At 71.4% G+C, this 54,699-nt stretch carries 58 protein-coding genes and 1 tRNA gene; 24 read left to right on the forward strand and 35 right to left on the reverse strand.

The features are described 5' to 3' along the window. The 3 genes from GFD30_RS13360 to GFD30_RS13370 all read right to left on the reverse strand — a co-directional run. Window positions 1–1,360 (reverse strand): hypothetical protein (locus GFD30_RS13360; RefSeq protein WP_194201955.1); only part of this gene is annotated, 1,360 nt, incomplete at its 3' end. Next, complete coding sequence (locus GFD30_RS13365) at window positions 1,357–1,674, reverse strand: hypothetical protein (protein WP_153025708.1); 318 nt, start codon at window positions 1,672–1,674, stop codon at window positions 1,357–1,359. The genes GFD30_RS13360 and GFD30_RS13365, both read right to left, overlap by 4 nt. 344 nt (window positions 1,675–2,018) lie before the next feature. Further along, a complete protein-coding gene (locus GFD30_RS13370; protein WP_112137400.1) occupies window positions 2,019–2,741 on the reverse strand; it encodes a winged helix-turn-helix transcriptional regulator in 723 nt (240 codons plus the stop codon). Between the two features lie 318 nt (window positions 2,742–3,059). On the opposite strand from GFD30_RS13370, the gene GFD30_RS26285 reads away from it, so the two are divergent. The 4 genes from GFD30_RS26285 (at window position 3,060) to GFD30_RS13385 (ending at window position 6,520) form a co-directional block, all read left to right on the forward strand. Further along, window positions 3,060–4,103 carry a hypothetical protein gene (locus GFD30_RS26285; RefSeq protein ID WP_194201956.1) on the forward strand — a complete coding sequence of 348 codons (1,044 nt, stop codon included), beginning with the start codon at window positions 3,060–3,062 and terminating at the stop codon, window positions 4,101–4,103. A gap of 47 nt (window positions 4,104–4,150) precedes the next feature. Further along, window positions 4,151–4,873, forward strand: coding sequence for an LmeA family phospholipid-binding protein (locus GFD30_RS26290; protein WP_194201957.1), 723 nt, complete (start codon window positions 4,151–4,153; stop codon window positions 4,871–4,873). A gap of 457 nt (window positions 4,874–5,330) precedes the next feature. Continuing rightward, window positions 5,331–6,182 carry a sulfurtransferase gene (locus tag GFD30_RS13380; RefSeq protein WP_153025710.1) on the forward strand — a complete coding sequence of 284 codons (852 nt, stop codon included), beginning with the start codon at window positions 5,331–5,333 and terminating at the stop codon, window positions 6,180–6,182. A gap of 26 nt (window positions 6,183–6,208) precedes the next feature. Then, window positions 6,209–6,520, forward strand: coding sequence for a DUF1416 domain-containing protein (locus GFD30_RS13385; protein WP_153025711.1), 312 nt, complete (start codon window positions 6,209–6,211; stop codon window positions 6,518–6,520). Window positions 6,521–6,696: 176 nt separating this feature from the next. On the opposite strand, the gene GFD30_RS13390 is transcribed toward GFD30_RS13385, so the two are convergent. Then, window positions 6,697–7,212, reverse strand: coding sequence for a hypothetical protein (locus GFD30_RS13390; RefSeq protein WP_153025712.1), 516 nt, complete (start codon window positions 7,210–7,212; stop codon window positions 6,697–6,699). Between the two features lie 120 nt (window positions 7,213–7,332). Here GFD30_RS13390 and GFD30_RS13395 point away from each other — a divergent pair, with 120 nt between their 5' ends. Then, complete coding sequence (locus tag GFD30_RS13395) at window positions 7,333–8,106, forward strand: AfsR/SARP family transcriptional regulator (protein WP_194201958.1); 774 nt, start codon at window positions 7,333–7,335, stop codon at window positions 8,104–8,106. 107 nt (window positions 8,107–8,213) lie between these two features. On the opposite strand, the gene GFD30_RS13400 is transcribed toward GFD30_RS13395, so the two are convergent. Both GFD30_RS13400 and GFD30_RS13405 read right to left on the reverse strand, forming a co-directional pair. Then, entirely contained in the window at window positions 8,214–8,657 is a 444-nt protein-coding gene (locus GFD30_RS13400; RefSeq protein ID WP_407649048.1) for a carboxymuconolactone decarboxylase family protein, read from the reverse strand. 71 nt (window positions 8,658–8,728) lie between these two features. Further along, entirely contained in the window at window positions 8,729–9,658 is a 930-nt protein-coding gene (locus tag GFD30_RS13405) for a sigma-70 family RNA polymerase sigma factor (protein WP_227996247.1), read from the reverse strand. Between the two features lie 73 nt (window positions 9,659–9,731). Between GFD30_RS13405 and GFD30_RS13410 the strand changes: the two genes are divergently transcribed. Next, complete coding sequence (locus GFD30_RS13410; RefSeq protein WP_153025715.1) at window positions 9,732–10,376, forward strand: hypothetical protein; 645 nt, start codon at window positions 9,732–9,734, stop codon at window positions 10,374–10,376. Window positions 10,377–10,382: 6 nt separating this feature from the next. On the opposite strand, the gene GFD30_RS13415 is transcribed toward GFD30_RS13410, so the two are convergent. Further along, window positions 10,383–11,468 (reverse strand): NADH-quinone oxidoreductase subunit D, encoded by a 1,086-nt coding sequence (locus GFD30_RS13415; protein ID WP_153025819.1) that lies wholly within the window; start codon window positions 11,466–11,468, stop codon window positions 10,383–10,385. Between the two features lie 235 nt (window positions 11,469–11,703). Between GFD30_RS13415 and GFD30_RS26295 the strand changes: the two genes are divergently transcribed. Beyond that, on the forward strand, window positions 11,704–12,147 hold the full coding sequence (locus GFD30_RS26295) for a DUF1707 SHOCT-like domain-containing protein (protein ID WP_194201959.1): 444 nt from the start codon (window positions 11,704–11,706) through the stop codon (window positions 12,145–12,147). Between the two features lie 140 nt (window positions 12,148–12,287). On the opposite strand, the gene GFD30_RS13425 is transcribed toward GFD30_RS26295, so the two are convergent. From GFD30_RS13425 to GFD30_RS13450, 6 genes are all read right to left on the reverse strand, one after another. Continuing rightward, window positions 12,288–12,710, reverse strand: coding sequence for a hypothetical protein (locus GFD30_RS13425; protein ID WP_153025717.1), 423 nt, complete (start codon window positions 12,708–12,710; stop codon window positions 12,288–12,290). 14 nt (window positions 12,711–12,724) lie between these two features. Beyond that, window positions 12,725–13,231 (reverse strand): hypothetical protein, encoded by a 507-nt coding sequence (locus GFD30_RS13430; RefSeq protein ID WP_153025718.1) that lies wholly within the window; start codon window positions 13,229–13,231, stop codon window positions 12,725–12,727. Further along, window positions 13,224–13,718 carry a WXG100-like domain-containing protein gene (locus GFD30_RS13435; RefSeq protein WP_227996249.1) on the reverse strand — a complete coding sequence of 165 codons (495 nt, stop codon included), beginning with the start codon at window positions 13,716–13,718 and terminating at the stop codon, window positions 13,224–13,226. Before GFD30_RS13435 ends, GFD30_RS13430 begins: the two co-directional genes overlap by 8 nt. A gap of 142 nt (window positions 13,719–13,860) precedes the next feature. Further along, complete coding sequence (locus GFD30_RS13440) at window positions 13,861–14,184, reverse strand: WXG100 family type VII secretion target (RefSeq protein ID WP_153025719.1); 324 nt, start codon at window positions 14,182–14,184, stop codon at window positions 13,861–13,863. A gap of 1 nt (window position 14,185) precedes the next feature. After that, window positions 14,186–14,590: a YbaB/EbfC family nucleoid-associated protein gene (locus GFD30_RS13445; protein ID WP_153025720.1), complete on the reverse strand. Its 405-nt coding sequence runs from the start codon at window positions 14,588–14,590 to the stop codon at window positions 14,186–14,188. Between the two features lie 164 nt (window positions 14,591–14,754). Next, window positions 14,755–15,711, reverse strand: coding sequence for a family 43 glycosylhydrolase (locus tag GFD30_RS13450; protein ID WP_153025721.1), 957 nt, complete (start codon window positions 15,709–15,711; stop codon window positions 14,755–14,757). Between the two features lie 438 nt (window positions 15,712–16,149). Between GFD30_RS13450 and GFD30_RS13455 the strand changes: the two genes are divergently transcribed. From GFD30_RS13455 to GFD30_RS13465, 3 genes are read left to right on the forward strand one after another with little or no spacing between them, the layout of a single operon-like run. After that, entirely contained in the window at window positions 16,150–16,893 is a 744-nt protein-coding gene (locus GFD30_RS13455) for a LamB/YcsF family protein (protein WP_153025722.1), read from the forward strand. After that, window positions 16,890–17,543: a 5-oxoprolinase subunit B family protein gene (locus GFD30_RS13460; RefSeq protein WP_322633227.1), complete on the forward strand. Its 654-nt coding sequence runs from the start codon at window positions 16,890–16,892 to the stop codon at window positions 17,541–17,543. The genes GFD30_RS13455 and GFD30_RS13460 overlap by 4 nt, the downstream gene beginning before the upstream one ends. After that, window positions 17,540–18,430 carry a 5-oxoprolinase subunit C family protein gene (locus GFD30_RS13465; RefSeq protein ID WP_153025723.1) on the forward strand — a complete coding sequence of 297 codons (891 nt, stop codon included), beginning with the start codon at window positions 17,540–17,542 and terminating at the stop codon, window positions 18,428–18,430. The genes GFD30_RS13460 and GFD30_RS13465 overlap by 4 nt, the downstream gene beginning before the upstream one ends. 46 nt (window positions 18,431–18,476) lie before the next feature. Here the strand turns inward: GFD30_RS13465 and GFD30_RS13470 are convergent, their stop codons facing one another. From GFD30_RS13470 to GFD30_RS13480, 3 genes are all read right to left on the reverse strand, one after another. After that, window positions 18,477–19,274 carry a class I SAM-dependent methyltransferase gene (locus GFD30_RS13470; protein ID WP_153025724.1) on the reverse strand — a complete coding sequence of 266 codons (798 nt, stop codon included), beginning with the start codon at window positions 19,272–19,274 and terminating at the stop codon, window positions 18,477–18,479. 258 nt (window positions 19,275–19,532) lie between these two features. After that, a complete protein-coding gene (locus GFD30_RS13475) occupies window positions 19,533–20,762 on the reverse strand; it encodes a trans-sulfuration enzyme family protein (protein ID WP_153025725.1) in 1,230 nt (409 codons plus the stop codon). A gap of 69 nt (window positions 20,763–20,831) precedes the next feature. Continuing rightward, on the reverse strand, window positions 20,832–22,922 hold the full coding sequence (locus GFD30_RS13480) for a cytochrome c oxidase assembly protein (protein ID WP_153025726.1): 2,091 nt from the start codon (window positions 22,920–22,922) through the stop codon (window positions 20,832–20,834). Between the two features lie 210 nt (window positions 22,923–23,132). Between GFD30_RS13480 and GFD30_RS13485 the strand changes: the two genes are divergently transcribed. Continuing rightward, a complete protein-coding gene (locus GFD30_RS13485) occupies window positions 23,133–24,260 on the forward strand; it encodes a DUF5925 domain-containing protein (protein ID WP_407649049.1) in 1,128 nt (375 codons plus the stop codon). Window positions 24,261–24,353: 93 nt separating this feature from the next. Here the strand turns inward: GFD30_RS13485 and GFD30_RS13490 are convergent, their stop codons facing one another. Genes GFD30_RS13490 through GFD30_RS13505 form a run of 4 tightly spaced genes read right to left on the reverse strand, consistent with a single transcriptional unit; the run spans window position 24,354 to window position 27,391 of the window. Next, window positions 24,354–25,142: a carboxymuconolactone decarboxylase family protein gene (locus tag GFD30_RS13490; RefSeq protein ID WP_153025727.1), complete on the reverse strand. Its 789-nt coding sequence runs from the start codon at window positions 25,140–25,142 to the stop codon at window positions 24,354–24,356. 1 nt (window position 25,143) lies between these two features. Continuing rightward, window positions 25,144–25,359: a tautomerase family protein gene (locus GFD30_RS13495; protein WP_153025728.1), complete on the reverse strand. Its 216-nt coding sequence runs from the start codon at window positions 25,357–25,359 to the stop codon at window positions 25,144–25,146. A 41-nt stretch (window positions 25,360–25,400) separates the two neighbouring features. Next, window positions 25,401–26,603 (reverse strand): MFS transporter, encoded by a 1,203-nt coding sequence (locus tag GFD30_RS13500; RefSeq protein WP_153025729.1) that lies wholly within the window; start codon window positions 26,601–26,603, stop codon window positions 25,401–25,403. Further along, on the reverse strand, window positions 26,600–27,391 hold the full coding sequence (locus tag GFD30_RS13505) for an SDR family oxidoreductase (RefSeq protein WP_153025730.1): 792 nt from the start codon (window positions 27,389–27,391) through the stop codon (window positions 26,600–26,602). The genes GFD30_RS13500 and GFD30_RS13505 overlap by 4 nt, the downstream gene beginning before the upstream one ends. A 178-nt stretch (window positions 27,392–27,569) precedes the next feature. On the opposite strand from GFD30_RS13505, the gene GFD30_RS13510 reads away from it, so the two are divergent. Then, window positions 27,570–28,184 carry a TetR/AcrR family transcriptional regulator gene (locus GFD30_RS13510; RefSeq protein WP_153025731.1) on the forward strand — a complete coding sequence of 205 codons (615 nt, stop codon included), beginning with the start codon at window positions 27,570–27,572 and terminating at the stop codon, window positions 28,182–28,184. 3 nt (window positions 28,185–28,187) lie between these two features. Here the strand turns inward: GFD30_RS13510 and GFD30_RS13515 are convergent, their stop codons facing one another. The 5 genes from GFD30_RS13515 to GFD30_RS13535 form a co-directional block, all read right to left on the reverse strand. Beyond that, the gene (locus tag GFD30_RS13515; RefSeq protein WP_153025732.1) at window positions 28,188–29,216 is read right to left on the reverse strand and encodes a 3-oxoacyl-ACP synthase III family protein; all 1,029 of its coding nucleotides are present in this window, start codon (window positions 29,214–29,216) and stop codon (window positions 28,188–28,190) included. Between the two features lie 21 nt (window positions 29,217–29,237). Continuing rightward, entirely contained in the window at window positions 29,238–30,068 is an 831-nt protein-coding gene (locus tag GFD30_RS13520) for a hypothetical protein (protein ID WP_153025733.1), read from the reverse strand. A 27-nt stretch (window positions 30,069–30,095) separates the two neighbouring features. Continuing rightward, window positions 30,096–30,707: a hypothetical protein gene (locus GFD30_RS13525; protein ID WP_153025734.1), complete on the reverse strand. Its 612-nt coding sequence runs from the start codon at window positions 30,705–30,707 to the stop codon at window positions 30,096–30,098. 78 nt (window positions 30,708–30,785) lie between these two features. Continuing rightward, window positions 30,786–31,478, reverse strand: a complete 693-nt coding sequence (locus GFD30_RS13530; RefSeq protein ID WP_153025735.1) for an HAD family hydrolase — start codon at window positions 31,476–31,478, stop codon at window positions 30,786–30,788. Continuing rightward, window positions 31,471–32,169, reverse strand: coding sequence for an AfsA-related hotdog domain-containing protein (locus GFD30_RS13535; RefSeq protein ID WP_194201960.1), 699 nt, complete (start codon window positions 32,167–32,169; stop codon window positions 31,471–31,473). The genes GFD30_RS13530 and GFD30_RS13535 overlap by 8 nt, the downstream gene beginning before the upstream one ends. Window positions 32,170–32,784: 615 nt before the next feature. On the opposite strand from GFD30_RS13535, the gene GFD30_RS13540 reads away from it, so the two are divergent. Together GFD30_RS13540 and GFD30_RS13545 are read left to right on the forward strand one after the other, a co-directional pair. Beyond that, window positions 32,785–33,738: a collagen-binding domain-containing protein gene (locus GFD30_RS13540; RefSeq protein ID WP_194201961.1), complete on the forward strand. Its 954-nt coding sequence runs from the start codon at window positions 32,785–32,787 to the stop codon at window positions 33,736–33,738. Further along, window positions 33,735–34,412, forward strand: coding sequence for a YoaK family protein (locus GFD30_RS13545; protein WP_153025738.1), 678 nt, complete (start codon window positions 33,735–33,737; stop codon window positions 34,410–34,412). The genes GFD30_RS13540 and GFD30_RS13545 overlap by 4 nt, the downstream gene beginning before the upstream one ends. Window positions 34,413–34,591: 179 nt before the next feature. Here the strand turns inward: GFD30_RS13545 and GFD30_RS13550 are convergent, their stop codons facing one another. Next, complete coding sequence (locus GFD30_RS13550) at window positions 34,592–35,629, reverse strand: epimerase (protein ID WP_153025739.1); 1,038 nt, start codon at window positions 35,627–35,629, stop codon at window positions 34,592–34,594. A gap of 210 nt (window positions 35,630–35,839) precedes the next feature. On the opposite strand from GFD30_RS13550, the gene GFD30_RS13555 reads away from it, so the two are divergent. Further along, the gene (locus GFD30_RS13555) at window positions 35,840–36,556 is read left to right on the forward strand and encodes an EF-hand domain-containing protein (RefSeq protein ID WP_153025740.1); all 717 of its coding nucleotides are present in this window, start codon (window positions 35,840–35,842) and stop codon (window positions 36,554–36,556) included. Window positions 36,557–36,942: 386 nt separating this feature from the next. Beyond that, window positions 36,943–37,317 (forward strand): hypothetical protein, encoded by a 375-nt coding sequence (locus GFD30_RS13560; protein ID WP_153025741.1) that lies wholly within the window; start codon window positions 36,943–36,945, stop codon window positions 37,315–37,317. Window positions 37,318–37,326: 9 nt separating this feature from the next. On the opposite strand, the gene GFD30_RS13565 is transcribed toward GFD30_RS13560, so the two are convergent. Then, window positions 37,327–38,247, reverse strand: coding sequence for an AraC family transcriptional regulator (locus GFD30_RS13565; protein ID WP_153025742.1), 921 nt, complete (start codon window positions 38,245–38,247; stop codon window positions 37,327–37,329). Between the two features lie 81 nt (window positions 38,248–38,328). On the opposite strand from GFD30_RS13565, the gene GFD30_RS13570 reads away from it, so the two are divergent. The 4 genes from GFD30_RS13570 (at window position 38,329) to GFD30_RS13585 (ending at window position 40,797) form a co-directional block, all read left to right on the forward strand. Next, the gene (locus GFD30_RS13570; protein WP_153025743.1) at window positions 38,329–38,952 is read left to right on the forward strand and encodes an NAD(P)H oxidoreductase; all 624 of its coding nucleotides are present in this window, start codon (window positions 38,329–38,331) and stop codon (window positions 38,950–38,952) included. Between the two features lie 190 nt (window positions 38,953–39,142). Next, complete coding sequence (locus GFD30_RS13575; protein WP_153025744.1) at window positions 39,143–39,805, forward strand: pentapeptide repeat-containing protein; 663 nt, start codon at window positions 39,143–39,145, stop codon at window positions 39,803–39,805. Between the two features lie 215 nt (window positions 39,806–40,020). Continuing rightward, on the forward strand, window positions 40,021–40,266 hold the full coding sequence (locus GFD30_RS13580) for a hypothetical protein (protein ID WP_153025745.1): 246 nt from the start codon (window positions 40,021–40,023) through the stop codon (window positions 40,264–40,266). A gap of 24 nt (window positions 40,267–40,290) precedes the next feature. Then, complete coding sequence (locus GFD30_RS13585) at window positions 40,291–40,797, forward strand: arginase family protein (protein ID WP_153025746.1); 507 nt, start codon at window positions 40,291–40,293, stop codon at window positions 40,795–40,797. A 41-nt stretch (window positions 40,798–40,838) separates the two neighbouring features. On the opposite strand, the gene GFD30_RS13590 is transcribed toward GFD30_RS13585, so the two are convergent. Together GFD30_RS13590 and GFD30_RS13595 are read right to left on the reverse strand one after the other, a co-directional pair. Further along, the gene (locus GFD30_RS13590) at window positions 40,839–41,165 is read right to left on the reverse strand and encodes a MoaF-related domain-containing protein (RefSeq protein ID WP_153025747.1); all 327 of its coding nucleotides are present in this window, start codon (window positions 41,163–41,165) and stop codon (window positions 40,839–40,841) included. A gap of 155 nt (window positions 41,166–41,320) precedes the next feature. After that, window positions 41,321–42,241, reverse strand: a complete 921-nt coding sequence (locus tag GFD30_RS13595; RefSeq protein ID WP_153025748.1) for a hypothetical protein — start codon at window positions 42,239–42,241, stop codon at window positions 41,321–41,323. 289 nt (window positions 42,242–42,530) lie between these two features. Between GFD30_RS13595 and GFD30_RS13600 the strand changes: the two genes are divergently transcribed. After that, window positions 42,531–45,575 carry a BTAD domain-containing putative transcriptional regulator gene (locus GFD30_RS13600; protein WP_194201962.1) on the forward strand — a complete coding sequence of 1,015 codons (3,045 nt, stop codon included), beginning with the start codon at window positions 42,531–42,533 and terminating at the stop codon, window positions 45,573–45,575. Between the two features lie 252 nt (window positions 45,576–45,827). Here the strand turns inward: GFD30_RS13600 and GFD30_RS13605 are convergent, their stop codons facing one another. The 4 genes from GFD30_RS13605 to GFD30_RS26995 all read right to left on the reverse strand — a co-directional run bounded on the left by GFD30_RS13605 (window position 45,828) and on the right by GFD30_RS26995 (window position 49,305). Beyond that, the gene (locus tag GFD30_RS13605) at window positions 45,828–46,652 is read right to left on the reverse strand and encodes a DUF4097 family beta strand repeat-containing protein (protein WP_153025750.1); all 825 of its coding nucleotides are present in this window, start codon (window positions 46,650–46,652) and stop codon (window positions 45,828–45,830) included. After that, window positions 46,649–47,308 carry a response regulator transcription factor gene (locus tag GFD30_RS13610; RefSeq protein WP_153025751.1) on the reverse strand — a complete coding sequence of 220 codons (660 nt, stop codon included), beginning with the start codon at window positions 47,306–47,308 and terminating at the stop codon, window positions 46,649–46,651. The genes GFD30_RS13605 and GFD30_RS13610 overlap by 4 nt, the downstream gene beginning before the upstream one ends. Further along, entirely contained in the window at window positions 47,296–48,561 is a 1,266-nt protein-coding gene (locus tag GFD30_RS13615) for a sensor histidine kinase (protein WP_194201963.1), read from the reverse strand. Before GFD30_RS13615 ends, GFD30_RS13610 begins: the two co-directional genes overlap by 13 nt. A 90-nt stretch (window positions 48,562–48,651) precedes the next feature. Continuing rightward, on the reverse strand, window positions 48,652–49,305 hold the full coding sequence (locus GFD30_RS26995) for an excalibur calcium-binding domain-containing protein (RefSeq protein WP_322633228.1): 654 nt from the start codon (window positions 49,303–49,305) through the stop codon (window positions 48,652–48,654). 202 nt (window positions 49,306–49,507) lie between these two features. Between GFD30_RS26995 and GFD30_RS13625 the strand changes: the two genes are divergently transcribed. Both GFD30_RS13625 and GFD30_RS13630 read left to right on the forward strand, forming a co-directional pair. Beyond that, a complete protein-coding gene (locus GFD30_RS13625) occupies window positions 49,508–50,230 on the forward strand; it encodes a methyltransferase domain-containing protein (RefSeq protein ID WP_153025753.1) in 723 nt (240 codons plus the stop codon). Window positions 50,231–50,524: 294 nt separating this feature from the next. Beyond that, window positions 50,525–53,014, forward strand: a complete 2,490-nt coding sequence (locus GFD30_RS13630; protein WP_322633229.1) for a heavy metal translocating P-type ATPase — start codon at window positions 50,525–50,527, stop codon at window positions 53,012–53,014. 103 nt (window positions 53,015–53,117) lie between these two features. Here the strand turns inward: GFD30_RS13630 and GFD30_RS13635 are convergent. Both GFD30_RS13635 and GFD30_RS13640 read right to left on the reverse strand, forming a co-directional pair. Continuing rightward, window positions 53,118–53,194, reverse strand: a tRNA-Pro gene (locus GFD30_RS13635). A 124-nt stretch (window positions 53,195–53,318) separates the two neighbouring features. Next, window positions 53,319–54,215 carry a metallophosphoesterase gene (locus GFD30_RS13640; RefSeq protein ID WP_153025754.1) on the reverse strand — a complete coding sequence of 299 codons (897 nt, stop codon included), beginning with the start codon at window positions 54,213–54,215 and terminating at the stop codon, window positions 53,319–53,321. A gap of 25 nt (window positions 54,216–54,240) precedes the next feature. Here GFD30_RS13640 and GFD30_RS13645 point away from each other — a divergent pair, with 25 nt between their 5' ends. Continuing rightward, window positions 54,241–54,696 carry a GatB/YqeY domain-containing protein gene (locus tag GFD30_RS13645; protein WP_153025755.1) on the forward strand — a complete coding sequence of 152 codons (456 nt, stop codon included), beginning with the start codon at window positions 54,241–54,243 and terminating at the stop codon, window positions 54,694–54,696. Window positions 54,697–54,699: the final 3 nt, after the last annotated feature.

A 54,699-nucleotide genomic window follows, 5' to 3' on the forward strand; every position in this document is an offset into this window, starting at 1 on the left:
CGGAGGCGAGACCACCGCTGACCCCGCCGCCGCCACCGCCGGGCGGCTCCAGGCCGCCGCCGCTGCCCCCGCCGGGCGGCGCGCCGCCCGGCTCGAGGCCGCCGGATCCGGCGTCGAGGCCCCCGTAGGAGTCGGCGAGCATGTCGGAGGAGTCGCGGAACGTCGACGGGCTCGACGGGTACGCCTCCGGCTGGAACGTCGAGGCCGAGTCCTCCGCGTTCTGCCAGCGGTTCACGACGTCCTCGTTCGCGATCTGCGAGCGCGAGTCGTAGTCCTCGATGCCGGCGTTCACGTCGGCGGTGATGTTGTTGTTCGCGTCGGCCTGCGCCCAGGCCCGCGCCTGCTCCTCGGTGATCGGCGGCTCGTCGTTCTTGTGCTTACGCATGTAGTAGTCGGTCTGGTTCTCCACATAGTCGTGGACTTCGTCCACATAGTCCTTCTCGAAGCCGCCGAGCTCCAGCAGCGCCCCGACGAGGCCGCCGTCGTTGTCGCAGCCGGCGGTGACGTCGCACCAGCCGCTGCGGAACGGGGGCCGCACGTGGACGAGCGGGTCGGTGAACATCGACTCCATGTCGGAGATCCAGTACAGCGGCGCGGGGTACGGCAGCTCGCCGGAGTCGCCGCCCTGGAGTCCGAAGAACTCGTCGGCCTTCTGCTCGAGGAGCCCGACGGCGCCGCTGGTGGCGTCGCCGATGTCCTCGCAGATGGAGGCGCAGTTGCCGAGGACGATCTCGACCTGCTCGGCGAAGGCGTCGAAGTCGTCGCCCTTCCAGGTGTCCGAGAGGGTGCGCAGCGCCGACTTGAGCATCGGGGCGATCCCGTTCCCGGGGTCGGTGTCGAAGGCGTCCTTGAACTCCTGCCAGTGCACGCTGACGGTCCGGAGCGCGTACTTGTCCGGGTCGTCGGGGCGGACCTCGGCGACCAGGTTGCGGATGCTGGCCTGGCTCGGCGCGGGCGTCCCCTTGGTCTCGACGGTCAGCATCTGGACCTGGCCGGCGATGGGGATCGCGGAGACGAGCTTGATCCAGGCGGTCTCGGCCTCGTTGTACTGGTTCTGGCAGTTGGCGTAGCCGCAGGGTTGGCCCGAGAGGAAGAGCGCTTCGGCGTCGCGCCGCTGGTACTCGACGACGGTGGAGTCGTCGGGGGCGGCGCTGTCGTAGTCGTCGCGCCGGCCGCGGCGGTGGTCGTCGTCCTCCTCCTCCTCGCGGTCGTCGTCCTCTTCGTCGTCCTCTTCGTTGTCGGTGCCGGTGTCGTCGTCCTCGCGGTCGTCGTCCTCTTCCTCTTCGTCGAGGTCGTCGTCGCGCTCGTCGTCGTCGCGGCCGGTGTCGCCGCTGGTCTGGGTGTCGGGCATGTCGCTCACGCCTCCCTTCGCGACAGGTGGGCTGCCGAATCCGCGTCGGTCTCGACGGCGCGCTCGGCGACGCCGTCGACCGTGGCGATGATGCCGGCCAGGTCGGCTCGGAGGTCCTGGAGGTTGGACCAGGTCTGACGGTGGAATTCGCGGTACGTCTCGCGGGCGGTCTGGCCCGAGTCGAGGAGCCCGAAGCCGGGTTCCACGCCGAGTACGTTGCCGTGCCGCAGCCGTTCGATCAGCGTTTCGAGGTGTGCCAAGCGGCCCTGGGCGACCTCGCGGAACTCTGCGAGGGCATCGGGGTCGACGGAGCGATCGGACACGGGGTCACACTCCAAGGGGGACGAGGGTACGGGTCCAAAGCGGTCTTCATTCTATCCACCCAGGGCCACTGCTTGGGTACTCTGAGTTGCGGCTTTTGTCCGGATAGGACCGTTCTCCGGGGTGATTACAATGGTTAACATTCCTGTTCGGCACGATTCCGGGAGCAATGTTCATCGAGTCGAGCCGATATGCGGACGGCCGCAACACGTCCGAAAGCCACTTATGGACCAGGGGAAACTCTGGAATCAGTGTCAACTTCGGACACAATTGGAAAAGGCGGCCCGCTGCCGCGGAACCGCCTCTTCTGTCGCTTTCGGAACGGGGAGCGAACGGCCCCGGTCGTTTATGCGTCGACCCGCTCGGGAGCGGGCTCGGACTCGCGCAGGTTCTCCGGCGGCGGCGCCACGAACTTGTAGCCGACCTGCCGCACCGTGCCGATCATCGACTCGTACTCCGAGCCGAGCTTGGCGCGCAGGCGCCGCACGTGGACGTCGACGGTGCGGGTGCCGCCGAAGTAGTCGTAGCCCCACACCTCCCGCAGGAGCTGCTCGCGGGTGAACACGCGGCCCGGGTGCTGGGCGAGGAACCGCAGCAGCTCGAACTCCTTGTACGTCAGGTCGAGCGGGGCGCCCTTGAGCTTCGCCGCGTACGTGTCGGGGTCGACCGTGAGGTCGCCGGCGCGGATCACCGCGGGGCCGGCGGCCGTGGCCGCGTTCGGCTTGCCGGTGGTCAGCCGCAGGCGCGCCTCGACCTCGGCCGGGCCGGAGGACGCGAGCAGGAAGTCGTCCACACCCCAGTCGGCCTGGAGCGCGGCCAGGCCCGCTTCGGTGACGATCGCGAGCAGCGGCACCGTCAGGCCCGTGGCCTGGAGGACCCGGCAGGTGGCTCGGGCGTCGGCGAGGTCGGACCGGGCGTCGACCATCACCGCGTCCGGGCTCGGCCCGCTCAGCAGCGCCCGCACGTCCCGGCCGGCGTACCGCGCGCGGTGCGGCAGCAGCTCCAAGGACGGGAGGATCGACTCCGGGGACTCCGGCACAGGGTTGGAAGTGAGGATCAGGATTTCCAAAGCAGTCCTCCGCTGGTAGGTGAGCACGCGCGACTATCGCTCTTCCCGGCTACGGCGACGGGCGGGGCTTACTTGCGGTAGGTGGAGTCCTGTCAAAGTGTAAACGGTCACCAGGCAAATGACCAGCGTCACGACCGCGCAACCTCACTATTCGGGACGGCGCGCGGCCAAGCCCCGGCAAACCGCCGTTCACCGCCCGGACACGCACCGATCACGAACGGACCCGTACCGTCACCCCACCGGGCGGTCCCGCCGACACCCGCCCTGCGGCCCTTCGAAGGTGAACGGTGCACAAGGGCCTTGCCGTAGGCTGTGACCGTGTCGTACAGCCGACCCGACGAGACCTGGGGCTACGAGCCCCCCGAGGCGGCCCCTCCCGCCGAGGGCGCCGCCTGGGGCGAGACCTACCCCGAGGCGCCGAGCCAGGCCGGACCGCGCCGCTCCGCGTCCCCCGGTCGCGGCGAGGACCCGGACGCCACCGGCTCCCGCCGGCGCGTCGGCACCGGCGCCTACCGGGCCGCCGGCCGCGAGGACCACACCCTCCCGCCGCCGACCCCGCCCCTGCTCCACCGCCTCCCCGCACTCGCCGTGGTCGTCGTCGTCAGCGCCGGGCTCGTCCTCGGCGCCCAGATGGAGCGGCCCGTCTACGCCGCCGGGATCGCGGTCCTCCAGATCGCCGCAGTCGTCCTCATGACCTGGGTGCGCAGGATCGACGGCGCCTGGCTCACCGTCGCCGTCGCCTCCGGCCTCGCCGTCGCCGCCGACTGGGTCGCCGTGACCTGGCAGCCGGTCTCGCTCCTGCCCGTCACCGTGCTCCTCGCGCTCGCCTTCGGCGCCGCCGTCGCCGGCCAGCTCGTGCGCCGCACCCACGAAGGGGTCACCGAGAGCCTCGGGTTCACGATGGTCCTGTGCATCGCCGTGTGCGGGTACGCCTGCTACATCGCCTTGTCCCGCTTGGGATCCGCGCCGCCCGCGATGTACTCCGCGGTCGTCGCCGCCGGGACCGCGATCCTCGCCGCCCGCGCCGTCGACCTCGTCATGCCCGACCCGCGGATCAACCGCCAGGTCACCCGCGGCGCGTTCGGCATCGTCATCGGCACCATGTGCGGCACCGCCTCCGCCGCCTACGCCGGGCTCGTCATCGAGGGACCCGATCCGAGGCACGCCGCGATCGGCGGCCTCCTCATCGCGCTCATCGCGGTCCTGTCCGACCTCGCCTGCGGCTACATGTCGGCGTCGCGGCGCATCGACGGCGCCGGGACCGCCCCGAACCCCGTGGTCAACGCCGCCGGGCCGCTCCTCGCGTTCGCCGTCACGGGCCCCGTCGTATACCTCCTGAGCGCCTACTACATGATCGACTGACGCACCCCCCGCGCCGAACCCACCCCGAGACTCACTGGAGCCACCTGGTGAAGATCCTCCGCCGCCTCCTCATCACCCTCGTCATCGTCGCCGCCCTCGCCGCCCTCGGCGACCGGGTCGCCAACGCGGTCGCCGAGGGGCGCATCGCGACCGAGGTCGCGGCCACTGCCGCCGACCACGGCGCCTACTCCGACCAGCGCCCGGACGTGACCATCCACGGCTGGCCCTTCGTCACGCAGGCGTGGTCCGGCGACTTCGAGCAGATCGACATCACCCTCGCCGACGTCGGCGCGAACGGCCTCGTCTTCCCCGAGCTCGCCATGACCGCGCGCGACGTCGACGCCGACTGGCGCGAGCTCAGCGACGGCGGCGACGCCGTCGCCCGCACCCTCGACGTCGAGGGCACCATCTCGGTCGACTCGGTCGAGGCGCTCCTGGCCGAGCAGACCGGCTGGGACCTGCAGATCGACGAGGACGGGAACGCGACACTCTCCGCGACCGAGGAGCTCGGCGGCATCTCCGTCGACCTCCAGGCCAGCGGGCAGGTCGTCGTCGGCGACGGCGCCATCAGCTTCACGCCCGAAGCCGTCGAGTCGCTCACCGAGGGCCTGCCGGCAGGCGTCCAGCCGCTCGTCGACGAGTTCGCGTCCCAGCTCACCTCCACTGTCGAACTGCCCGAGCTGCCGTACGGGATCACGCTCGCCGAGATCGCGTTCGAAGGCGACGTCGTCGCCATCTCGGGCACCGCCGAGGACGTCGTCCTCACCTGACGGGTGTGACGGGGCGCTCGCAATCGGTGCGCCGCTCCGTCCGCATCGCGAGAACGGGTGTGGATTCGGCCCGGGAAGTCTGCTAGCGTTCTGCCCATGCGCAAGCCGATGCTCACCAAGCGGCGCGCGATCGATTACTGCATGATCGCGGCCACGCTCTGTCGAATGCCTTAGGCGACTCGCCCGGCCCCGGAGGCCGACGGCAGTCGCCGCATTGCGGCCCAGCGTGCGCGGCACGAAGAAAAGTGCAGAGTCAGAGCAAGGCTTGCTTCCACAGGTTCCGTTCATTTCCGCTGTCCTCCAGCGCGGCCGGAACCGGTCTCGATTCCAGGACTGACGATCCCCTGGATCACCCTGCTCCGCCGCCGAAACGCGGCGCCACCGCACCGCCGGGCCCTCTCGAACTCGGAACAGTCGATACCAAGCCATTCCATTCAACGTTCAGGAGAGAACACCCATGGCCCGTGAAGACGTGCTGGTGACCGCCGATTGGGCGGAAGAGAACCTCGACACCCCCGGAGTCGTGTTCGTCGAAGTCGACGAGGACACCTCCGCCTACGACAGCGGCCACATCAAGGGCGCGGTCAAGATCGACTGGAAGGACGACCTCCAGGACCCGGTCCGCCGCGACTTCGTCAACCAGGAGCAGTTCTCGCAGCTCCTCTCGGAGCGCGGCATCGCCAACGACGACACCGTGGTCCTCTACGGCGGCAACAACAACTGGTTCGCGGCCTACGCGTACTGGTACTTCAAGCTGTACGGCCACGAGAGCGTGAAGCTCCTCGACGGCGGCCGCAAGAAGTGGGAGCTCGACGCCCGCGACGTCACCACCGAGGTCGTCAAGCGCGAACCCACCAACTACGTCGCCAAGCCGCTCAACTGGGACCTGCGCGCCAAGCGCGACGAGGTCGAGGCCGCCATCGGCGTCAAGAACCTCATCGACGTCCGCTCCCCCGACGAGTACGCCGGCCGCCTCCTGGCCCCGGCCCACCTCCCGCAGGAGCAGTCCCAGCGCGCCGGCCACATCCCGACGGCGCTGAGCGTCCCGTGGAGCAAGGCCGCGAACGAGGACGGCACGTTCAAGTCCGAGGAGGAGCTCCGCGAGCTCTACGTCGGCGAGGCCGGCCTCGACGAGGGCAAGGCGACCATCGCGTACTGCCGCATCGGCGAGCGCTCCAGCCACACCTGGTTCGCGCTCCGCGAGCTCCTCGGCTACGAGGACGTCAAGAACTACGACGGCTCCTGGACCGAGTACGGCTCGCTCGTGGGCGTCCCGATCGCCCTCGGCGACGAGCCCGGCACCAAGTGACCCGCAACGGTACGGAAAGGAACGACATGTCTGACAGCTGCGCTGCACCCGACCAGGACCTGGCCCTGCCGGCGTCGGTCGACCTCGAGAAGGAGACCGTGCTGACCGGCACGGTCGTCAACGACGAGGGCGAACTGGTCCAGGGCGCGTACGTGCGCCTCCTCGACGGCACCGGCGAGTTCACCGCCGAGGTCGTCACCGGCGAGGGCGGCCAGTTCCGCTTCTTCGCCGCCCCCGGCAAGTGGACGCTCCGGGCGCTCTCGCGCTACGGCGACGCCACCGGCGAGATCGAGGCCGCCCGCGGCGTCAACGAGACCAAGCTCGCCGTCAGCCGCTAGAGACCGCTTAGGGACGTTCGGCTCGTAACCCCGGTCCTGAGCAGCGAGGGCCCGACCGCAGATGCGGTCGGGCCCTTTCGCGTCCACTGGGTGATGCCGCCGCTCGCGCGGGAGCGGCGACCGCGCTCTTCCGTTGCCGCGGCGCGAGCGGGCCGGCGGCGGGTCGGTCGACTGTCCTAACTCACCTGGAAGGAGCTGGCCCGGTTGGACCAGCCGCCGGCGGCGGTGTCGAGGTTGGCGAGGTTGTCGATCCAGGTGGAGGAGGTCCCGGTGGCGTCGGCGCTGTCGAAGAGTTTGACGTCGCAGGAGCGGTAGGTGTGCGCGGAGCTGGCGCGGTTGACGAAGCTCCCCATCCTGGTGACGGTGAACTCGACCGGCGAGTACGCGGCCGAGCAGGTGTAGGAGCCGGGCGCGGTCAGTGTGAAAGTGCCGTTGGCGGTCCCGTAGTTCGCCTGGTCGTACAGCCGCACCAGGACGGTGTCGGCCTGGATGCCGACCGAGTTCGCGGCGAGGGCCGCCTCGGGGGAGTCGGCGCAGGAGAGGTCGTCGCGGACGATGTCGTAGGCGCAGTGGTCGCCGGTGGTCTCGGCCTGCGCGGCGGCGGGTGCGAGCGCCAGGACGCCGGCGGCGGCCGCGAACGACGCCGCCGCGGCGAGCACGGCGCGGAGGTGGTTCCAGTTGGGTTTGACCATGTTCAGACCCTATGCGGCGCAGTGGATATGAAGGCAACTTCAGACCGTATACGCGGCGTATAGTTCGAGCGGCACCGCGTCGCAAACGCTTGCAGGCGTATGGTCGATCGAAGGAGGCTCATGGAGTTCCGGATGCTCGGACCACTCGAAGTGCGCATTGGCGGGGCCCCCGTGCACCTGGGCGGCAGCCGTCAGCAGACGGTGCTGGCGGCGCTGCTTGCGAACGCGGGCCGGCCTTTGCAGCGCCGGCGGCTGGGCGGCATGGTGTGGAGCGATCCCCCGCCCTCGGCGGGCCCCAATCTCCGCACGTACCTGCGCCGTCTGCGGTCGGCGCTCACCGACCCGCTGTCGCTGGAGTCGCGGGTGGTCGCGGACCGGCGACAGGTGACGCTGCGGACGGAGCCGGGCGAGGTCGACGCGGAGGTGTTCGACGAGTGGTGCCGCCGGGCCGACAGCGCCCGCGAAGCGGGCGACGCGGCGGCCGCGCTCGACTGGTACGACAGGGCGCTGCGGCTGTGGCGTGGGAGCCCGCTCGAGGGCATCGACGTCGACAACCCGCTGTATCCGACGGCCGTGGAGCTGACCGAGCGCCGCTATGCGGTGGAGTCGCGGCGGTGGGGGCTGCTCGTCGAGGCGGGCGACGTCGCCGCGGCGATCGGCGAACTGCGGGCCGCGGTGCGGGCGAACCCGTTCCGGGAGCGGTTGACGGAGCTGCTGATGCTCGCCCTGTCCAAGGACCACCGGCGGTGGGAGGCGCTCCAGGTCTACGCGCAGACCCGGGACCTGATGATCGAGTCCGCCGGGCTCGAGCCGGGCCCGCGGCTCCGGCGCCTCCACCGCCGCATCCTCGACGACGGCCTTGACGACGGCCTCGAGGACGGCCTCGACCGGTAGCCGGTCGAGCAGCCCGGACCCGTACGCCCGTTACCGCGGACCGGCCGTCGCGCGTCAGGTTTCACGGCAGGACCGCCGCCGGCGCGGCGGTCCTGCCGTTCGCTTCGCTACTCCTGCTGGTCCTTGTACCGGGCCGTCTTCGTGACCGGGTCGTAGAACCCGGCCGGGGTGCGCAGGATGACATTGATGCGGTTCCAGGCGTTGATCTGGGCGCACATCGCGACCAGGGCCGCGATCTGCTCGTCGTCGTAGTGCTTGCGGACGGCCTCCCAGGTCTCGTCGCTGACGCCGTGCGGGTTGTCGGCGAGCCGCGCCGACTCCTCCGCGAGCGCGAGCGCGGCCCGCTCGGCCTCGTCGAACGCGGGCGCCTCGCGCCACACGGTGACCAGGTTGAGCCGTTCGGGGTCCTCGCCGGCGTGCACGGCGTCCTTGTAGTGCATGTCGGTGCAGTAGCCGCAGCCGTTGATCTGGCTGGCGCGGAGCTTCACCAGCTCCATGGTGCGGTGCGGGACCGGGCTCGCCGTGTGGAACAGCTTCTCGTTGGCGAGCATGTTCTTGTAGTACGCCTTGGCGAACTCGGTGCCGATGAATTCGAGACGGGGTCCCATGGACGGGTTCCTTTCTATCGCGGACGGTGGACTTCGTGGATGCCGTTGAGCTTGTCGGGGTTGCGGACCATGTCGACGGCGACGATGCGGCCGTGCTCGATGCCCAGCAGGGTGATGCCGCCGACCTCGCCGCCGATGACGGTGAGCAGCGCGGGCCCGCCGTTGACGGAGGTGACGCGGTGCTCGTACTCGATGTACTTGGCGGTGACGCCGGTGAGGAAGCGGGCGACCTTGTCGGCGCCGTGGATCGGGTTGCGGGCGGCGCGCACGACACCGCCGCCGTCGGAGGTGAGGACCGCTTCGGGGTCGAGGATCGCGGTGAGCCCGGCGATGTCGCCGGAGCGGACCGCCCGCGAGAACGCCTCGACGAGGTGGCGGTGCTCCTCGGGGTCGACGTCGAAGCGCGGCCGGCGGCTCTCGACGTGCTCGCGGGCGCGGCTGGCGAGTTTGCGGCAGGCCGCGGCGCTGCGTCCGAGCGCGGCGCCGACCTCGTCGAAGGTGAGGCCGAAGACGTCGTGGAGGACGAACGCGGCCCGCTCGGCGGGGCTGAGGGTCTCGAGGACGACGAGCATCGCCCAGGACAGTGAGTCGGCGAGGCCGACGGAGTCGGCGGGGTCGGCCGCGGTCTCGACCGGTTCGGGCAGCCAGGGCCCGACGTACGCCTCGCGGCGGACCCGGGCGGACCTGAGCACGTCGAGCGCGAGCCGGGACGTGGTGGTCACGAGCCAGCCGGTGAGGTCCTCGATCGCGTCGATGTCGCTGCGCTGCAGCCGGAGCCAGGCGTCCTGGACGACGTCCTCGGCTTCGGCGACGGACCCGAGGAGGCCGTACGCGACGCCGACGAGGCGCGGTCGCAGCTCCTCGAAGTGGGCCAGCGCGCGGCCGACCGCCGTGTCCTGGCCGGCGGTCGCATCGGGTTCGTTCATGTCGGGAGGACGGGACATGGTTCAAGAGTGTGACACCGGATCGCTCATTGTGACGGTTGTCTCGCAGACCGGGTAGGGCAGACTGTTGTTCGTGTTCTCGAACGTCTCGGCGCGCTGGCGCCGCCGCCTGCGCGTCGCGGTCGTGGTGTGGGCAGTGCTGCTGGTGGCGGCCGCGTTCGCGGGTTCGCGGGCGACGGTGCGGGAGCAGGTCTCCGCGGCGGACGCCCGCGCGGTGATGGACGCGGCGCTCGGCGAGGCGGCGGCCGCGGTGACGGGCGCGGCGGTCCTCGCGGCGGGCCCGCTCGAAGCGGAGCCCTGCGAGGTCACCCCGGTCCGGCCGGGTCTGTCGCTGTCGCGCACGCTGCAGGTCTCGGGGGCGACGGTCGACCAGGTCGAGTCGCTCGCCGACCGGTTCGCGCTGCGCCGCTCGAGCGACGCGTCGGCCGCCGTGTGGTCAGGGGACACCGAGGGCTACGTCAGCCTCCGGATCACCGCCGAGAACCCCGACCCGGCGGGCGGCCGCTGGTCGGACCCGGTCCTGGTCCACGCCGTGACGGGTTGCCGCCCTCTCGACGGCGGCGTCGCCGCGTTCGAACCCGACCCGCCCCTCGAAGCGACGGCCGCCTGGCGCTACGGCGCGGTCCCCTGCCCGGGCGGCGAGGTCCTCGCCAGTTGGACCGAACCCGTTGAGGCCGAGCCTTTCCGGGTGCACGAGACCACCGGCGGCTGCGCCTGAGCGGCGCTATTTGTCGATGTCGCCGACGACGAAGAACATCGAGCCGAGGATCGCGATCATGTCGGGGATGAGGCACCCGGTCATGAGGGTGGCGAGGGCCTGCACGTTCGCGTAGGAGGCGGTGCGGAGCTTGAGCCGGTACGGGGTCTTCTCGCCGCGGCTGACGAGGTAGTAGCCGTTGGCGCCCAGCGGGTTCTCGGTCCACACGTACGTCTCGCCGGCCGGCGGCTTGAAGATCTTCGGGAGTTTCACGTTGACCGGCCCGGGTGCGGCCGCGGCCCAGGCGAGGCATTTGCGGGCCAGCTCGATCGAGACGGCGACCTGGTCGAGCAGGCACATGAACCGGGCGTGGCAGTCCCCTTCGGTGCGGGTCACGACGGGCACGTCGAGTTCGCCGTACGCGAGGTAGGGCTCGTCGCGGCGCAGGTCGAAGTCGAGGCCCGAGGCCCGCGCGACGGGCCCGGTGACGCCGAAGGCCGCCGCCGTGGCCGGGTCGAGGACGCCGACGCCCTTGGTCCGGGCGGCGAAGATCTCGTTGTGCCGCAGGAGCCTGTCGAGCCGCACCATGCCGGTCTCGACCTCGTCGACGGCCTGGCGGGCCCGGTGCTCCCAGCCGTCGGGCACGTCGCTCTTGAGGCCGCCGACGCAGTTGTACATGTAGTGGATGCGGCCGCCGCTGGCCTCCTCCATGACCGCTTGGAGGCGTTCGCGTTCGGTGAACGCGTAGAACATCGGGGTGATCGCGCCGATCTCGAGCGGATAGGAGCCGAGGAACATGAGGTGGTTGAGGATCCGGTTCATCTCGGCGAGCGCCATCCGCAGCCACACGGCCCGCTCGGGCACCTCGATCCCGGCGAGCCGTTCGGCCGCGAGCGCGACCCCGAGCTCGGAGGAGAACGCCGAGAGCCAGTCGTGGCGGTTGGCGAGCAGCATGATCTGGCGGAAGTCGCGGACCTCGTACAGCTTCTCGGCGCCGCGGTGCATGTAGCCGACGATCGGTTCGCATTCGGTGACGCGCTCGCCGTCGACCCGGAGCCTGAGCCGCAGGACGCCGTGCGTCGACGGGTGCTGGGGGCCGATGTTGAGCACCATGTCGGCCGGTTCGGTGCCGGCCCCGACGCCGACGATCAGCTGTTCGCTCACCGCCCCATCGTCCCAGCTTCGCGCCGGTTCGGGAAGAGGCGCGGCGGAACGGCGGGCGCCGGCGCGCCCCGCGCGCCGCGGCTCGGCGCCGCGGCCGGGGTCGGGTGCCGTACCTTGGCAATGGCAGTGTGTTGCCAGGCCCTGGCATCCTGGACGGAGCATCCGACATTGGAGGTGTGGCCGAATGGACCGCGATCAGATGCGAGCCTCGGAGAGCGACCGCCAGGTCGTCATGGAGCGCCTGCGTCAGGCGGTGGAGGAAGGCCGCCTGGACGTCGGCGAGTACCAGGACCGGGTCGACGCCGCGATGAGCGCCCGCGTGTACTCCGAGCTCGACGTGCTCATCTCCGATCTGCAGCAGCTCCCGCCGCCGGGCTTCCAGGAGGCGTCGATGGAGCCCACGCAGGTGATGCGCCCGCAGCCGCTGTCCAAGGTGAACCAGCAGCTCCGCGAGGAGGCCGAGGCGGGCCCCCGCAAGTGGAAGATCGCGGGCGTCGCCGTCGCGATCGCCGCCGCGGCCTGCCTCGTGATCTTCATGCTCTCCCCGGAGCTGTTCCTCTACATCGCGATCGGCGTCCTGGTCGTCCTGGTCCTCTTCGTGGTGGCCGCGTTCTCCGGGCTCTTCTGAGCCGCCGGCCGGCGCCCGGATAGACGGGCCGTGTGCCGTGGTCGAAGCGGAAGCGGTCTCGAACGCGTCGGTACATGCGGCAGGGGCGCCCGGGGGTGGCCCGGGCGCCCCTGTTCAGGTCGCGGTGTCGCTTCGGTCGGTCAGAGCGCTTCGACGTCGCAGTTGTCGAGGGTGCCTTGGCGGAGGACGCCGAGGGCGCGTTCGGAGACGACGAGGCTGCCGTTGGCGGAGGCGCCGAAGTCGTCGGCGCCTGCGGTGCCGGTGAGCTGGAGCCACTGCCATTTCGGCAGGTCGATCGGGCCTTCGGCGAGTTCTTCGGCGTCCTCGCCGAGGACGACCTCGGCGTCGGCGAGGCGGTAGCCGGACAGGCCCGCCGCCTCGATGAGGCCGGCCAGGTGCTCGGTGACGACGAAGCACGGGGTCGACTCCAGGATCTCGTCGCCGAGCCAGTCCTGGATCACGTACTGGAGCCTGGTCACGGCGGGCGGGTGCACCGAGGTGTCCATGACCGTGTCCTCGCCGAGCTCGCCGGCGACTTCGGGCTCCAGAAGGTAGTAGCTCATGGGCGAATCCTAACTTAAGGGACGGGCGGATTGAAGTTCGTGCCCAGCTTGAGGTCGATCTTCGTCGCGTGGTCGAGGATCTGCTGGCGGGTGGCGTTGGGGTAGTCCTTGTAGAACTGGTTCCATTCCTTGCGGATCTGGCTCAAGTGGACGCGGCTGTTCACCTGTCCCTTGGGGATGCCGCGGAGGTTCTGGAGCGAGTGCATCTCGGCGGCGCTGAAGCGGCCGGGGTACCGGCGCAGGACCTGCTGCTCCACGGCGTGGTGGACGACCACCTTGCCTTTGAGGTTCGGGTGCTGCTTGAAGAACGTGCCCTTGTAGTCGTTGTTGAGGGCGTTGCCGACCCGGGCGCGCCAGCGGGAGCGGGTCGCCTTCTTCGCGGTGCTCTTGATGGACTTGTTGACCCAGCTGCCGCCGCCTTTGCCGGTGCGGAAGAAGCGGGTGTTGCTGATGAGCCCGGAGATGATCTTCGCGCCTCTGGCGGTGGTCTTCCGGGCGGCGCGGGTGCGCATCCTAACCATTGAGCACCGCCTCGATCGCCATGTCGAGGAGCATGTCGATGAGCTTCGAGGTGATCATCTTGAAGATGGGGATCTCCAGCAGCGAGGCGCCGAACGTGGCCACGGCGGTGGCGATCGCCTGGGCGATCTGGATCGCGAGCGTGATGAGCTGGACGATCATCTGCATCTTGAGGGCCAGGACGACGCCGGCGGCGATCATGAGGCCGATGCTGATGATGTTGGACGGTTCGCCGATGTCCGCGATGTTGCGGACCGCGGACTCGCCGTCCTCCCATTCGGACTTGAACGCCGCGATGTCCTCGCCGATGTTGTTGTCGATGACGGTCTTGGCGGCGGATTCGAGCTTGTCGACCGCGCCGGTGATCTGGTCGGCGAGGTCGGTCCAGGTGTTGCCGAGGTTGAAGAGCTTCTCCTCGTCGGGCTCGGGCCAGTCGTAGCCGAGCATGCTGAGAAGGCTTCTCAGCTCGGAGGGCAGTTGCAAACCCACTGGGGGCTCCTTCGAAGGGAGGGGACACTGCGCAGTGCCCGGGGTACGGAGCGTTATGAAGGAGTTGATGCGGGCCGGTGCGGCGGCCGTTGGGCGAGAGGGAAAGGGTGTGAAGGGGAAGGGGCTCGGGGCGGGCGCGGGGCTAGCGGCCGAGCGCTTCGAGGAGTTCGCGGAAGAGGCGCTCGACTTCGGCGTCGTTCGACTCGTGGTCGTCGGCCATCTGCCGCAGGGTGTTCGCGTAGTCGCCGAGGTCTTCGATGTTGGTGGAGATGCACTCGATGAGGGCCTCCATGCAGCACTGGTGCGCGAGGTCGAGGAGGCTGCCGATCATGTCGCCGCCGAACGAGTCCGCCAGTCCCTCTACTGAGGACTTGAACTGGTCGAACAGGCCCTGGACGGCCTCGGTCGCCGCGTCGAGCTGCTGCGCGCCTTCGCGGATGGAGTCGGGATCGATCTTGACGGCCATGTCAGCTCCCTCCCTGGAGCTTCTGCATGACGGCGCTGATCTGCGCGCTCATGTCGCGCATCTGGCGCACGCCCTGCTCCTGGATCTGGGCGACGGCGGTGCCGATCGCCTCGAGGTCGGGGAGCGGCACGTCGGCCGACAGGGCCTCGGCGCGGGCGTCGAGGGCGGCGTTGACCGCCTTCGCCAGTTCCTCCTCGAGGAATTCGGTGCCCTCCTTGAGGACGCGCTCCTCCGCGAACCGAACCCTCTCGATGCGTCCGTTCACGCCCAGGGTGACCGTGATGCGCCCGTCGGCCGCCTCGGCGGTGACGGGTTGGACGAGTTGGTCCGGCTGCGCCTTCCTGACTTCGTCGAGCGCCGAGCGGGCTTCCGCCAGTTGCTGGGCGATGGCTTCTTCACCGAACATGCCGCCTCCGGGGGTCTCAGTGGACTCGATGTGAGGTCCAGCATAGACTGCGGGCGCTACTTTCGGGTCCCCCGAAAGTGCCGCCTCACCTGGGGATTCGGCAGGGTTGTTCACAGAGTGTCAGGAGTTCGCGTCGTCCGCCTTCGGGCCGGTTCGGGCGAGATTCATGCCGTTCCGCCGCGCATCGGCGCCGCCTTGGCGGGGTCGGGAAGGTAGTCGAAGGGCTCGTCCCGGTCGCACTGGAGCCAGCCGTCGCGCACATGGAGGCGGGCGACCTGGACGGTCGAGCGGCGGCCGCCGCCGGGATGGGTGAAGTAGTACAGGAACGCCTCGTCGGGGCCCTGCGTGAGGGCCATGGCGTGGTGGCCGAGGGCCTCGTCGAAGGCGCGGCGGCCGGGGCCGGCGAGGAGCGGGACGGGCTGGCGGTGCCAGTGCTCGAGGTCGGTGGAGCGGTGGACGAGCAGGCCGGCCCAGCCGTCGGTGACCATCCAGTAGACGCCGCCGAGCGCGAAGACCGTCGGGCCCTCCTGGGCCTGGCCGGTGACGGCGGGGCCGGCCGGGGTCCAGGAGTAGAGGTCGTCGGAGTCGGCGGCGTAGATGTGGCTCTCGCGGCGCTCGTCCTTGAACCACATGCGCCACTTGCCGTTCGGGAGGCGGTGGACGGTCGCGTCGATGGCGCGCTCGGAGTCGGCGTCGATCGTGGACTCGTATTTCCAGGTGTCCAGGTCGGCGGAGGTGTAGTGGCGGATCTCGGCGGGCCCGGACCAGTCCTCCCGGATGCCTTCGAGGTAGGTGACGTACATGTGCCATCGGCCGTCGTGGCGCAGGACCTCGGGGGCCCACCAGGTGTCGCGGTTGTCGCAGTCGGGCCCGGCGGCGGTGCCGACGTACGTCCATTCGCGACCGTCCGGACTGGTGGCGTGGCCGATGTCGGTGCCGTGGACCCAGGCGACGCCGGCGTCGGCGGCGCTGGCGCGGCGCTGCGTGTAGAAGAGGTGCCACAGGGCCGAGTCGGGGTCGTAGACGACCGTGGGGTCGGTGGGGCCGTCGAAGACCGGGTCGGTGAAGAGCGGTGCGGGGGCGCGCAGGTCGTCGGGGCTCGAGGCGGGACCGGTCGTCATGGTTCCTCCGTGGGGAGTTCGGCGGCCGGGAGGCCGAGCCTGGCGGGGTGCTTGAACGGTAGCTGAAGAAAGCGCTTGCCGCAAGATGGCCCGAAGCGCGGCGACGCGGCTGCGAGCAGTCGGCCCTCGGCTCGGTCCCGACCGGGTCGAATTCGGGGCGTCGCCCCCTCACCGGCCGACGCGCTCCGCGTTCTTATTGCGGCGCATCCGCATCGGCGCCTCGCGATCCCCGGAGCCACGCGCAACCGCATCGGCGCCTGGCGGTACCTTGCAGCCACATTGAGGGCTTCAGGCCGTATACCGTCCCGATCCCCCGCCCTCCCAGAGGGGACCGCAGTCTGGGGCCGATCATTCCCTCCCGGTCCGACAAGAATCGTGGCCCGGACCACCCGAGTGCGCAAAATGCGCCCGAAAGAGTGATCCGGTACCGTTGACCGCATGGACCTCAACGCGGACCTGGGGGAAGGTTTCGGCCGCTGGGAGCTCACCGACGACGCCGCACTGCTGCGGATCGTCACGAGCGCGAATGTCGCGTGCGGTTTCCACGCCGGCGATCCGGCCACCCTCCGGCGCGTGTGCGATCTCGCCGCCGACGTCGGCGTGCGGATCGGCGCCCAGGTGTCCTACCGGGACCTGGCCGGGTTCGGGCGCCGCGAGATGGACGTGCCGCCGCACGAGCTGGCCGCCGAGGTCGCCTACCAGATCGGCGCGCTGCGGGTCTTCGCCGAGGCGGCCGGAACGCACGTCGCCTACGTGAAACCCCATGGCGCCCTTTACCACCGCTCGGGCCGCGACCCGGCCCAGGCCGCGGCCGTCGTGGAAGGCGCACTCCTCGCTGGGGTGGGGGTCGTGCTGACCCGGCGGGGAAGCGAGCTCGACCGCGTCGCGACCGCCGCCGGGCTGCGGGTCGCGGGCGAGGCGTTCGCGGACCGCGGCTACCTCGCCGACGGGGGCCTCGTGCCGCGCGGGGCGCCGGGGGCGCTGCTGGCGCCGCACGACGCGGTCGCCCAGGCGGTCGACCTGGCGCAGCACGGCGCGGTCACCGCGGTCGACGGGACCCGCACCGCCGTTGCGGCCGAATCGATCTGCGTACACGGCGACGGCCCGGACGCGGTCGCGGTCGCCGCATCCATCCGGGCCGCATTCAACGAACGAGGCATCGACGTGGAGGCTTTCTCGTGAGCACCGGAAGAACGACCGCCGCCCCCAGGCTCAGGCCCCTCCCGGCCGGGCCGAGAGGCATCCTGATCGACTGCGGCACCACCGCCGCGGCCCGCGCCTGCTACCGGTCGCTGCAGAGCCGGCGCATGTCCGGCCTGCTGGAGGCCGAAGACCTCGTGCCGGGGGCGACCACGGTCCTCGTCGACGGGGTCGACGAGCCCGAACTCCTCGCCGCCGAGCTCCCGGGCTGGCCGCTCGCCGACGAGCCCGAGTCCGCGGGCGAGGTCGTCGAGATCCCCGTCTGCTACGACGGGCCGGACCTCGACGCCGTCGCGGCCCTGTGGGGTGTGCGGCCCGAAGACGTGGCGGACATCCACTCGGGCTTCGAGTACGAGGCGGCGTTCTGCGGCTTCTCCCCCGGGTTCGCGTACCTCGAAGGACTGCCCGAGCGCTACCACGTGCCGCGCCGCGAGAGCCCGAGGACGACGGTCCCGGCCGGCTCGCTCGGCGTCGCCGGGCCCTACTCGGGCGTGTACCCGCGCACGAGCCCCGGCGGCTGGCAGCTCATCGCGACGATGACGAACCCGGGACGGCTGTGGAACGAGCACCGGGAACCGGCGGCGCTCCTGGTCCCTGGCACGCGGGTGCGGTTCGCGGCGGTGCGCGTATGAGCCACATCGAGATCCTGCGCGCGGGCGTGCTCACGACCTGCCAGGACGCGGGCAGGCCCGGCTGGGGGCACCTCGCGGTGCCGCCCTCGGGCGCCGCGGACCGGCCTTCCTGGCGGCTCGCGAACCAGTTGGCGGGCAACCCGACCGGGGCCTGCGCACTGGAGACGACGCTGAACGGCTGCACTGTGAAGGCGCACCGGAACGTCACGGTGGTCGTGGGCGGTGCGCCGTGCGCCGTCACCGTCGACGGGCGCCCCGAGTCGTGGGGGCAGCCCGTGAAGCTCAAGGCCGGGTCGGTGCTCGACGCCGGGTCCGCAGAGGTCGGGGTGCGCTCGTACCTGGCGTTCTCCGGTGGGCTGCATCCGAAGTCGAGCCTCGGCTCGCACTCGACGTGCCTGCTGTCGGGTCTCGGCCCGGCCCCGCTGCAGGACGGCGACACGATCCCGCTCGGCCCGAGCCCGGCCCACCCGCCGCTGCCGACGCAGTGGCCGGCGCCGTGGGCGGGGATCGGCGACGAGATCGTCATGAAACTCCACTTGGGGCCGCGGCTCGAGTGGTTCCGGCCCGCCGCCGTGGCGGAGCTGACCCGCGGCGTGTGGACGGTCTCGGAGCACTCCAACCGGATCGGACTGCGCCTCGAGGGCCCGACCTTGAAACGCGCCGACCCGGGCGCGGAGCTGCCGAGCGAGGGCATCGCTGCGGGCGCGCTCCAGGTGCCGCCGAACGGCCAGCCGATCCTGTTCGGCGCCGACCACCCGACGACCGGCGGCTACCCGGTCATCGGCGTCGTCGGCCCCGAGGCCCAGGCCGCGGCCGCCCAGGCGCGGCCCGGCACGCGCATCAGGTTCGTCCCGATCCCGATGCCCCACTGGAGCAGGCGGAGCTGACGGCCTCGCCGACGCGAGCCGGCTTCCCGCCCGGGCTTCGGGCGGGTCAGGGCGCTCCGGCGTTGCGGCGCAGGACGAGCGTGCCCCGCTCGTGCCCGAGGTGCTCGGCGGCGAAGTCCGGGTGCGCGTCGGTCCAGCGGGCCGCGATGGCGCGTTCGTCGGGGCGGTCGGCGTCGTCGAGGACGACGACCGCGTCCTTGGCGAGGCGCTCGGCCAGCACCGGCAGCGCCGGGTAGCGGGCCTGCGGGCCGGTCGGGCCCGGAGGGCCGTCCACCAGGAGCACGTCGATCTCGTTGTGGGGCAAAAGTTCCGGGTCGTACCAGCGCCAGACCTCGCCGCCGAGGTCGACGTCGGTCAACGGAGCGTGGACCACCCGGCCCCATCCCTGGAGGCCGCGCGACTCCAGTTCCGCGCGGGTCCGCTCCGCGTAGTGCGGGTCGTGCTCGAGGGCGGTCACCTGGCCCGAGCCGATCGACCGGGCGACGAGCGCGAGCACCACCGTCGTGGTCCCGGACCCGCATTCGAGGACGCGGGCGCCGCCGCGCGCGGTCACCTCCTCGGCGAGGAACCGCGTGAGCTCGGGGCCGGCGGCCCAGTCGCGCATCCGCGGGAGCGGCCCGCCCGGGCCGGTCAGGCGGTACAGCGCCATGAGGTCCTCGATCTGGGCGTAAGCGGTCCTGGCGGCCAGCTTGGCGGTCTGGCGGTCCGCTTTCGCGTCCGCCTCGATCGCTTCAAGGCGGCGCTCGATGCCCTCCTGGGTCTCACGAAGGCCCGCAACGGCCTCGCTCAGCTCCTTGAGCCGTTCGGTCAGCTCGATGAGCAGCATCCGATCGGACGATCCCATGGCACTGCCCCTTTCACGGGCCGGCGGCGCATTGGCCCCACACTAGGGCAGAACGGCAGCCGATGCCAGTCTCCCGCGCCGGGGACGCAGCGAAAGCGCTCCTCACGCCCGCCTCATGAGCCGAGCGATGGATCGGCACCCGGTCGCAGCCGGTCCGATCGGCCACTGGTCGGAGCAGGCCGCGGTTCCGGACGCGAAGCCGCGGCCTCGGCGGGCCGCGGACGCTCGACCTCCTTTCCCGATCCGGCTCGTCTTCCCTCAGTCGCCCAGTGCGCGGGCGAAGTCGGCGATCAGGTCGTCGGCCGCTTCGATGCCGGTCGAGAAGCGCACCAGGTCGTCGTGGATGCCCTCGGCGGCCCGCTCCTCGGCGCTCATTCCGGCGTGGCTGGTGATCGCCGGCCGGGTCACCAGGGACTCGGCGCCGCCGAGGCTCGGGGCGACGTACGGGATCCGCAGGCCCTTGAGGAGGGCCTCGGCCGCTTCGACGCCGCCCGCGGGGCGGAACGAGAAGACGGAGCCGTAATACCCGCCGAACAGGGCCGCGGCCCGCTCGTGGTCCGGGTGCGACTCGAGCCCCGGGTGGTTGACCTGCGCGATGTCCTCGCGGCCCTCAAGGAAGCGGGCGAGCGCGAGCGAGGTCGCGCCCTGCTGGCGCACCCGGAGCGCCAGGGTCTTGAGGCCGCGGGCGAGGAGGAACCCGGCGTGCGGGTCGAGGCTGCCGCCGTAGAGGTTGAGGACGTGCCGGATCGTCGCGAGGTGCTCGGCGGAGCCGGTGACGACGCCCGCGACGAGGTCGGAGTGGCCGTTGAGGGCCTTCGTCGCCGAGTGGCAGACGATGTCGAACCCGACGGTGTGGGGCCGGAAGACCACCGGTGTGGCGAAGGTGTTGTCGACGATGCTGGTGAGGCCGTGTTCGCGGCTGAAGTCGGCGATGCCGACGAGATCGGCGACCCGGGTGAGCGGGTTGCTGATGGTCTCGACGAAGAACGCCTTCGTCCGGGGCCGCAGGGCCTCGGTCCAGGAGTCGCGGTCCTCGGGGTCGACGAAGTCGACGTCCCAGCCCAGGCGCGGGGCCTGCTCGGTGAGGAAGTGGTGGGTGCCGCCGTAGAGGGCGCCGGCGGCGATGAGGTGGTCGCCCGCCGCGAGCGTCGCGAGCAGCGTGGTCGTGATGGCGGCCATGCCCGAGGCGGTCGCGAGCGCGGTCTCGGCGCCTTCGAGGGCGGCGAGCTTGCGGTGCAGGTGCTCCTGGGACGGGTTGGTGTTCAGACGGATGTACTGGAGTTCGTCGTAACCCTGGCCGGGGACGGTCTCGAAGACGGTGCCCTGGTAGATCGGGTGGACGACGGATCCGCCGTGGGCGGGCCGGGGTTCGGCGGCGTGGACGGCGAGGGTTTCGAAGGCGGCGGTCGCGAAGTCGGTGGTCTCAGCGGCGGTGGCCTCAGCGGCGGCAGTGCCGGAGTCGGCGGTCTCGATGCTCGGTTCGCTCATGCGGCAACCGTACGGCCGGGCGGGTGGCGCCGCATCTGTCGTTCGACCGAAAATCCCGTCCGGAACCGCTCACTTTCGTCGGTCCGGATTTGCGACCTCCGACGGATGGCGTTCCTGGTCGAGGCTGGCAAGGTAGGCGTTGTACACCTCGTGGGGGTCGTCCTCCGGGCGGCCGCTGGCGGTGGCGCGCTCGGCCATCCGGTCGAGGCGGCGTCCTTCCCGCTCTTCGGAGCGGGCCCACTGTCCGATGAGGACGACGATGATGATCAGGCTGGGGATCTCGCCGAAGCCCCAGGCGATGCCGCCCCCGGCGCGCTGGTCGGCGAGGAGGTCGCTCATCCACGGGACCGCGATCTGGGTGTACCAGTCGCCCGCGATGACGCTGGTCCCCATCATGAGAGTGACGCCGAAGATGGCGTGGAAGACGATGGACACGAAGTAGAGGAGGACCTTCGCGGGGTAGGTGAGCGGGCGCGGCTTCGGGTCGGGGCCGATGACGACCCAGAAGAAGAGGGCGCCGGCCGCGAGGAAGTGCGCGGTCATGAACAGGTGCCCGAAGTGCGAGCGCATCGCCCACTCGAACATCCCGGTGAAGTACATGACGTACAGGCTCGTCAGGTAGATGAGGAGGGCGATGAGCGGGCGCGAGACGAAACGGGACCAGCGGCTGTGGATCGCCGCGAGGAGCCATTCGCGCGGGCCGCCGGCGCGGTCGGGCCTGAGGGCGCGGAGCGCGAGCGTGACGGGCGCGGCGAGGACCAGGAGGATCGGCGCGAGCATGTTGATCGCCATGTGCTGGACCATGTGGGCGCTGAACATGACCATGCCGTACTTGCCGAGCCCGGTGGAGGTGGCGAGGACGACGACGGCCCACCCGGCGCACCACAGGGCGGTGCGGTACCAGGGCCAGGCGTCGCCCCGGCGGCGCAGCCGCGCCACGCCGGCGATGTAGAAGCCGGTCAGGACCAGGGCCGCCGCGCAGAACAGGACCGACGGGTACCAGTCGGTGAGGATGCGCGCCAAGGACACCGGTTCGGGCGTCGGGAAGCCGAGGAGCGCCGTGTTCGGGTCCGGCAGCTCCTCCGCGGGCGGCGGGGTGACCCCGAGCGAGGAGGCGAGGCCGAACGCGACCGCCATGAGGCCGAGTTCGACGGCCGCGAGCCGGGTGAACGCGCGCCGGTCGCCGGACGCGACCGCGGGCAGGGTGCGGCGGCGGTGGGCCCAGCCGAGCACGCCGCCGGCGGCGAGGACGGCGAGCTTCGCGAGGGCGATGCGCCCGTACGCGGACTCCCACAGGTCGGTGAAGGCCACGTTCGCGGTGAAGACGATGAGCCCGGAGGCGGCCACCGCCGGGTAGGCGAAGGCCGCGGCGAGCGAGTAGCGGCGGGCCGCGACCGCCGGGTCCTTGCGGGCGATGAACAGCGCGAACAGGCCGCCGGCCCAGAACGCGGCGGCGACGACGTGGATGAGGAGCGCGTCGACGGCGATCTGGTGGTTGCCGTTCGAGGCCGAGTGCCCGGTGAACACGGGCGGGAGGGAGGCCGCGAGGGCGGCGACGGCGGCGAGCGCCGCGCCCGGGATGGTGAACGCGCGGGCGGCGACGAGGGCGGCCGCGCCGGCGAGGAGCACCGTGAGACCGAGGGACCGGCCCTGCTCGTACTGGGCGATGTACGACCACAGGCCCGGGAGTGTGACCTCGGAGAGCGGGCGGGCGAACGTGTTCGCGAATTCCACCGGAAGGCTGACGGCCGCGATGAGCGCCCACAGGCCGGAGGCGGCGGCGCCGACGCGCAGCCACCGCCACGGCTGGGCGGCGAGGCGCGCCCGGTCGCCCTCGCGGCCGGGCAGGAAGCACGCGGCGGCGATCGTGCAGCCGACCGCGGCGAGCATCGCGAGGTCGTACCCGTACTTGAGGAGCCCGGCGGCCCACGTGACGGCGGGGTCGGCGGCGGCGAGCCCGGGCAGGGCCTCGACGTCGACGGCGCCGCCGAGGTCGAGGGCGATCACCGCGGCGAGCAGCCCGGCCACGGCCGCGGCGGCGACGGCGAGGACCCGCTGTCCCCGGCCGCGCTGCGCCGCCCGCAGCCCGCTTCCGGTGCCGCGACCGCCGCCAGGTATGGTGTCGGCGGTGTTTTGGCTGGTCTCGGTCGATGCGGTCACGTAACCCAGCATGGCTGATTGTTCCAGCTCACGCCCCACCGGGTGGGGTCAGATATCTCCGGCAGCTCCCCGGCCGTCCCGCTGTGTCGGGGTCATAAGGCACGATCACGGTGCGCCGTCCGCGAAGCCCGACCAGTCGCAGCGACGAGGGCGGGGCCGTATTTTCTATGGTGGATCGCGATGGGAATCATCGAAAGACGCGGTGAGATCATGAACCTGCTCCAGGGAGGCGGCGGCGTGCTGGGCAACATGCACTTCACGTTGGACGGCTCGGACGACCCGTCCAACGTGCTGAACCTCATGGCGCTCGACGCCTACGTGAGCGGCGCCCAGCCGCACGCGGTGGTGCGCGCGCTCGACATGGTCGCGGACGACGTCGACCTCATCCCCGAGGGCGGCACGCTGCTCCGGTCGATCTCGGGGACCTCGTTCCTCCAGCTCGTGACCGGCGACGGCTGGACGCTCCGGACCCAGCGGTGGCGCGACGGCTCGGGCCAGGCGGTGGTCACCGCCGAGACCCGCGAGCGCGCCGAGGAGATAGCCGCGTACGTCACCGACCGGACCGGCTCGGTCGAGGAGGTCGGCGAGGACAAGGTCGACATGGGCTTCTGGTACCGGTCGGCGCGCGGCCCGTTCCGCTCCACCCGGTCGATCAGCGCCCCGCGCTGGCCCGAGATCGAGCGGAACTACTCCTCCAGCGCCGGTTCCGCGCTCGGGAAGCTCATGGCGACGCAGTCGTCGGACGTGACCGGCCGGCTCGTGTTGTTCCACGGCCCGCCCGGGACGGGCAAGACGACGGCGCTGCGGGCGCTCGCCCGCGAGTGGGCGCCGTGGTGCCAGGTCGACACGGTCCTCGACCCGGAGGCGTTCTTCGCGGACCCGTCCTACCTGATGGAGGTCATCATCGGGTCGGAGATGGACCTCGCGCTCGACCCCGACCTGTCCCCCGGCGAGCCGCGCCGTGAGCACTGGCGGCTGATGGTCCTCGAGGACTGCGACGAGCTCATCCGCGGCGAGGCGAAGGAGGCGTCGGGCCAGTCGCTCGCGCGCCTGCTGAACCTGACGGACGGCCTGCTCGGCCAGGGCCGGGAGATCATGGTCGCGATCACCACGAACGAGCGCCTCGACCGGCTCCACCCGGCCGTGGTCCGCCCCGGCCGGTGCCTGGCGCAGATCGAGGTGGGCGAGCTGTCGCCGCTCGAGTCGAGCGACTGGCTCGGCGGCGAGCAGGTCCGCGAGCCGATGACGCTCGCCGAGCTGTACGCGCGCCGCGCCGGCACCGACCCGAACCGCACCGAGCCGCAGGTCCCGCACCAGCAGGTCGGCCAGTACCTGTAGGCCGCACCCGCATCACGTCGGGAACCCGTGCCCGGAACCGCCTGACCGACTCGCATCGGCCCGGTGCGGCGGCGCCGCACCGGGCCGGCGGTGTCACTGCTCGGCGTCGCGCGCGGCGAAGACCTCTTTGGCGGCGTTGATGCCGTTGATGGCGGCGGGGAAGCCCGCGTAGACGGCCATCTGGAGGATCGTCTCGACCGCCTCCTCCCTGGTGCCACCCACATTGAGCAGTCCGTGGACGTGGACCTTCAACTGCGGCAGGGCGCTGCCGAGCGCGACGCAGGCCGCGATCGTCACGATCTCCCGGGTCCGGAGGTCCAGACCGGTGCGGCAGTACAGGTCCCCGAACGCGAACTCGATGATGTAGCGGGCCAGGTCGGGCGCGATGTCCTTGAGGCTGTTGATGACCGCCTCCCCCGCCTCGCCGTCGATGCGGGCCAGCGCCTCCCAGCCGCGGTCGTACCGGGAGCGGTCGTCCGCCGGGCCGTCCTCGCCCCCCGCGTCCTCCGGGTCCTCTCTGGACGCGAAGACCTCCTTGGCCGCGTTCAGCGCGTTGATCACGGCCGGGAACCCGCAGTAGGAGGTGACGTGCATGATCGCCTCGACGATCTCGCGCCGCGTGCACCCGATGTTCAACGCGCCGTTCACATGGAACTTCAACTGGGGCAGCGCGTACCCGAGCGCGGTGAGCGCCCCGATGGTGGCCATCTGGCGCTGCCTGATCGTCAGGTCGGGCCGCGAATAGACGTCCCCGTACGGGAACTCGACGGTGTACGTCGCCAGGTCCGGCGCGATGTCGGCGAGCGAGCGGATCGTGGAGGGCTCGTCCTCGCCGGCGAGCGAGCGCAGGATGTCGAGGCCGCGCTGGTACCGGTCGGCCATGTCAGGCCCGCTTCCGGCTCAGCTCGGGGAACTCCGGGTTCGTGGCCATCACTCCGGCCTCGCCCCACCGGGACTGCGGGATCTCGTTGATGACGACCGCGATCTTGTCCAGGGGGGCGCCGGTGACGGCGTGGGTCGCCTTGGTGATCTCCTCGATGAGCGCCTGGGCCTGCTCGTCGGACTGGCTCGGCCAGGTGGTGACGGTGATGAACGGCATCGCTGCTCCTTCAGTGTGCTTGGCGGATGGGAAGTCTGGGTTCAGGCGGGGTTGCGGGGGCCGATCGCGGCCAGGGCGGCCGCCAGGGCGACGGCCCCGGCGCCGGTCCACGCGACGGCGGCCCAGCCGCCGCCGGTCCAGAGGGGACCGAACGCGGCGCTGGCGACGCTGCCGGCGAGGAGGCAGACCAGCATGTACAGAGAGGACGCGGAGCCGCGCCGCTCCGGTCCGGCTTCGGCGGCGAGCATGACGAGTACCGCCGGCTGGCAGGAGAATACCCCGAGGAACAGCAGGAGCATCCCGGCGGCCAGTGCGACCGGTCCGCCCGCGAGCCCGAGGAGCGCGACCCCCGCCAGCACGAGTGCGAGTCCGATGAGGACGACGGTGCGGGCGGCGGTCAGGGCGGTGAGCCGCCCGGCGGCGGGTGCGCCGAGGACGCCGACGAGCCCGAGGAGGCTGACGGCGCCGATCGCGCCGGCGCTGTAGTGGAACGGGGCCTCCTGGAGCCGGTACGTCAGCATCGTGGCGACGCCGAGGTAGCCGAAGAACAGGGCGGTCCCGACGGCGAGGAGCCGGACGACCGCGGCCTGCCGGAACAGGCTGAGCGCGGCCGCGTAGGCGTCGCGGACGGGCCCGCGCCCTGCCGAACCCGGGTCGGTGCGCGGCAGCAGCGCGAGCAGGCCGAGCGCGGACAGCAGGTTGAGGGCCGCGAGCGTCCCGAAGGCGACGCGCCAGTCGGCGGCCTCGGCGATCACCCCGGTCAGGGAGCGGCCGAGGGCGATCCCGGCGACGGACGCGCCGATCATGAGGCCGAAGAACGTGCCCGTCAGGCCGGGCGGCGCGAGTTTCGGCATGAGCGCGATCGTCGCGGCCGGGACGGCGGCCGCCGCGACCCCGGCGGCGGCGAGGAGGGCCGCGAGCACCGCGAAGCCGGGCGCGAACGCGGCCGCGGCGGCGAGCGCGGCGACCGCGGCGGCCCCGCCGGATGCCATGGCGCGGCCGGAGATCCGGTCGGTGAGCGGCCCGAACAGGAAGAACGACAGCGCGTACGCGAAGCTCGCGACGGTGAACGCGAACCGGACGTCGGGGGCCGGGACCCGGAGGTCGGCGGCGACCTCCGGGAACACCGGCTGGGTCATGTAGACGGTGGCGACCGCGAAGCACGTTGCGGCCGAGGCGGTGAGGGCGGTGCTCCAGGCGTTTCCGGTCGCGGCCCGGGCCGGGGCGATGGTCGCTGCGCTCACATCGACACCGATTCCCCGCCGTCGACGGTGATCGACGCGCCGTTGATCCGCGCCGCCGCGGGGGAGACGAGGAAGGCGACGGCGTCGGCGATCTCCTCGGGCGTGTTCAGCCGGCCGGAGGGGTTCGCGGCGGCGACGTCCTTGCCGACCTGCTCGGCGGTGGAGCCGAAGCGGGCGGCGAGGTCGTCGAGGATCCGGCCCCACAGCGGCGTGTCGGTCGCGCCGGGGTCGACGGTGTTCACGCGGATGCCCTGGCGGCCGAGGTCGCGGGAGACGGCTTTGGCGAAGGCGCCGACTCCGGCGTTGACGACGCTGTTGATGACGAACAGCGGGTCGGGCTCTTTCCTGAAGATGCCGTTGACGAGCACGATGCGGCCGCCGCCGCGTTCGGCCATGCCGGGGGCGACGGCGCGCACGAGCCGCACCGCTCCGATCACCTTGCCGTTCACAGTGGACTGCCATTGGGCGTCGGTGGCTTCGGTGACCGAAGCGACCGGCCCGTCGCCGGCGGCGTGGACGAGGATGTCGATGCGGCCGTGGCGGGCGAGGATCTCGGCGACGGCGGCGTCGACGGCGGCGCTGTCGCCGATGTCGGCGACGAGGGTCTCGAGGCGGTCGCCGCCGAGTCGCTCGCGGGCGGCCGCGAGGCGCCCGGCGTCGCGGCCGAGCATGATCACGGTGGCGCCGTCGGCGGCGAGCCGCGCGGCGATGGCGCCGCCCATGCCGCCGGTGGCGCCGCTGACGACGGCGATGTCCTGGTCGGTGGAGGTGGTTCGGGTGTCGGTCATCTCGGGCTCTTTCCGATTGCAGGAGCGGCGTCGGGTGCCGGGCCCGACCGGTGCCGCGGCAGCGGCCGGTACGGGCGCCCGGGTACCCGGCGCCGATGGCAACTATCCGGTTGGTCAGAGCGGGGACGGCAGGCGCACACCGTCCTGACGCTCGGTTTCATCTGCGTAAACTCTGTCCATGCCTTCGACACGATCCTCGGCTCGGACCCGCGAGCTGCTGCTGAAGGCGGCCCACGACGAATTCACCGACCACGGGCTCTCCGGCGGCCGTGTCGACCGGATCGCCGCCGCCGCGGGCTGCAACAAGCAGCGCATCTACGCGTACTTCGGCAGCAAGGAGCACCTCTTCGAGGAGGTGCTCCGCAGCGCCCACCGGACGCTCGCCGAGTCGGTCCCGGTCCCCACCGACCGGGACGAGCTCGACAGCTATGTCGGCCGCGTGTTCGACTACCACCGGCGCGACCCGAGCCTGGTCCGGTTGATCGCGTGGGAGGGCCTGAACTACCGCGACGCGCAGATCCCCGGCAGCGAGGCGCGGCGGGCCTTCTACCTGGAGAAGACCACCGCGCTCCAGCAGGCGCTCGGGATCGGCGACCGGACGGTCGTGGCCGCGCTCATGCTGGGCCTCATCGGCATCGCGAGCTGGCCGTTCGTCGCCCCGCAGACCCGGAGGCTGCTCTACGAGGAGGCCGCCCCCGGGGAGTCCACGATGGATCATCTGCGGGACGTGCTCACGTCGTGCGGCCGGGCGAGCATCGCGGCGGTCGAGCGGACCGGGCTCCCGGCCCTCTGAGGCTCACCACAGCCGCCCTCCCCAGCGCAGCAGCGCGCTGCCGATCGACATGCCGCCGCCGAACGCGGACATGAGCACCCCGTCCCCCGGCCGCAGGTTCCCGGCCCGGTTGGCGATGTCGAGCGCGATCGGCACCGACGCGGCCCCGGTGTTGCCCAGCTCGTCGACGACGAGGTGGTGCCGGGCGGCGTCCAGACCGAGGCTCGGCGCGATGTCGCGGAGCATGCGGCCGTTGGCCTGGTGCGGGATGAAGTGCTGCACTTCGGCCTCGGTGGCGTCGGCTTTCCGCAGGAGGTCCTTGACCGCCAACGGAAGCTGGTCGGTGACGAACTCGCGCACCGCCCGGCCGTCCATGGTGAAGTAGTGGCCGGGGTCGTCGGCCGGCCGCACCCGCGACGGCGTCCGGCTGCCGCCGTTGGGGACCTCGATCATCCGGTGGTGCATGCCGTGGGTGCGCATGCTGGTCGCGACCAGGCCGTGCGGCTCCGACACCGGCCCGAGCACGACCGCGCCGGCGCCGTCGCCGAAGAGGACGGCGGTGCGCCGGTCGGCCGGGTCGATGATCCGCGAGTAGATGTCGGCGCCGACGACGAGGGCGTGGCCCCCGTCCCGCAGCAGGGCCGCGGCGGTGTTGAGCGCGAACAGGAACCCGCTGCACACCGAGTTGACGTCGAACGCGGGGACGCCGTCGGCGCCGATCAGGTGCTGCACGATCGCGGCGGTCGCCGGCTGCGGATGGTCCGGTGTGGACGTCGCCACGATGATGTGGTCGAGCCGACTCGCCGGCAGTCCGGCGTCGTCGAGCGCGGCGAGGGCCGCGGCGGCGGCCAGGTCGGACGTCGCCTCGCCTTCGGCGGCGTAGCGGCGGGTGCGGATGCCGGTCTTGCGGACGATCCATTCGTCCTCGACGCCGGCGCGGGCGCCGACCTCGGCGTTGTCGACCACCTGCGCGGGCAGGTGCGAGCCGGTGCCGATGATGCCGATCCGGACGCGGTCCGGCGGCCGTTCTGCGGGAGGAGCGGAGTAGTCCATGGGGTCACCTCGGAGACGGTTTCAGTCGCGGGTAGCGAGTTCCTGGAAGGCCGGGGCCTGGAGCTTGAGCTGTGCGTGGATGTCGCCGCCGAGTCCGAAGTGGCCGATGGCCCCTCCGTAGTTCTGCTGGTAGCTCATCCACAGGACGATCACGTTGATGATGCGGTTCCCCTGTTCGGGGAACGGGTTCGGCAGGACGGCGCGGTAGGTCGCGGTGCCCTTGGCGTCGCTGTAGAACGCGTTCGGGACGCCGAGCGGTCCGGGCCTGGTGGGGCCGGCCGGGTCGAGGTCCTGCTGGCGCAGCGACATCACGGTGTAGACGCTGTCGGGGATGAGCCCTTCGAACGCGAACGCGAACTCGGCGGCGGTGCCGTCCGCGGTCACGGTCGCCTGGACCTGGCCCGCGGCTTCCACCCACTGCCCCAGAGTGATCGGCTCCCGCTTCCGGGGGCCGTCCTCCTCGCGCAGATCCGGGATCGGCACCGCGTGGAGCGGGTAGCTGGGCCGCTCCACCCGGTGCGCGTCCGGTCGCTGCTCGGGGGCGAACAGCATCGGGTAGTTGTTGCACGGCAGCGGCAGCGGCAGCGTGTAGAGCACTGTGGACGCCTCGGCGGCGGTGAGCTCCTCGGGGATCTCCCGCACGATCCGGTACGGCAGCTGCTCGCCGAACGGCGGCACCGGACTGTCGGCGGCGACCACCGCCCGGCCCCACTCGCTGGTGACGCCGCCGTTCCCGTCGTCGCGGTTGATGCGGCCGATCGTGACGAAGTTCCCGTCCGCGTCGAGGATCTCGCTGGGCGGGTACGTCGGCCCCTGGGTGGTGACGCTCAGGTCGAGCGTGCTGGTGCGCATCTCGTTCCCCTTCTCGCCGAGCCGGTCTCAGGCGCCGACGCGCTCGTACATGCGGGTGTAGAGGCCGCCCGGGCCGCCGGTGATGTACGAGTCACCGGCCTGCTGGACGATCTCCTTGTACCGGGGCGAGGTGAAGGGGACGTTGTACTCCTCGGGCGTGCAGGAGAACCCGCTCACGAACATGACGCCGGGCTGCGTGGACAGCACCGTGTGGTAGGCCGTGAAGGACTCCACGGTGTCCGCCGAGCGGACCACGTCGAAGATCGTCGCCTCGCGCCACGCCCGGTACGCCTCGTACGCCGGCGGCTTGACCTCGACGTACCGCATCTGCACGTACGGCGTGGCCGGCAGCGGCGTGCCCGGCTCCTTGGGGGCCTCGACGTACTCGAGGACCTGGCGGCGGAAGTCGCCCGCGGCGTGCGGCCCGACGGCCTCCCACAGCGGCGCGAAGTCCTTGCTCGCGTCCGCGATCTCGGACAGGTCCGCGAGGGCCCGCAGCTCCAGGAGCGTGTCGGCCTCCAGGCAGCGGTAGAGCGCCCGGGTCCCGGGGAGGCCGAGCTCGAGCCAGGCGGCGCGGGCGGCCTCGGCGGCCTCGGGGCGGACGGGCAGTTCGGTGGCGAGCAGGATCGAAGCTGACATGACGTTCCTCCTGGTTTCGGGGCAGGGCTTCAGGGCGCGGCGCGGTCGCGCCGCAGTGGGACGGGATCGGATCGCGGTTCAGGCCCGCGCGGCGGCGGGGGCGAGCACGCGCCAGCCGCGCGCCCGCGCGTGCCGGAGCAGTTCGGGATCGGCGCCGACGACGACGGCGTCGCCGGTGGCCTCGAGCATGGGAAGGTCGCTCGCGTGGTCGCCGTAGGCGACGCAGCGCTCCAGGTCGAACCCGCGGAGCCGGGCGACGGCGCGCGCCACGTGCGCCTTGCCCGCGCCGATCACAGGGTGGTCGATCTCGCCGGTGAGCCTGCCGCGGTGCACCCGGACGGGCGCGCCGTGGACCTCGCCGGCGCCCAGCAGCTCCCCGATCGGTTCGAGGCACGCGAAGAACGAGCCCGAGACCAGGAACGTGGGGACGCCGGCGGCCCGCAGCGCCGCGTGCTCGGCCACCGGCCCCTCGAGAAGGAACCCCGGCTCGTCGAGCTCGGCCCGCAGCCAGGCCCGGCCGGCGGCGGCCAACCGCTCCACCGGCTCGCCCTCGTAGAGGCGGTAGTAGGCGCGGTTGACCTCCTCCCGCGGCGCGGTCGCGGCGAGCGAGCCGAGCCGGTCCCGCATCACCTGGTAGGTCCCGGGCGGTTCGCCGCGGAACTCCAGGTAGAACTCGAGGAACCGGAACATGCTCTTGACCGAGATGAGCGTCTCGTCGACATCGAAGAACGCGGCGTCGTAGGCGGCGGCGCCGCCCGCGTTCTCAGGCACCGGCCCCGACGCCGGCGTGGAGGCGCGACTCGTGGGACACGGCGTCGGTGGCGCGCCGGTGCTCCTTGCCTTCGATGAGTTCGGATTCGAACGCGGTGAACGACACCTCGGTGAGGGCGCAGCGGCGCCCGCCCTGGTGCACGCCGATCTCGGCGGCGAACCGGAGCCGGGTCGGATCGCCGACGGCCGCCTCGGTGACGCGGTACTCGATCTCGGCGGCGAGCGGGAACAGGAAGTTCTCGAACGTCGTCTTCATCGAGTTGATGACGAAGTAGTAGCCCCCGCGCCGCTCCGGTGCGACGTAGTACCGCTCGGTGACGGCGAGGAACATCTGGCGCGCGGCCTCGACGACGACCATGCCCTGGACGTGCTGCCCGGTCTGGTGGTCGAGCAGCAGCTCGTTGTCGTTGTGGATGCGCAGCGCGGCCCGGAAGACGCCGGGCTCGGTGCTGTGCAGGGCGGCGACGAGCGCGTTCGACGGCAGCCGCTTGTGGACCTCCGCCGTGCCGAGCGGCTCGGTGGCGAAGGGGTCGAGGTGCATCCGGTGGGCGACGCCGACGCGGACGACGACGGCCTCGAGGCGCTCCCAGTCGGCGGCGGTGAGGCCCTGGCCCGGACGGAGGCGGATCGTCCCGCCCTCGGTGCCGTGCATTCCGGTCTGGAGCTCTTCGAGGATCTGACTGATGGTCATGACGTCGGGGTGCTCGGAGCTGAATCCTTTGAATCGAACTCCGACGACGATTACGGTCCTGCTTGAAATCGACATTCGCGGTATCTCTCCACTAGGGATGAACTAGGTACGAGACTCTCGTGCGACGTTGCGACGGTTGGGTGTGCAGGGCACGGATCGCGTCCGCCGACCGGGGTTGAGGTCGGAAACGCTTGGCGCCATTAGGGAATGGTGTACCCGTTCAGCATAGGAAGCAGCACCCTCCGTAAGCAACCATCCAGTTGGTGTTGTGAACCTTTTCACAGAAAGCAACCCCAAATATGACAATTACATTGCAATACCGTGTTCGGGTCCTGAACCCGTTGTTTCCATTGCACTGCGCACGGTTCGAAAAGCGCAGAGAATCTATGTTCGCCCCTTATAGACCGACCAGAATCGACCGAAACGACCTCTGGCCACAATGGCGACAACCGGTCACATGACCATCTCGGACCGCAGTGGACTACCGCGATTCCGGAGGGCCCTCGCCGCCACTCCCGACCCGTCCGGCGCATTTCGCACCTGTCCGGCGTTCACGCCGATAGGCTCGGCCCGGCTCCCCCCGCAGCAGGAAGATCAGAACAACCGGGGGGCACCTTGCAACCGACGATTCCGACCGCTCGCGCACGACGGGCCAGGCTTCTCCTGCTCACCGCAGCGGCGGCCGCCACCACCGCCCGGACCACTTCCGCCGACCTGTTCGCGTGCAATGCGATCGAGGTCGTGATGACCGACTCCGCCGGGAACCCGGTCCAGAAGGGCGAGGTCGCCTCCGGCCAGCAGATCCGCATCACGCTGACGGAGGGCGGCACGAACGTCCTCAACGTCACCGGCGAAGATCTCAACAACATGGCCGACCTCGTCTTCGTCAACCAGCCCACGGAGCAGATGCCGCTGCTCGTCAACGTGGACACCGGCGGGACGGGCGGCGAACTCGACTGGGAGGTGGCGACCCAGGCCGGCATCAGCGGCGCGCAGGCGCCCTACATCCTCTGGAACTTCGCCGACGCCACGCGTCTGAACATCGCCTCGGGCGACAGCGTCGAAGGCAGCATCTTCGCGCCTGACGCCGACCTCACGGATGTGTCGTCGACGAACGCCGAAGGCCAGATCGTCGCCAGGAACGCGAGTTTCGGCACGCCGAACATGAACGGCGGCGAGATCCACTACTTCCCGTTCGCCGCGGAGCTCGAGTGCGAGACCGACACGCCGACGGAGTCCCCGACCGCGTCGGAGAGCCCGACGGACATCCCGTCGCCGTCCGATAGCCCGACGGACAGCCCGTCGCCCTCGGACAGCCCGACGGACAGCCCGTCCGACGGGTCGGAAAGCCCGAGTGACGGTACGGCCGGCCCGTCCGGCAGCCCGTCCGGCGGTGCAGCCGGGCCGGGCTCTCGCGACGACGAGGACCCTGCCGGGCCCGGGGACTTCCTGACGGCCACCGGCGACTCGGTGCGGCCCTTGGTCATCGCAGCCGGTGCCCTGTTGGCGGCTGGCGCGGTGATCCTGCTGCTGGCGACGCGCCGACGAAAGGCGACACGACCTGAATGAGCCCGCAGGCACCGATCGACCGCGCCTATGCGCACGCCTGGACCGCACTGGTCCTGACGGCGCTCGCCGGTGCGGTCGACGGGGCGGGGTTCCTCGGCCTCGGGCAGCAGTTCGTCGCCAACCAGACCGGCAACGCGGTGCTACTGGCGGTGGCGCTGTCCGGGGAGCTGACCGGCCGCAGTGACGGCCTCTCGGCGGTCGGCCCGCTCGCTTCGCTGGCCGGGTTCGCGATCGGGGCCGTCGCTGCGTCCCTGGCCACTCGTAGGCACGTGCTCACCAGCTTCGGCGTCCCGGTGCTGCTCTTGGCGGAAGTCCTGTTCCTGGTGCTGGCCGGGCTCGCGGGAGGCGACGAGGTCGCGGTGGCCCTGGCGGCGTTCGCGATGGGCGTGCAGAGCATCCACGCCGCCCGGATCGGCCTCGCGGGCGTGACGACGACCGTGCTCACGGGCACGCTGATCGCCCTGTCGGTCAACCTGTCCGGAACCCGGGAGGACCTACGGTCGGCACGGCTCCAAGCAGGCGTCTGGGTCTTGTACCTCCTCGGCGCCGGTCTCGGCTCGATCCTGTCGCACGAAGTCTCGTTCAGCGCGGTCTGCTGGTCGGCCGCCGCCGTTGCGGCCCTGATGGCGATCGCCGGCTTCGTGGAGGACCGCTATCTGAGGTCGCACAGTTAAGCGCAGCGCGCCGGTCCACCGCGGATACAGGGGGACGGCCGCTGCCCGGCCGGGGTGCCGGCCTGACCGACGATCCCCCCGTCGGGAATCCGGACGATCTGGGCTGCGGCGGCGTGCGACCGGCATCGATGCGGCGGACCGGGCGGCGATGGCATGCGCCCGCGCATTGACCAAGGACGCTAGGCTCGCCGGGTCGAGCCCGGCTCCTCGAAGCCGAGGCCGACGCCTGACGGCCTGGCCGGAGCCCTGAGGCCCGGTTTGCGCGCCAGGGGCGACCGGCGTCCTGCGGCGGCTCGGCGGGCGAGGTCCGCGGCTGCCGCCTCCCATGCGGGGTACTCGAATTCGAAGCCGGCGTCCTCGATCCTGCCCGGCACGACCCGTCGGCTCTTGAGCAGCAGCTCCGTGTCGCTGCGCACCGCGAACGCCCCGATCTCGGCCATCCACTTCGTCGCCGGCAGCCCGAAGCGCACACCCCAGGCGCGGCGCAGCACTCGCATGAAGTCCTTGTACCGCAGCGGATGCGGCGCGGCGATGTTCACCGGGCCGGCGAGGTCGCGCTCGAGCAGGAACACCACCGCGCGCACGAAGTCCGCTTCGTGGATCCACGACACGAACTGGCCTCCGCCCGCGACGGGACCGCCCAGGCCGAGCCGCGCGAGGCGCGAGAACAGGTCGAAGGCCGACCCGCGGTCCGGGCTCATGACCATCGCGGCGCGCATGGCGACCCGGCGCGTCGCCGGCGTGTCGGCTTCTTCCAGCGCGGCCTCCCAGGCGAGCGCGATGTCGACGCTTTCGGCCCAGTACGCGGGCACGTCGGGTTCGCGGCCGCCGATGACGCCGCCGGCCTCGTCGTTCGGGCGTCCCTGGGTGTGGGCGTAGATGGTCGCCGTGCCGGCTTGCAGCCACACCGCGGGCGGATTCGCGGCGGCGGCGATCGCCTGCCCCACGACACGGGTGGATTCGACGCGCGAGGTCATCATCTCGTCGAGGTTCTCGCGGGTGTAGCGGCAGTTCACGCTGCGTCCGGCGAGGTTGACGACGGCGTCGGCGCCGTCGATCGCCTCGGCCCAGGGGCCGAGGGTGCGGCCGTCCCAGGCGAGGTGGTGGGGGCGGGAGGGGGTGCGAGTGAGGACGGTGAGGCGGTGGCCGGCCGCCAGGAGCCCGCGTTCGAGGACGGCGCCGAGGTTGCCGGTGCCTCCGGGTATGACGATCTTCATGGGGGTTCCTCCTTGTCAGGCAACGATACCCCGGTACTTGAACACGTTCAAATATGATCTTGACTTCACCGGGTGACCGTCTCTGGACGCGGCGGGAATGGACGACTCCGGTCCCGATCGGATCGGGATCGCCCGTTTTCGGTGCCCGAAGCGGTCCGTCATGGCACGATCCGACCTGGACAGGGAACCGGAATCCGAAAGGTGAAACCCATGCAGAAACGCACGAGAGCACTGGTCACTGGAGCCGCTGCGGGCGCACTCGCCGCCGGGGCGGCGATTCTCATCGCCGTCCGGGTCAGGCCGGACGTTGCTGTCGGCAGGGTCCACCGCAACAAGTTCGACCGCTGGTTCGACACGCTCGACACCGACGGCAACGACTACATCACCGAAGAGAACCTGCGCCAGGCGGCCGACCGGGTCCTCGGCGCCCGCGGCGTCCCGGTGGACAGCCCCATGGGCCTCGAACTCCGCGAGGCCACCAGCCGACTGTGGACCGAGTTCATCGCCCCCGCCGCCACCGGCGACGACCGCCGCGTGGGCCGCAAGGAACTGCGGGCGGCCCTCGCCGCGAACATGCTCTCCGACCGGATCACCTCGGCCGCCAAGCTCGCGACGGTCGCCGACGCCTACTTCGCGATCACCGACGAGGACGGCGACGGACTCATCAGTTCGGGTGAATTCGTGCAACTCATGCGGAACTGGAACGGCGTCGACTACACCGAGAGCCACCGGCTGTTCGAATACCTGGACGCCGACCACGACAACCGGATCTCGCCCGACGAATGGCGCCGCGCGATCTTCGGCTTCTTCCTCAGCCGCGAGCGCAACCACCCCGCGAACGACCTCATGGGAAAAGTCGGCAGCCCGATAGGCTCCGGCCGACTTCTGAATCGGGCACCCGAGACACCTGCGGCACAACCGCAATGAGCAACGGGCCGGCCGATGCCCAGCAGGCGTCGACCGGCCCTCGCCGTGCGGAGAGGAGTTCGCCTCAGCGGCGACGGCTTCGGCGGGCGCGCCCATGGCGGATGCGGATCGCGGGCGGGGATGCCCGCGTTCTGGACCCCGCCGTCTCCGGCGCCTATGGACGCCGGCGCGGGCGCCGAGGCGGGCGCGCCAACACGTTCCACATGAGACTTGTCGACACGCCGCGGAGAGAGTTGACGATGCCGAGTGGAGTGTTCCATGCTTGACTCTGCGTGACAACACACGTTTCAAAAGCCGACTCGGCCCACATGCGCAACGCCGCCCGGTGGCAACAGCTACCAACTTTTTCCACCGGGCGGCTTCAACCAGAGAGAGGAATCGCTCCCTTGTCGCTCACGACCATACCGCAGCCGACCGCGCTCGAGCACCGTCCGACACAGCTCGTGCGGCACCCGTCCGGGTACGTTCTCCGCACCGGACCGTACGACGAGTTCGACCCCGGCCCCTGGCCCTGGCGTCCCGACAACGGCTACCGCCGCGACCTGCGGACCGGACGCCACCGCCGGGGCGAGGCGCCCGATCCGTTCACGAAGCTCCGCGAGGACGCCTGGACCCGGTTCCTCGCCTCCTCCGAGGTCCTCGCCCAGGCTCATGTCACCCGTCCGCGTCGCTTCCGCCTCCGGGCGCTCGGCGCGGCGCTCCGACGGGCGGTCCGCCGCATCACCCGAGGCTCCCGGCCGGCCCCCGCTCCGACCGGCTGACCTCGCCGCTCAACCGCGACCGGAAGCGGCCAGGGAGCGGAACGCCCGAGGGCTCGAGCCGCGCCGTCGCTTGAACGCGGTGCTGAACGCGAACGGGTCGGCGTACCCGACCGATCGGGCGACTTCGGCCACCGGCTTCTCGGGGTCCTCGAGCAGGTCCTCTGCGAGGCACATGCGCCACTCGGTGAGGTAGGCGAGAGGCGACTCGCCCATGACCTCGGTGAAGCGCTTGGCGAAATGGGCGCGCGAGACGCCAGCCTCGGCGGCCAGCGAGGCGACGGTCCAGCGCGCCCGCGGGTCCCGGTGGATCGCGGCGAGGGCCGGTCCGGCCACGGGGTCGAGGACGCCGCGGAACCAGTTCGGGGCCTCCGGGCCCTGCAGATGGAACCAGCAGCTCAGCGTGCACACCAGTCCCCAGTCGAGCACGCGGTCGGTGAGCGACTGGCCGCCGGGGCGGCCCTGGTAGGCCAGCGCGTCGTCCAGGCCCTTGAGCCACAGCACGTCTTCGATGTCCTCGTCGAGCACGAGCACCTGCGGGAGGGCCCGCAGCAGCCGCTCATGCCGGGGCCGCAGCGCGCGGTAGGCGCCCACGGCGAACGTGGTCGAGCCGTCGGGGTCCTGCCGCAGTCCGCTGCCGGCCTGGGTGTCGGCGCAGGACACCTGGTGGCTGCGCCCGAACTGCCCGGCGTCGGCGTCGAGGTCGAGCAGCCGGAACGGTTCGGGGCCGCGGACGAGCGCGGTGCTCCCCGCTCGCAGCTTCCGCTCGGTGCCGTCGTGGAGGACGAGGCGGCCCTCGCCCTTCATGATGGTGAGCATCGTCAGGGCCGCACCGTCGGCGAATCGGATCGCCCAGGACGGTTCGAGGGTGGCGCGGTTGATCGAGGCCCGGTCGGCGCGGATGCCGGACAGCATGTCGCTCAGAGGGTCCATGCCCGCAAGCGTAGACGATCGCAAAGGAACCTCCGGTTCTCGACCATGGCCCGTCCACGGAATCGCGGCTGTACTTGTCGTATGAACCGAGAACACACCGCCGAGACCGCACCCACCGCGTTGATCGTCGTCTCCCACCACCGCTCCGATTCGCTCACTTCGGCCGTGGCCGAGCGGGCCGCGAAGCGCCTGGCCGCGGGAGGCTACCGCGTCGATGTCCTCGACCTGCACGAAGAGGGTTTCGATCCGCGGGGCAGGGTCGCCGACGAACCCGACTACGGGAACCGCGACAAGGTGTACTCGCCCGAGGTCCACCGCCACATCGCGCGCGTCCACGCCGCCGATGTCATCGTGGCGGTCTTCCCGATCTGGTGGTTCGGTCTGCCGGCGCTGCTGAAAGGCTGGATCGACCGGGTCTGGAACTACGGGCTCACGTACGGCCGCAGCAAGTCCCCGATGCACAGCAAGCGGATGCTGTGGCTCGCCCTCGCGGGGCTCGCGGAGGACGACCCGAACGCCGACCTCATCCACTCGATGCTCGACGGGACGCTGCGGCGCGGCATCTCGGAGTTCTGCGGCATCCCGGAGGTGCACACCGCGGCGCTGTTCGACAGTGAAGCGCAAGGGCTCACCGGGGCCGACCGCGACCGCCACTACCGGGAATTGTTCGCCAAGGCGGACAAGGCGATCGACCGCATGATCTGAGAGCGAAGGGGCCGCTCGGCTCCGGCTCCGGGCTCGACCTCACGTGGAGTGCGTCGGCGCCCGGAGCCGGAGCCGAGCGGCCGCCGTTTTGCGACGAACTGCTGAGACGCACGACGCAGATCCCGACGCAGCGTCGGCGCGAATGTCGGCGCAGTGCCGTAGCCTGCCGAGGTCGACCGAGGAGGCCCAGGTGAAGTTCAGGAAGATCGACGACAAGCTCGCCATGCGCATGCCGCTGGTGGAGACCGACCGGCTGTCGCCCTTGGAGGACGGCCTCGACTACGACTTCGAGTGGAGCGAAAGGCTCATCGAGGGCGCCGATCTTTCAGGCGCCCAAGGCGACGGCAGTCTCGAGTCGTCGGCGATCCGCAACACCGACCTGTCGGGGAGCGTGCTGACGCCGTTCGAGATCGTCGACGTGGCCGTGGACCACTCAATCCTGTCCAACGCGCGCTGGGAGCAGACGACCGCGCGGCGAGTCGAGATCACCGAGAGCCAGCTCGTAGGGTGGCAGGCGCAGTTCGCGCTGGTCCAGGACCTGTACATCGCCGACTCGCGGGCCGACTTCGCGAGCATCTCGATCGGTACCGCGAAGGGCCCGGTGGTGTTCGAGCGCTGCCGCTTCACGAACGCCACCTTCCTCGGCGACCTCTCCAAGACGGTCTTCATCGAGTGCGCCTTCCCGGGCGCCGACTTCTCTCGCGTCTCCAACGCCAAGGGCTGCGACCTCCGCCGATCCGAACTCGGCGGCATCACCGGGCTGATGAGCCTGAAGGGCGCCCTCATCACCGCCGATCAAGCAGTGGAGATCGCAGGTGAACTCGCCGTCGCCGCCGGCTTCAAGCTGGCGTGAGGGCCACTGCTCTGCGCGGCGGCCGCCGGCGTTCGAAGCCGCCGTTGCGGGAACGCCCTTCGACGCACGGCGCCTTCTTGGCGCACGGCCGTCGGCGATTTCGGCGCCCAAGCCGGTGGCGCTGTGCTTGCCCGCGGCCGAGGACTTCGCGACGCCTTCGACGTCTGGCAACTCCTTCCCTACCACCCGTTGGCGTTCGCCGTTACGCTCGCCCTATGACCGTCCTCCGTGTGCCGTACCACCTCGACGAGCATCACCCCGACCTCGTTATCCGACTTCCCGCCGGTGCCGACGTCCAGGAGGTGACCGTCGATCTGCCCGCGGGCGAAGTGTGGGCGCGGCTGGTGCACCTGTACGGCCACCTCGCCGACGCGGTCGCCTCGCAGGCCCGAGCCGGAGGGTCCGCGGTCGTCGTGTCCGGGGACTGCACCGTCTCGATCGGCTTGGCGGCCGGTCTCTAGCGCGCCGGGATCGACCCCGCGATCGTGTGGATCGACGCACACGGCGACGTCCAGACGCTGGAGACGACCGAGTCCGGTTACCTCGGCGGCATGGCACTGCGGCTCCTGCTCGGATACCGGGCGGACCTCATCGCCGAACCGCTCGGGTTGCGTCCGCCCGCTCCAGAACGCGCGCTCCTGCTCGACGCACGGGACTTGGACGCCGCCGAAGTCGACTACCTCGCGACGGCACCGCTTCGCCACCGAACACTGGCCGAGCTCTCGCCTGGCGACCTGCCCGAAGGGCCGTTCCTGCTCAATCTCGATCTCGACACCCTCGACCCGGCCGTACTGCCGGGCCTGCGCTACCCGGCTGCGAACGGCCCTGGCGAGTCGGACCTGCTGGGGGCCGTCCGAATCATCATGGAGAGCGGACGAGTCGCCGCCGTGAACCTCGCCTGCACCTGGCACGACGGTGGCCCGCCGATCGCCGTCCGGGAGCGATTGATCGCCTCGATCCTCGAAGCGACCTCAGACCGCAAGGGCGAGTGAACCCGCACCGAGCGTCGCCGACGACGGAGTCGGCGGACGGCTCAGCCCAGTTCCTCGAAGGTTCCTGAGTGGACCTCGCCGGTTCTTCCGCCGTCGTTGCTGAAGGACCAGTACCCGGTGATCGTGCGGTTCTGGAAGTTCATGACGTGCGTGACCGCGGTTCCGGTGACCTCGTTCCATCCGAGCAGATAGATCCGGGACGAGACCTGCGCGACGTGGAGGTCGACGGTTCCGGAGGCGCTCTCGGTGGCGCCGTCGATCTCGGCGTACTGGAGCTTGTTGCCCTCGGACCCGTAGATGTTGTGGAGTACGACCCCGTTGTCCAGACGGATCACGAAGGTCTTCCCCGCGAACGGGAAGTCACCCATCTCAAACCCCTTCCTCGCAGTCGCGGCGAGCCGGCTCCGCTCGACCACCGGCCGACCTCCAACCTAAGATCCGGCCCGCGCCCAAGTCCTCGATTTCCCGATTCCCCGCCTTTCAACCCTCCTTCCGCTTCGCCGGGGTCCACACCTCCCTGTGCTCAGATCGCGCCCGCCGCGAGCGGCTCCTTCGGGTGGTCGAGGGCGTCCAGGAGAGTCGGTGGCGCGGCGCAGTCCCGGATGGCCTGGTCGGCGAGTTCGAGGCGGTTCCTGAACTCCTGATCGTCGGTGCCGGCCAGGGCCTCGAGCGTGGTCTGCCTCCGTTTGAGGGAGCGCTCGAGCCAGGCCCGCCACTCCGGATCGGCCTCGGCACGGGCGACGGTCTCGGGCTTCCAGACCGGCATCGGCGCACCCGAGATCGCGAATCGCGGATTCGGTTTCAGCGCCTCAGGGCCGGGGAGGAAATCACGGATGGCGGCCTCCGTCCAGCCCCGGGAGCGCAGCATCGGCTTCGTCAGCCACACCGACTTGTCGCCGATCCGGACGTACTGCGGCCGCACCGGCGGTGCCGGTGGCTGCAAGGGCGTCGCCGGTTCGGACCGCTGCAGGGATTCCGGCTCGTTCGGCGGCGCCGAAGACGCTTTGGGAGGCGGCTTGTCGGGCGCTTGAGGTGGCGGTGGTGGTTCGATCGCATCGGCCAGAGGGCCGTCGCGTTTCCGGCGCGGTGGGCGGCGCTTCGCCTTGGGACGTTTCGGTTCGGGCTCGACCGTCGGCGGGCGTTCGGAGGGCCCTACCGCCGCCTCCGCATGATCCGTCGGCCGCCGCTCGGCGAGCGCCGCCTCGGCGTTTGCGTCCGCCTCGGGCGGGGCGTCGACCGCGACCGCGACCGTCACCTGCGTTTGTCGGGACTCGTCAGGCACCGCATGGAGATCGTGGGTGGGCGGTCTCGCAGCGGCGGGGCTCGCCGCTGTCCCCGCGGCCGATTGGAGAGCGGTCTGGGCGAGGGATTCGACGAGCCACTTGGTGAAGTGGTCCCGCAGCACCTCGGCTGGGATCGTGTCGAACGGGAGCGCCTCGGCCATGACTTCGGGGCCCGGGGCCCTGGCCGTGATCCGGGCAATGAGGCCGTTCGACCTCGTCTGGTCGCGTGAACTGCTTGATGATGTCGTCGTAGCCATCGGACCGTCCTTCAGTTGTCGCGCTTCACCCGGAGGTTCGGCGCGGTATTCAGTTGCTGCAGTGAACCTATCGACGGGCACCGACAGTTTTCACGCTGTTGTCCCCCATCGGGTGATATGTGGTCGCCTTCACGGAGCGGGTGCCGGGCGTCCGCTCCTCGGGCGTTCGAAGGGTCAAGGCAGACTTGCCCGTATGCGTGTACTGCTTCTCGGGTCGTTCGACATCCGCGATGACAAGGACCAGCCGGTCGAGCTCGCCGGAGCGCGGCTTCGCGCGCTCGTGGCGCGGTTGGCGTTCGAAGCGGGGCGGGAGGTGTCGGCCGACTCGTTGATCGACGCGATCTGGGAGGACGACGCGGCCTCGTCGAACGCGTTGCAGGCCCTGGTGTCCCGGGTGCGCAAGGCGATCGGCGCGGACAAGGTGACGCGCGGCGCCGCCGGGTACCGGCTCGACGTCGAGCCCGGGGACGTGGACCTGGTCCGGTTCGAGCGGCTCGCCGAGACCGGCCGCCGCAGCGGCGACCTCGCGGCGCTGCGCGAGGCCGAGGCGCTCTGGCGCGGCCCCGCCCTCGCCGACCTGCTCGACTACCGGTTCGCCCAGAACGAGGCCGTCCGCCTCGAGCGCCTGCGCGCCGAGACCACCCGGGACCGCCTCGCGCTCGAGGTCGCGACCGGCACCGACGTCCTCGCCGAACTCGAGCCGCTCGCCGCCTCGCATGCGCTCGACGAGCGCTGGCAGGCCCTGCTCATGCGGGCGCTCTACACGACCGGGCGCCCCGCCGAAGCCCTCGACGTGTTCGAGCGGACCCGCGAGCGCCTCGCCGACGAGCTCGGCGCCGACCCGTCCTCCGAACTCTCCGAACTGCACCTCAAGATCCTGCGGCAGAGCGCGGCTCCAGCGGAGCGGCCCGTGCGGCGCTCGAACCTGAAGTCGCAGTTGACGAGTTTCGTCGGCCGCGAAGACGACCTCGCGGCCCTCGCCGAGGCGGTCGCCCAGGCGCGGCTGGTCACCGTCACCGGCCCCGGCGGCGCCGGCAAGACCCGGCTCGCGGTCGAGACCGCCGCCCGCATCGCCGCCGACGGCGCCGCACCGGACGGCGTGTGGTTCGTCGAACTCGCCTCGACCACCGACGGCACCGACGTGGCCCCGGCAGTCCTGCGCGCCATCGGCGCCCGCGAAGCGGGCCTGCTGGAACCGTCCGCGCGCGACGCCGCGTCGCGCCTCGAGGAGTACTTCACCGGCCAGAACGCGCTCCTCGTGCTCGACAACTGCGAGCACCAGCTCGACGGGGTCGCCGACCTGGTATCGCGGATCCTCGGCGCCTGCCCGGGCCTGCGCGTGCTCGCGACGAGCCGAGAAGCGCTCGCGATCGGCGGGGAGCGGCTGTACCCGATCCCGCCGCTCGCGGTCTCCGAGGAGGACCCGGAGTCGAGCCCCGCGGTCCGGCTGTTCTGCGAGCGCGCCGCCGCCGTGCGCCCCGGTTTCCGACTCGACGCCTCCAACACCGGTGCGGTCGTCGAGATCTGCCGCCGGCTCGACGGCCTCCCGCTCGCCGTGGAGCTCGCGGCCGCGCGGATGCGGGCGCTCGACGCCGCGCAGATCGCGGCCCGGCTCGACGACCGGTTCGCGCTCCTCGCCGGCTCGGACCGGACCGCGCCCGCGCGGCACCGCACCCTCAGCGCGGTCATCGCCTGGAGCTGGGACCTGCTCTCGGACGCCGAGCGGACCCTCGCCATGCACATGGCCGTCTACCCCGCCGGCCTCGCGCTCGACCGGATCGACGACCTCGACGCGCTCGCCGGGCTCGTCGACAAGTCGCTGGTCGACCGCGACGGCGAGCGGTACCGGATGCTCGAGACGATCCGGTCCTACGCCGTTGCGCGCCTTGAAGAGTCCGGCCAGGCCGAGGCCGTGGCCGACGCGATGGCCAAGGCATGCCTGGAACTGGCCGAACGCGCCGACGCCGAGCTGCGCACCGCCGCCCAGATCGACGCGATGGCCCGCCTGACCGCCGAGCACGGCAACCTCGTCACCGTCATCGGCCGCGCGGTCGCCACCGCCGACATCGAGACCGGCCTGCGCATGGTCGCGGCCCTGTTCTGGTACTGGCACCTCCTCGGCAGTCCTTCGGAGTTCCGGCACTGGACCGAGGCCGTGCTGGCCGTCCCCGCCGAGATCCCGGCGCCGCTCCTCCCGGCCGCACGGATCCTGGAGGGCACCGTCGCCACCGGGCAGTACGGCTTCAGTGCGGGTGATGCCGCGATCAGGGAGGGCCTGGCACTGGGCGAGGGACTCGACGACGACGCGCCCGGCCGGTTCCTCCTGTCGATGGGTCCGGCGTTCCTCGCCGACACGTCGCCGGTCGACGAGCGCGGACTCCAGGGCTTCGAACTGGGCACCGCCCTCTTGATCGCGGCCGCCTCCGGCAGCATGGTCTCCGGTCTCGAAGGCGCCGAGCCGGCCGACCGCGCCGAGGCCGTGTTCGCGGAGCTCGGCGAGCGCTGGGGCCTGGCCTCCGCGCTGCGCATCAAGGCCGAACGCCTCGGCTGGCAGGGCGACCTGAAAGGGTCGGAGGAGGCGGTCGCCGAGGCGGCCCGGCTCCTCGACGAGCTGGGGACCCGCGGCGACGCGAGCGAAGCGTACGGCGAGCTGGCTTGGCGGCACGCCCAGAACGGCGCGTTCGAGCAGGCCTGGGAGGCGCTCGACCGCGGCATCGCGCTCGCCGAGGACGCCCGGGAGCCGTACCGCGAAGCGTACGTCCGGTGGTTCCGGGTGCCGGTGCTCGTCGCCGAAGGGCGGTACGAGGAGGCGCTCGCCGAGCTTCCCGCCGCCGAGCGGTCCCTCGACGGGGCGATCAGTCTCGGCGAGCGGATCCGGGTGATGAGCGTCGCGCTCGCCGATCTCGTTCCGCTGCTCCAGGGCGAGCGGCCGACCCGGGGGATCGCGGGCCTCCGGCGGGAGTACATCGAGGGCGCGGCCGTCGCCGACCTCGCGATCGCGTCCCGTGTGGCGGCGGCGATCGCCCTCGCCGACGGCGACGCGGCACTCGCGGCCCGCCGGCTCGGATTCGGCCGCGCGATGCTCGGCATCGACGACGGACGCGGGTACGATGCGGCGCTGCGCACCGAGGAGCGGGCCCGGGAGACGCTGGGCGACAAGGCGTTCCAGGAGGAGTACGACCGGGGCGCGGCTCTGGGCCGCGCCGATGCGTTCGAGCTCCTGACCGGGAAGCCGTAGCCGCCGGCAGGGGCGACGCCACGGCCCAACGGAAGCGGCCCAACGGAAGCGGCCCAACGGAAGCGGCCCAACGGAAGCGGCCCAACGGAAGCGGCCCCCGCACGATGTGCGGGGCCGCTTCATCGATTGCGTCCACCGCTGTTGAAGATCCCGCGCCGGGCGACTGACGCCGTGATCGGTCGCCCGCCTCCGGATAAGCCGCCGCCCGCGACCGATTCCGGTCGCGGGCGGCGGGGGTTTCCTTCGGGTGGTTCAGCTTCCGTATCGGACGGTGAGGCTGCCGATGCCGCTGGTCACGTCGATGACGTAGTCGGCCCGGCTTGCCGGGTCGGTGGCGATCTCGATGTGCTCGTCGCCGACGCCGCCGTCGAACCGGACGTCGTAGGTGGCGCCGTCGTCGGGGACGACGATCACGACGTCGCCGGTGCCGGCGTCGACGCGGATGTCACCGAGGACCTGGTCGAACTCGAGGTGGACCTCGCCGACTCCGGACTCCACAGTGGTCGACGTCGCCTTGAGGTTCTCGCCGACGATGTCGCCCACGCCGGTGTTGACGTCGATCTCGGCGTCGAGGCCGTCGAGGCTGATGTCGCCGATGCCGAGCTCGGCCGAGGCGTCGGTGCCGGCGGGCAGGCCGAGCGTGTAGTCCGTCTGGCACTGGTCGACGTCGAGGCCGAGGAAGATGCTGCTGTCGCATTCGCCGTTCGCGGTGAAGACCTCGCCGTCCCAGTCCTCGCCGGTCTCGGGTTCGGAGCCGAGCCACTCGGTGTCGAGGCGGAACTCGAGCGCGGGGCCGGCGGCGGCCTCGAGGGTGACCTCGCCGACGTCGACCGTGAGCTCGGCGGCACTCACCGCCTGGTCGAACGCTTCGGTGCGGGTGGCGCTCTCGTCTTCGGAGGAGACCGCCCACGACCAGGCGCCGAAGACGGCGAGGAACGTGAGGAGAAGGGCTCCGGTGATGGCGCCGCCGACGATCCACCACACCTTGCGGTGGGGGTATGCCGGCTCGTCGGGCGTGTCGGCGGCATCGGCCGTGCCGGTCCGGGCCTTGTCGGACTGAGCGGGGGTGTCGATCATGACCGGTCCTTTGCGTTGCCTTGCAGGAACTTGAGAATGGCGAGCACGCGGCGGTTGCCGCTGTCGGTGGGCGGGAGCCCGAGTTTCGCGAAGATCGAGTTGATGTGCTTGCTGACGGCGCCTTCGGAGAGGAACAGGACCGCGGCGATCCCGGCGTTCGAGCGGCCTTCCGCCATGTGCGACAGGACTTCCCGCTCGCGCGGGGTGAGCCGGTCGAGTTCGTCGCCTTCGCGGCGGACGAGGAGCTGGGAGATCACCTCGGGGTCGAGGGCGGTGCCGCCGCCGGCGACGCGGCGCAGCGAGTCGAGGAACTCCTCGACGTCGGCGACCCGGTCCTTGAGGAGGTAGCCGATGCCGCGCATCTGGCCGGTGAGCAGTTCGACCGCGTACCGCTCCTCGACGTACTGGGAGAGCATGAGGACCGCGAGGTCGGGGTAGCGGCGGCGCAGCACGAGTGCGGCGCGGACGCCTTCGTCGCTCTGGTCGGGCGGCATCCGGACGTCGGCCACGACCAGGTCGGGGCAGTCGCGCTCGACCGAGCGGAGGAGCGATTCGGCGTCGCCGACGGTGTCGACGACCTCGATCCCGCCGATCTCCATGAGCCTGGCGAGGCCCTCGCGGAGGAGGACCGAGTCTTCGGCGATCACGACGCGCATGGCAGCTCCGCTTCGATGGTGGTGGGCCCGCCGAGCGGGCTGGTCAGAATGAAGCGGCCGTCGACCGACCGGACCCGGTCGGCGAGGCCTCGCAGGCCGGTGCCGCTCTCGGGGTCGGCGCCGCCGCGGCCGTCGTCGACGACGCGCAGGCGCAGCAGGTCGCGGTCGGCGTCGAGGACCACCTCGACCTCGGCGTGCTCGGCGCCGGAGTGCCGGGCGGTGTTCGTGAGCGCTTCGGAGATCACGAAGTAGGCCACCGCTTCGACGTCGCGTGCGACGCGCCGCTCCATGTCCACCTTGAGCCGCACCGGGATCGGCGAGCGGGCGGCGACCGCCGAGAGCGCGGCGTCGAGGCCGCGGTCCTCGAGGACGGCCGGGTGGAGGCCGCGGACGAGGTCGCGCAGGTCGGTGAGGACCTGTTTGGACTCCTCGTGGGCCTCTGCGAGGGCCTTCCTGGCGTCCTCCGGGAGGTCGGTGAGGGTGGCGCGGGCGATCCCGAGGTTCATGGCGAGGGACGTGAGCCGCTGCTGCGCACCGTCGTGCAGGTCGCGTTCGATGCGCCGGCGCTCCGCATCCGCTGCGTCCACAGTAGAGTCGCGGCTGACGGTGAGGTCGGAGACCCGCAGTTCCAGTTCCTGGGCCCGGGTGGTGCCGGCGAGGAGCTGCCGGGCGAAGACCGCGTCGAGTTCGGCGAGGCCCCGCGTGATCCACGGCGCGGCGAGCAGCAGGATGGTGCCGCCCAGGAGGTACGCGAAGTGCCGCACTTCCAGGCCGCCGTTGAGGCCGAGCAGCGGCGAGGCCATCATGGCCGGCGCGATCGTCCACGCGGTGATCGCGACGGACGCCGCGAGGAACCCGTAGACCCCGGCGATCACGTGGTACGAGAACTGCCGCCAGGTCTTGGTGCTCTTGACGACCCCGACGATCGACTCGAAGGTGAACGTCACCGGCGGCGACTGGTCGTCGGGCCAGCGGATCCCGAGGAACGCCGTATGCCTGGAGCGCTGCACGGCGGTGAGCGCGGCGCTCGTGATCAGCAGCGCCGCGAGCGCGGCGGCCGGGACCACGATCGTGACGAGACCGCCGGCGCCCGCGGCGATCAGCACGCCGATGACGATCCCGCCGAGCGTCCCGACGACCGAGCCGGTCACCAGATGTACGAGGGAGAGCCAGGTTCGGCGCGCCCACAGGCCCGCCACGATCACGCGGGGGGCTCGGCGCCAGGGGAGCGCCTGCGGCACTGAGATGTCCATGCCTAGAACCCTAGGTAGTTCTGCATCTCCGGGCATTGCCGCAGGCGCCCGACTTCGGGGTGAACTTTCCTCTACCCTCGGGCGGCGGGGTCACTCGCAGCCGACGCCGTCGCCGTCCCGGTCGAGGTGGGAGCCGTAGCCGGGGTCGCCCGCGTAGATGGGGTCGGCGCCGGCGGCGCGGACGGCGTCGCAGTTGTCGTAGTAGACGCTGCCGCCGTCGTCATCGTCGTCGTTGCCGCCGCCACCGCCGTCATCGTTGTCGTCGTTGCCGCCGCCGGAGCCGCCTGAGGAGTCCTCGCAGCCGACACCGTCGCCGTCGCTGTCGAGATGGGACCCGTACCCGGGGTCGCCCTCCTCGACCGGCGCGGCGCCCGCATCGCGCGCGGCGTCGCAGTTCTCGTAGTAGACGTCGGAGGCGCCGTCGCCTTCGTCTGCGCCCTCATCGTCGGCCTCCGTCTCCGTGGCCGCCTCGGTGGTCGGCGCCGCGGTGGTGGGCTCCCGGGTCGGTTCGGGCCGGGTCGTCGGCTCGATTTCGGAGGGGCTCTCGGTCGGCGTCTCGGTCGCGACGTCGGTTCCATCCGGGGATTCGGGGTCGGCGAGGTTGCCGATGAGCAGGCCAGCGCAGCAGATGACGACCACGCTGAGGCTACTGACGAGTGCGATTCTCTGGCCGGCCGAGAAGCGGGTCCAGAAACTGGTCGGGGCCCCGTCGGGGCCCGCTGGGGAAGGGGGATTGACGGACACGAGTGCCACCAAGGGGATCGAGGAGTGCGCCGGGGTAGATGCAGGCTATGCCCGGTGGCGCGCGAGGAGAATCCGCTGAGCGGTCGACCGGCTACCAACCGTAAGGACTCCCCCGTTCGAGTGAACGGCGCCGCCGGGAACCCCTGGTTCGAACCACACGTGCACGTTGTTATTGAAAACGAGTCTCAGTTAGGCTCGCGCCATGAGCCACTACCCGCAAGCGGACTTCTACGCCGCCGTCGCCCTCGACTCGTGGGACACGTTCGGCCCGACCGTGGCCGCCGCGCTCGCCCCGTGGGCGGGCCGACCGGGGGTCGCGGTCGACGCCGGCGCCGGCACGGGGCTGTCGACGCAGGTTCTGGCGAGCGTGTTCGCGGGCGAGGTGCTCGCCTGCGAGCCCGCCTTCGCGCTGCGCGCCTCGCTGATGACCCGGGTCACCGGCGACCCGGACCTCATTCGGAGGACGACGGTCCTGCCGTGGGACGTCGACCGCATGATCGGCGAGATCAGCGAACCCCTCACTGTCGTAACGGCGTTCAACATGTTCGGACACGTCGGCGACGACACGCGGGCGGCATTCTGGGCCTGGCTGGGCCGGTGGTTGACCGACGACGGCGTCGCGGTGATCGGCCCGATCGCGGAGCAGGACACCGGGTCGCGGGACGAACGCGAGACGCCGCTGCCGAGCCGCGCGGTCGGGCGGCTGACGTATTCCGCGACGGCCCGAGCCGAAACGATCGACGACACGCACGGCCGCTGGCACCTGACGTGGCGCATTCACGACGGCGACAGGCTGGTCGACGAGCGTTCGTCCAGTTTCGACTGGCAGCGGGCCCACCCTGAGGTGTTGATCGCGGCCGCCGCGGAGCACGGTCTCACCGCCCGCCTGACCGACGACGGGCTGCTGCTCGCGACACGCGCCTGACCGCGCGCGAGGTCGCGCTCTTCGCAGGTGCCTGCGTGTACTCCTCCGCCTGGTCGGCCCTGGGAATGCGCTCGCTGCTCGGCAGTGACCTCGCCCCTGGCGTGCAGTCCCCGGCCAGTCGCCTCGGGGAACGCCGCTCGCCGCTCGTCGCGCTAGCCGCCCGGAGCCCGCGTGCGGTCCTCCGCCGGTCCGGCAGGGAATACCACCTCGTGAGAGGGCGTTGCCCAGGCTTGTCAGATACCCCCATGGGGTATAAGGTCTGAGCGAGAAGCGACCATATGGAAGGAGCCTCCAGTGAGCAGTCACCACGCCCACGGGGACGACGCGAGGCACCACGAGCACCACCACGGACACGGCGAGTCCCGGGACAGCGGGCACGGCGAGCCCGGCCACCACGATCACAACAGGCACTCCGGGGACGGTGCGCCCGCCGACGCCGGAGTTTCGCAGACCCACGGGGCGCACGGCGCCCACGGCTCGCCCGACACCGCAGCGAACAGTGCGGGCACGCAGGCTCACGGCGAGCACGCCGACCACTCCGCTCACGATGCCGACGCCGCTGGAAACCGAGAAGCCCATCACGACCACGGCGGGCACGGCTCGCATGAAGCGCAGGGCGGCCACGGCACCCACGGCGCACAGGGCACCGACCACGCCCACGGTCGGCATGGGGCCCAAGGTGATCATGGAGCCCACAGCGGCCACGGAGGCCACGACAAGCACGCCGGTCACGACCCCGAGATCTTCCGGCGCAAGTTCTGGCTCAGCCTGATCCTGACCGTCCCGCTGGTCGTCACCAGCCACATGATCATGGACTGGTTCGGGTACACACTGGACTTCCCCGGCATCGAACTCGTCGGGCCCGTGCTCGGCACGTTCGTGTTCTTCTACGGCGGCTGGCCGTTCCTCGTCGGCGGCGTCCGCGAGATCCGCGATCGCGCCCCCGGCATGATGCTCCTGATCGCCACCGCGATCACCGTCGCGTACGCCGCCTCGCTCGCGACCGGCTTCGGCTGGTTCGACCTCGAGTTCTGGTGGGAGCTCGGCGCACTGGTCTCGATCATGCTGCTGGGCCACTGGCAGGAGATGAAGGCCATCGGCCAGGCCCAAGGCGCGCTCGCCGCGCTCGCGGCGCTGCTGCCCGACGAGGCCGAACGGGTGCGGGACGACGGCTCGATCGAGACCGTCCCCGCCTCCGGCCTCGCGGTCGGCGACGTGGTGCTGGTCCGCTCCGGGGCGCGCGTCCCGGCCGACGGCGAGGTCGTCGACGGCGAAGCCGAGATGGACGAGTCCATGATCACCGGCGAGTCCCGCCCGGTGCCGCGGAGCGCCGGCGACCGGGTCGTGGCCGGCACCGTCGCCACCGACTCGGCGATCCGCGTGCGCATCGACGCGGTCGGGGACGACACCGCCCTGGCCGGCATCCAGCGCCTGGTCTCGCAGGCCCAGGAGTCCCGCGGGCGCGGCCAGGTGCTCGCGGACCGGTTCGCGGCCCTGCTGTTCTACGTCGCCATGGCCGCGGGTGTCGCCACGTTCGCGGTCTGGTCGCTGCTCGGCGAGACCACATCGGCGGTCGTCCGCACGGTCACCGTCCTCGTCATCGCCTGCCCGCACGCGCTCGGCCTGGCCATTCCGCTGGTCATCTCGATCACGACGGCGGTATCGGCCAAGGCGGGCATCCTGGTGAAGGACCGGCTCGCGATCGAGCGGATGCGCACTGTGGACGCCGTCCTGTTCGACAAGACCGGGACGCTGACCAAGGGCGAGCACACCGTCGCCGGCGTCAGCGGAGCCGAAGGCGTCGACGGGGACGAGGTGCTGCACCTGGCCGCGGCGGTCGAGTCGGACTCCGAGCACCCGCTCGCCCGCGCGATCGTGGCGCACCACGGCCGGGCGCACGGCGAGGCCGCTCGCGCCTCCGACTTCCGGTCCCGCACCGGCAAAGGCGTTGAAGCCACTGTGGACGGCAAGCGGTACGCGGTCGGCGGGCCGGCCCTGCTGCGCGAACTGGGGGTCGAGGCGCCGCCGGAACTCGACGGCGACATCGACGCCTGGTCGGGCCGCGGCGCGACCGTCCTGCACCTCGTCGCGCTCGGCAGTGCGTCCAACGATCGGGCATCCAACGGCAGTGCATCCAGCGACCATGCGTCCAACGGCAGTGCACCCGACGGCAGTGAGCCGAGGGTGCTCGGTTCGATCGCGCTCGAGGACGAGGTCCGGCCCGAGGCGCGGCAGGCCATCGCCGACCTGCGCGCCCAGGGCGTGCAGAAGATCGCGATGATCACGGGCGACGCCCGCGCGGTCGCCGAGGCGGTCGCCGCCGACCTCGGGTTCGTCGAGGGCCGCGACGAGGTCTTCGCCGAGGTGCTGCCCGCCGACAAGGACCAGGCGGTGGCCGACCTCCAGCGGCGCGGGCTGCGCGTCGCGATGGTCGGCGACGGCGTCAACGACGCGCCCGCGCTGGCGAGGGCCGACGTCGGCATCGCGATCGGCGCCGGCACTGACGTGGCGATCGAGTCCGCCGGGGTCGTCCTGGCGTCCTCCGACCCGCGCGGCGTCGGCGGCGTCCGCCGCCTCTCCAAGGCGAGCTACCGCAAGATGATCGAGAACCTCGCCTGGGCTGCGGGGTACAACATCGCGGCGATCCCGCTCGCGGCCGGCGTCCTGGCCGGAATCGGCCTGACCCTCAGCCCGGCAGTGGGCGCGGTCCTGATGTCGGCCTCCACCATCGTGGTCGCCCTCAACGCCCAACTCCTGCGCCGCGTCAAGCTCACGGCGCAGTGAGCCGAAGGGCCGCAGACCGGAAGAACGGTCTGCGGCCGCACTGCCGTGAACACGCTCAGGGCCGGCTCTCGAAATGAGAGCCGGCCCTGAGCTGTACTTACGGTGGTCGGGTTGACAGGATTTGAACCTGCGACCCCCTCGTCCCGAACGAGGTGCGCTACCAAGCTGCGCCACAACCCGATGTTCTGTTTTCGCGCGCACGCTGGGCGAACGCGTCGATTGGAAATGCTACCCGAACGTCGGGCAGGGTGTCGAACGGGGTCGGGGGCGCGGGGCCCGGTCACACCCGGGCCCCGGCCCGCCGCTAGAACGCCTTCGGGACGAAGGTCAGGAGGCTCGCCTCCGGGGCGCACGCGAAGCGCACCGGCGCGTACGGGCTCGTGCCGAGGCCGGCGGACACGTGCAGCCACATGTCCTCCCACGGGTGGAGGCCCTTGACGCGCTCGCGGTCGATGCCGCAGTTGGTGACGAGGGCGCCGTAGCCGGGCACGCAGACCTGGCCGCCGTGGGTGTGGCCGGCGGCCACGAAGCCGTACCCGTCGGCCGCGAACGCGTCGAGGACGCGCGGCTCGGGCGAGTGCGTGAGGCCGATCGACAGGTCGGCGCTGGGCGGGACGGGACCGGCGACGAGCTCGTAGTCGTCGAGGTCGAAGTGCGGGTCGTCGACGCCCGCGAAGTGGACGTTCATCCCGGCGACGACCTTGTCGGCCGCGGCGTTGTTGAGGTCGAGCCAGCCGCCGTCGACGAGGACCTTCCGCAGCTCCTCGGTCGGGAGCGGCTCCCCGTACTTGTGCTCGTGGTTCTTGTTGAAGTACTGGAGCGGGTTCTTGAACACCGGCGCGTAGTAGTCGTTCGAGCCGAACACGAACGCGCCCGGGGCGCGCAGCAGCGGCCGGAGCGTCTTCGCGACCAGGTCGACCGCGTCCGGGTGGGCGAGGTTGTCGCCGGTGAGCAGCACCAGGTCCGGGTCGAGCGCGGACAGGGACGCGACCCAGTGGGCCTTGCGGACCTGCCCGGGCGTCATGTGCAGGTCGGAGATGTGCAGGACCCGGATAGGCTCGGCCCCTTCGGGAAGCGCGGGCACGGCGAAGTGCCTGAGCGTGTACTGGACGCGTTCGTATAGCGACGCGTAGGCGAGCGCCAGCGCCCCCGCGCCGACCCCGATCCCGGCTGCTGCGGCAAGTCCACGGCTGATCTTCATACCCCCAACGGTAGATTGTCGAGATATGAGTGAGCTAAAGACCCAGTTGGAAACCGATATGCGAGCTGCCCTCAAAGCCAAGGACAAGGTGACACTGGGCACGCTCCGCATGATCATCACGGCGATTCGGAACGAAGAGGTCGCGGGGAGCTCCGCGCGCGAACTCGACGACGCCGAGGTCGTGAAAGTGCTGGTCAAGCAGGCGAAGCAGCGGCGTGAGGCGGCCGAGGCGTTCCGGGCCGGGGGCCGCGAGGAGTCCGCGGAGAACGAGCTCGCCGAGGAGGCCGTCATCAAGCGGTACCTTCCCACCGAGCTCAGTGAGGCAGAAGTCACTCAACTGGTGCGTGAGGCGATCGCCGAGGGCGGGTTCTCCGGACCGAAGGACATGGGCAAGGTCATGAAGGCGATCGGCCCGAAGACGGCCGGCCGCTTCGACGGGAAGGCCCTCGCCGGGATCGTCAAGGCCGAGCTCGCGGGTTAGGGG

The sequence above is a fragment of the Glycomyces albidus genome (assembly GCF_009451885.1).
Classification (GTDB): Bacteria; Actinomycetota; Actinomycetes; order Mycobacteriales; family Micromonosporaceae; genus Glycomyces; species Glycomyces albidus.

Coding starts and splice junctions, on each gene's coding strand:
- GFD30_RS13625 (WP_153025753.1), top strand. CDS start 49,508: ATGAGCCACTACCCGCAAGCGGACTTCTACGCCGCCGTCGCCCTCGAC.
- GFD30_RS13595 (WP_153025748.1), bottom strand. CDS start 42,241: ATGGCCGAGGCGCTCCCGTTCGACACGATCCCAGCCGAGGTGCTGCGG.
- GFD30_RS13485 (WP_407649049.1), top strand. CDS start 23,133: ATGAACCTGCTCCAGGGAGGCGGCGGCGTGCTGGGCAACATGCACTTC.
- GFD30_RS13380 (WP_153025710.1), top strand. CDS start 5,331: ATGGCCCGTGAAGACGTGCTGGTGACCGCCGATTGGGCGGAAGAGAAC.
- GFD30_RS13535 (WP_194201960.1), bottom strand. CDS start 32,169: ATGACCATCAGTCAGATCCTCGAAGAGCTCCAGACCGGAATGCACGGC.
- GFD30_RS13405 (WP_227996247.1), bottom strand. CDS start 9,658: ATGTCCCGTCCTCCCGACATGAACGAACCCGATGCGACCGCCGGCCAG.
- GFD30_RS13520 (WP_153025733.1), bottom strand. CDS start 30,068: ATGCGCACCAGCACGCTCGACCTGAGCGTCACCACCCAGGGGCCGACG.
- GFD30_RS13515 (WP_153025732.1), bottom strand. CDS start 29,216: ATGGACTACTCCGCTCCTCCCGCAGAACGGCCGCCGGACCGCGTCCGG.
- GFD30_RS13470 (WP_153025724.1), bottom strand. CDS start 19,274: ATGGGATCGTCCGATCGGATGCTGCTCATCGAGCTGACCGAACGGCTC.
- GFD30_RS13505 (WP_153025730.1), bottom strand. CDS start 27,391: ATGACCGACACCCGAACCACCTCCACCGACCAGGACATCGCCGTCGTC.
- GFD30_RS26295 (WP_194201959.1), top strand. CDS start 11,704: ATGGACCGCGATCAGATGCGAGCCTCGGAGAGCGACCGCCAGGTCGTC.
- GFD30_RS13475 (WP_153025725.1), bottom strand. CDS start 20,762: ATGAGCGAACCGAGCATCGAGACCGCCGACTCCGGCACTGCCGCCGCT.
- GFD30_RS13445 (WP_153025720.1), bottom strand. CDS start 14,590: ATGTTCGGTGAAGAAGCCATCGCCCAGCAACTGGCGGAAGCCCGCTCG.
- GFD30_RS13490 (WP_153025727.1), bottom strand. CDS start 25,142: ATGGCCGACCGGTACCAGCGCGGCCTCGACATCCTGCGCTCGCTCGCC.
- GFD30_RS13550 (WP_153025739.1), bottom strand. CDS start 35,629: ATGAAGATCGTCATACCCGGAGGCACCGGCAACCTCGGCGCCGTCCTC.
- GFD30_RS13545 (WP_153025738.1), top strand. CDS start 33,735: ATGAGCCCGCAGGCACCGATCGACCGCGCCTATGCGCACGCCTGGACC.
- GFD30_RS13455 (WP_153025722.1), top strand. CDS start 16,150: ATGGACCTCAACGCGGACCTGGGGGAAGGTTTCGGCCGCTGGGAGCTC.
- GFD30_RS13450 (WP_153025721.1), bottom strand. CDS start 15,711: ATGACGACCGGTCCCGCCTCGAGCCCCGACGACCTGCGCGCCCCCGCA.
- GFD30_RS13565 (WP_153025742.1), bottom strand. CDS start 38,247: ATGGACCCTCTGAGCGACATGCTGTCCGGCATCCGCGCCGACCGGGCC.
- GFD30_RS13615 (WP_194201963.1), bottom strand. CDS start 48,561: ATGGACATCTCAGTGCCGCAGGCGCTCCCCTGGCGCCGAGCCCCCCGC.
- GFD30_RS13525 (WP_153025734.1), bottom strand. CDS start 30,707: ATGTCAGCTTCGATCCTGCTCGCCACCGAACTGCCCGTCCGCCCCGAG.
- GFD30_RS13465 (WP_153025723.1), top strand. CDS start 17,540: ATGAGCCACATCGAGATCCTGCGCGCGGGCGTGCTCACGACCTGCCAG.
- GFD30_RS13415 (WP_153025819.1), bottom strand. CDS start 11,468: ATGGTGCTCAACATCGGCCCCCAGCACCCGTCGACGCACGGCGTCCTG.
- GFD30_RS13440 (WP_153025719.1), bottom strand. CDS start 14,184: ATGGCCGTCAAGATCGATCCCGACTCCATCCGCGAAGGCGCGCAGCAG.
- GFD30_RS13605 (WP_153025750.1), bottom strand. CDS start 46,652: ATGATCGACACCCCCGCTCAGTCCGACAAGGCCCGGACCGGCACGGCC.
- GFD30_RS13400 (WP_407649048.1), bottom strand. CDS start 8,657: ATGCTCGCCAACGAGAAGCTGTTCCACACGGCGAGCCCGGTCCCGCAC.
- GFD30_RS13425 (WP_153025717.1), bottom strand. CDS start 12,710: ATGAGCTACTACCTTCTGGAGCCCGAAGTCGCCGGCGAGCTCGGCGAG.
- GFD30_RS13495 (WP_153025728.1), bottom strand. CDS start 25,359: ATGCCGTTCATCACCGTCACCACCTGGCCGAGCCAGTCCGACGAGCAG.
- GFD30_RS13555 (WP_153025740.1), top strand. CDS start 35,840: ATGCAGAAACGCACGAGAGCACTGGTCACTGGAGCCGCTGCGGGCGCA.
- GFD30_RS13385 (WP_153025711.1), top strand. CDS start 6,209: ATGTCTGACAGCTGCGCTGCACCCGACCAGGACCTGGCCCTGCCGGCG.
- GFD30_RS13510 (WP_153025731.1), top strand. CDS start 27,570: ATGCCTTCGACACGATCCTCGGCTCGGACCCGCGAGCTGCTGCTGAAG.
- GFD30_RS13570 (WP_153025743.1), top strand. CDS start 38,329: ATGAACCGAGAACACACCGCCGAGACCGCACCCACCGCGTTGATCGTC.
- GFD30_RS13640 (WP_153025754.1), bottom strand. CDS start 54,215: ATGAAGATCAGCCGTGGACTTGCCGCAGCAGCCGGGATCGGGGTCGGC.
- GFD30_RS13390 (WP_153025712.1), bottom strand. CDS start 7,212: ATGGTCAAACCCAACTGGAACCACCTCCGCGCCGTGCTCGCCGCGGCG.
- GFD30_RS13610 (WP_153025751.1), bottom strand. CDS start 47,308: ATGCGCGTCGTGATCGCCGAAGACTCGGTCCTCCTCCGCGAGGGCCTC.
- GFD30_RS13590 (WP_153025747.1), bottom strand. CDS start 41,165: ATGGGTGACTTCCCGTTCGCGGGGAAGACCTTCGTGATCCGTCTGGAC.
- GFD30_RS13395 (WP_194201958.1), top strand. CDS start 7,333: ATGGAGTTCCGGATGCTCGGACCACTCGAAGTGCGCATTGGCGGGGCC.
- GFD30_RS13645 (WP_153025755.1), top strand. CDS start 54,241: ATGAGTGAGCTAAAGACCCAGTTGGAAACCGATATGCGAGCTGCCCTC.
- GFD30_RS13430 (WP_153025718.1), bottom strand. CDS start 13,231: ATGGTTAGGATGCGCACCCGCGCCGCCCGGAAGACCACCGCCAGAGGC.
- GFD30_RS13580 (WP_153025745.1), top strand. CDS start 40,021: ATGACCGTCCTCCGTGTGCCGTACCACCTCGACGAGCATCACCCCGAC.
- GFD30_RS13600 (WP_194201962.1), top strand. CDS start 42,531: ATGCGTGTACTGCTTCTCGGGTCGTTCGACATCCGCGATGACAAGGAC.